The organism is Micromonospora sicca (assembly GCF_003172935.1).
In the GTDB taxonomy this organism is placed as follows: domain Bacteria; phylum Actinomycetota; class Actinomycetes; order Mycobacteriales; family Micromonosporaceae; genus Micromonospora; species Micromonospora sicca.
Window position 1 is genome coordinate 1 of record NZ_QGKS01000504.1, and the last position, 42,539, is coordinate 42,539.

45 protein-coding genes and 1 pseudogene are annotated in these 42,539 nt (G+C 73.5%); 23 read left to right on the top strand and 23 right to left on the bottom strand.

Annotated features, from left to right (window positions below; genetic code table 11):
- The 7 genes from DKT69_RS36335 to DKT69_RS36365 all read left to right on the top strand — a co-directional run.
- Nucleotides 1-958: carbohydrate ABC transporter permease (locus DKT69_RS36335; protein ID WP_368666298.1), on the top strand; the 958-nt coding region annotated here is incomplete at its 5' end.
- Nucleotides 955-1,770 (top strand): carbohydrate ABC transporter permease, encoded by an 816-nt coding sequence (locus tag DKT69_RS36340; RefSeq protein WP_109805875.1) that lies wholly within the window; start codon nucleotides 955-957, stop codon nucleotides 1,768-1,770. The genes DKT69_RS36335 and DKT69_RS36340, both read left to right, overlap by 4 nt.
- Nucleotides 1,771-1,777: 7 nt before the next feature.
- The gene (dgoD, locus tag DKT69_RS36345) at nucleotides 1,778-2,926 is read left to right on the top strand and encodes a galactonate dehydratase (protein WP_109805876.1); all 1,149 of its coding nucleotides are present in this window, start codon (nucleotides 1,778-1,780) and stop codon (nucleotides 2,924-2,926) included.
- 2 nt (nucleotides 2,927-2,928) lie between these two features.
- Nucleotides 2,929-3,552: a bifunctional 4-hydroxy-2-oxoglutarate aldolase/2-dehydro-3-deoxy-phosphogluconate aldolase gene (locus DKT69_RS36350; protein WP_236648673.1), complete on the top strand. Its 624-nt coding sequence runs from the start codon at nucleotides 2,929-2,931 to the stop codon at nucleotides 3,550-3,552.
- Nucleotides 3,549-4,502 (top strand): sugar kinase, encoded by a 954-nt coding sequence (locus tag DKT69_RS36355; RefSeq protein ID WP_109805878.1) that lies wholly within the window; start codon nucleotides 3,549-3,551, stop codon nucleotides 4,500-4,502. Before DKT69_RS36350 ends, DKT69_RS36355 begins: the two co-directional genes overlap by 4 nt.
- A gap of 24 nt (nucleotides 4,503-4,526) precedes the next feature.
- Nucleotides 4,527-5,756 (top strand): D-mannonate dehydratase ManD, encoded by a 1,230-nt coding sequence (gene manD, locus DKT69_RS36360; RefSeq protein WP_109805879.1) that lies wholly within the window; start codon nucleotides 4,527-4,529, stop codon nucleotides 5,754-5,756.
- Complete coding sequence (locus tag DKT69_RS36365) at nucleotides 5,746-6,291, top strand: gluconokinase (protein ID WP_109805880.1); 546 nt, start codon at nucleotides 5,746-5,748, stop codon at nucleotides 6,289-6,291. The genes manD and DKT69_RS36365 overlap by 11 nt, the downstream gene beginning before the upstream one ends.
- A 56-nt stretch (nucleotides 6,292-6,347) precedes the next feature.
- Here the strand turns inward: DKT69_RS36365 and DKT69_RS36370 are convergent, their stop codons facing one another.
- The 3 genes from DKT69_RS36370 to DKT69_RS39315 all read right to left on the bottom strand — a co-directional run bounded on the left by DKT69_RS36370 (nucleotide 6,348) and on the right by DKT69_RS39315 (nucleotide 7,788).
- The gene (locus tag DKT69_RS36370) at nucleotides 6,348-6,767 is read right to left on the bottom strand and encodes a YchJ family protein (RefSeq protein WP_109805906.1); all 420 of its coding nucleotides are present in this window, start codon (nucleotides 6,765-6,767) and stop codon (nucleotides 6,348-6,350) included.
- A 22-nt stretch (nucleotides 6,768-6,789) separates the two neighbouring features.
- Entirely contained in the window at nucleotides 6,790-7,410 is a 621-nt protein-coding gene (locus DKT69_RS36375) for a histone H1 (protein ID WP_146231315.1), read from the bottom strand.
- Between the two features lie 204 nt (nucleotides 7,411-7,614).
- Entirely contained in the window at nucleotides 7,615-7,788 is a 174-nt protein-coding gene (locus tag DKT69_RS39315) for a hypothetical protein (protein ID WP_201750042.1), read from the bottom strand.
- A gap of 451 nt (nucleotides 7,789-8,239) precedes the next feature.
- Here DKT69_RS39315 and DKT69_RS36380 point away from each other — a divergent pair, with 451 nt between their 5' ends.
- On the top strand, nucleotides 8,240-8,857 hold the full coding sequence (locus DKT69_RS36380; protein WP_109805881.1) for a mycothiol-dependent nitroreductase Rv2466c family protein: 618 nt from the start codon (nucleotides 8,240-8,242) through the stop codon (nucleotides 8,855-8,857).
- A 50-nt stretch (nucleotides 8,858-8,907) separates the two neighbouring features.
- On the opposite strand, the gene DKT69_RS36385 is transcribed toward DKT69_RS36380, so the two are convergent.
- The 4 genes from DKT69_RS36385 to DKT69_RS36405 all read right to left on the bottom strand — a co-directional run bounded on the left by DKT69_RS36385 (nucleotide 8,908) and on the right by DKT69_RS36405 (nucleotide 12,237).
- Nucleotides 8,908-9,675 carry an SGNH/GDSL hydrolase family protein gene (locus DKT69_RS36385; RefSeq protein WP_109805882.1) on the bottom strand — a complete coding sequence of 256 codons (768 nt, stop codon included), beginning with the start codon at nucleotides 9,673-9,675 and terminating at the stop codon, nucleotides 8,908-8,910.
- Between the two features lie 158 nt (nucleotides 9,676-9,833).
- The gene (locus DKT69_RS36395) at nucleotides 9,834-10,946 is read right to left on the bottom strand and encodes a magnesium and cobalt transport protein CorA (protein ID WP_109805883.1); all 1,113 of its coding nucleotides are present in this window, start codon (nucleotides 10,944-10,946) and stop codon (nucleotides 9,834-9,836) included.
- A gap of 61 nt (nucleotides 10,947-11,007) precedes the next feature.
- Nucleotides 11,008-11,628, bottom strand: a complete 621-nt coding sequence (locus tag DKT69_RS36400; RefSeq protein ID WP_375373568.1) for a class F sortase — start codon at nucleotides 11,626-11,628, stop codon at nucleotides 11,008-11,010.
- Nucleotides 11,629-11,748: 120 nt separating this feature from the next.
- Complete coding sequence (locus tag DKT69_RS36405) at nucleotides 11,749-12,237, bottom strand: hypothetical protein (protein ID WP_109805884.1); 489 nt, start codon at nucleotides 12,235-12,237, stop codon at nucleotides 11,749-11,751.
- A 614-nt stretch (nucleotides 12,238-12,851) separates the two neighbouring features.
- On the opposite strand from DKT69_RS36405, the gene aceB reads away from it, so the two are divergent.
- The 5 genes from aceB to DKT69_RS36430 are packed head-to-tail and all read left to right on the top strand — an operon-like array spanning nucleotide 12,852 to nucleotide 20,580.
- Nucleotides 12,852-14,435 (top strand): malate synthase A, encoded by a 1,584-nt coding sequence (aceB, locus tag DKT69_RS36410; protein WP_109805885.1) that lies wholly within the window; start codon nucleotides 12,852-12,854, stop codon nucleotides 14,433-14,435.
- 25 nt (nucleotides 14,436-14,460) lie between these two features.
- Complete coding sequence (locus DKT69_RS36415) at nucleotides 14,461-15,933, top strand: FAD-linked oxidase C-terminal domain-containing protein (protein WP_109805886.1); 1,473 nt, start codon at nucleotides 14,461-14,463, stop codon at nucleotides 15,931-15,933.
- Nucleotides 15,933-17,267 carry an FAD-binding oxidoreductase gene (locus DKT69_RS36420; RefSeq protein WP_236648688.1) on the top strand — a complete coding sequence of 445 codons (1,335 nt, stop codon included), beginning with the start codon at nucleotides 15,933-15,935 and terminating at the stop codon, nucleotides 17,265-17,267. Before DKT69_RS36415 ends, DKT69_RS36420 begins: the two co-directional genes overlap by 1 nt.
- A complete protein-coding gene (locus DKT69_RS36425) occupies nucleotides 17,267-18,670 on the top strand; it encodes a (Fe-S)-binding protein (protein ID WP_109805887.1) in 1,404 nt (467 codons plus the stop codon). Before DKT69_RS36420 ends, DKT69_RS36425 begins: the two co-directional genes overlap by 1 nt.
- 32 nt (nucleotides 18,671-18,702) lie before the next feature.
- Complete coding sequence (locus tag DKT69_RS36430) at nucleotides 18,703-20,580, top strand: L-lactate permease (RefSeq protein ID WP_109805888.1); 1,878 nt, start codon at nucleotides 18,703-18,705, stop codon at nucleotides 20,578-20,580.
- A gap of 57 nt (nucleotides 20,581-20,637) precedes the next feature.
- On the opposite strand, the pseudogene DKT69_RS36435 reads toward DKT69_RS36430, so the two are convergent.
- From DKT69_RS36435 to DKT69_RS36460, 6 genes and pseudogenes are all read right to left on the bottom strand, one after another.
- Nucleotides 20,638-20,739: pseudogene (locus DKT69_RS36435) on the bottom strand (DNA-binding response regulator); the annotation flags it as partial.
- Between the two features lie 62 nt (nucleotides 20,740-20,801).
- Nucleotides 20,802-23,189 (bottom strand): low temperature requirement protein A, encoded by a 2,388-nt coding sequence (locus DKT69_RS36440; RefSeq protein ID WP_161558020.1) that lies wholly within the window; start codon nucleotides 23,187-23,189, stop codon nucleotides 20,802-20,804.
- A 57-nt stretch (nucleotides 23,190-23,246) separates the two neighbouring features.
- Entirely contained in the window at nucleotides 23,247-24,296 is a 1,050-nt protein-coding gene (locus DKT69_RS36445; protein WP_109805890.1) for an L-dopachrome tautomerase-related protein, read from the bottom strand.
- A gap of 197 nt (nucleotides 24,297-24,493) precedes the next feature.
- Complete coding sequence (locus DKT69_RS36450) at nucleotides 24,494-24,988, bottom strand: SRPBCC domain-containing protein (RefSeq protein WP_201750044.1); 495 nt, start codon at nucleotides 24,986-24,988, stop codon at nucleotides 24,494-24,496.
- A 310-nt stretch (nucleotides 24,989-25,298) separates the two neighbouring features.
- On the bottom strand, nucleotides 25,299-25,673 hold the full coding sequence (locus DKT69_RS36455) for a hypothetical protein (protein WP_109805891.1): 375 nt from the start codon (nucleotides 25,671-25,673) through the stop codon (nucleotides 25,299-25,301).
- Between the two features lie 9 nt (nucleotides 25,674-25,682).
- On the bottom strand, nucleotides 25,683-26,588 hold the full coding sequence (locus DKT69_RS36460) for a helix-turn-helix transcriptional regulator (RefSeq protein WP_236648702.1): 906 nt from the start codon (nucleotides 26,586-26,588) through the stop codon (nucleotides 25,683-25,685).
- Nucleotides 26,589-26,724: 136 nt separating this feature from the next.
- Here DKT69_RS36460 and DKT69_RS36465 point away from each other — a divergent pair, with 136 nt between their 5' ends.
- Together DKT69_RS36465 and DKT69_RS36470 are read left to right on the top strand one after the other, a co-directional pair.
- Nucleotides 26,725-28,416: an AMP-binding protein gene (locus DKT69_RS36465; RefSeq protein WP_109805893.1), complete on the top strand. Its 1,692-nt coding sequence runs from the start codon at nucleotides 26,725-26,727 to the stop codon at nucleotides 28,414-28,416.
- On the top strand, nucleotides 28,413-30,026 hold the full coding sequence (locus tag DKT69_RS36470) for an AMP-binding protein (RefSeq protein ID WP_109805894.1): 1,614 nt from the start codon (nucleotides 28,413-28,415) through the stop codon (nucleotides 30,024-30,026). The genes DKT69_RS36465 and DKT69_RS36470 overlap by 4 nt, the downstream gene beginning before the upstream one ends.
- A 208-nt stretch (nucleotides 30,027-30,234) precedes the next feature.
- Here DKT69_RS36470 and DKT69_RS36475 read toward each other — a convergent pair whose 3' ends face one another.
- Entirely contained in the window at nucleotides 30,235-30,744 is a 510-nt protein-coding gene (locus DKT69_RS36475) for a pyridoxamine 5'-phosphate oxidase family protein (protein ID WP_109805895.1), read from the bottom strand.
- Between the two features lie 70 nt (nucleotides 30,745-30,814).
- Here DKT69_RS36475 and DKT69_RS36480 point away from each other — a divergent pair, with 70 nt between their 5' ends.
- The 3 genes from DKT69_RS36480 (at nucleotide 30,815) to DKT69_RS38740 (ending at nucleotide 33,051) form a co-directional block, all read left to right on the top strand.
- The gene (locus DKT69_RS36480; protein ID WP_109805896.1) at nucleotides 30,815-31,525 is read left to right on the top strand and encodes a suppressor of fused domain protein; all 711 of its coding nucleotides are present in this window, start codon (nucleotides 30,815-30,817) and stop codon (nucleotides 31,523-31,525) included.
- Nucleotides 31,526-31,613: 88 nt separating this feature from the next.
- The gene (locus DKT69_RS36485; RefSeq protein ID WP_236648706.1) at nucleotides 31,614-32,879 is read left to right on the top strand and encodes an MFS transporter; all 1,266 of its coding nucleotides are present in this window, start codon (nucleotides 31,614-31,616) and stop codon (nucleotides 32,877-32,879) included.
- Nucleotides 32,880-32,907: 28 nt separating this feature from the next.
- The gene (locus DKT69_RS38740; protein WP_161558021.1) at nucleotides 32,908-33,051 is read left to right on the top strand and encodes a hypothetical protein; all 144 of its coding nucleotides are present in this window, start codon (nucleotides 32,908-32,910) and stop codon (nucleotides 33,049-33,051) included.
- 6 nt (nucleotides 33,052-33,057) lie between these two features.
- Here the strand turns inward: DKT69_RS38740 and DKT69_RS36490 are convergent, their stop codons facing one another.
- Entirely contained in the window at nucleotides 33,058-34,125 is a 1,068-nt protein-coding gene (locus DKT69_RS36490) for a Gfo/Idh/MocA family protein (RefSeq protein ID WP_109805897.1), read from the bottom strand.
- An 87-nt stretch (nucleotides 34,126-34,212) separates the two neighbouring features.
- Here DKT69_RS36490 and DKT69_RS36495 point away from each other — a divergent pair, with 87 nt between their 5' ends.
- Nucleotides 34,213-35,418 (top strand): lycopene cyclase family protein, encoded by a 1,206-nt coding sequence (locus DKT69_RS36495; protein WP_109805898.1) that lies wholly within the window; start codon nucleotides 34,213-34,215, stop codon nucleotides 35,416-35,418.
- On the opposite strand, the gene DKT69_RS36500 is transcribed toward DKT69_RS36495, so the two are convergent.
- The 4 genes from DKT69_RS36500 to DKT69_RS40485 form a co-directional block, all read right to left on the bottom strand.
- The gene (locus DKT69_RS36500; RefSeq protein ID WP_109805899.1) at nucleotides 35,413-36,483 is read right to left on the bottom strand and encodes a fibronectin type III domain-containing protein; all 1,071 of its coding nucleotides are present in this window, start codon (nucleotides 36,481-36,483) and stop codon (nucleotides 35,413-35,415) included. The two genes, DKT69_RS36495 and DKT69_RS36500, sit on opposite strands and share 6 nt — an antisense overlap.
- Nucleotides 36,484-36,502: 19 nt before the next feature.
- A complete protein-coding gene (locus tag DKT69_RS36505) occupies nucleotides 36,503-36,808 on the bottom strand; it encodes a hypothetical protein (protein ID WP_109805900.1) in 306 nt (101 codons plus the stop codon).
- Between the two features lie 404 nt (nucleotides 36,809-37,212).
- Nucleotides 37,213-37,548, bottom strand: a complete 336-nt coding sequence (locus DKT69_RS40480; RefSeq protein WP_236648708.1) for a serine hydrolase — start codon at nucleotides 37,546-37,548, stop codon at nucleotides 37,213-37,215.
- Nucleotides 37,512-37,757, bottom strand: coding sequence for a hypothetical protein (locus tag DKT69_RS40485; protein WP_236648709.1), 246 nt, complete (start codon nucleotides 37,755-37,757; stop codon nucleotides 37,512-37,514). The genes DKT69_RS40480 and DKT69_RS40485 overlap by 37 nt, the downstream gene beginning before the upstream one ends.
- 47 nt (nucleotides 37,758-37,804) lie before the next feature.
- Here DKT69_RS40485 and rnhA point away from each other — a divergent pair, with 47 nt between their 5' ends.
- The 3 genes from rnhA to DKT69_RS36525 all read left to right on the top strand — a co-directional run bounded on the left by rnhA (nucleotide 37,805) and on the right by DKT69_RS36525 (nucleotide 39,804).
- Complete coding sequence (gene rnhA / locus DKT69_RS36515; RefSeq protein ID WP_109805901.1) at nucleotides 37,805-38,281, top strand: ribonuclease HI; 477 nt, start codon at nucleotides 37,805-37,807, stop codon at nucleotides 38,279-38,281.
- A gap of 84 nt (nucleotides 38,282-38,365) precedes the next feature.
- Complete coding sequence (locus DKT69_RS36520) at nucleotides 38,366-39,589, top strand: cytochrome P450 (RefSeq protein WP_236648719.1); 1,224 nt, start codon at nucleotides 38,366-38,368, stop codon at nucleotides 39,587-39,589.
- Entirely contained in the window at nucleotides 39,586-39,804 is a 219-nt protein-coding gene (locus tag DKT69_RS36525; RefSeq protein WP_375373594.1) for a ferredoxin, read from the top strand. The genes DKT69_RS36520 and DKT69_RS36525 overlap by 4 nt, the downstream gene beginning before the upstream one ends.
- A gap of 21 nt (nucleotides 39,805-39,825) precedes the next feature.
- On the opposite strand, the gene DKT69_RS36530 is transcribed toward DKT69_RS36525, so the two are convergent.
- From DKT69_RS36530 to DKT69_RS36540, 3 genes are all read right to left on the bottom strand, one after another.
- Nucleotides 39,826-40,059: a hypothetical protein gene (locus tag DKT69_RS36530; protein ID WP_109805903.1), complete on the bottom strand. Its 234-nt coding sequence runs from the start codon at nucleotides 40,057-40,059 to the stop codon at nucleotides 39,826-39,828.
- 54 nt (nucleotides 40,060-40,113) lie between these two features.
- Nucleotides 40,114-40,350, bottom strand: coding sequence for a preprotein translocase YidC (locus DKT69_RS36535; protein ID WP_109805911.1), 237 nt, complete (start codon nucleotides 40,348-40,350; stop codon nucleotides 40,114-40,116).
- Nucleotides 40,351-40,458: 108 nt separating this feature from the next.
- Entirely contained in the window at nucleotides 40,459-41,337 is an 879-nt protein-coding gene (locus DKT69_RS36540; RefSeq protein WP_109805912.1) for a pentapeptide repeat-containing protein, read from the bottom strand.
- A 175-nt stretch (nucleotides 41,338-41,512) separates the two neighbouring features.
- Between DKT69_RS36540 and DKT69_RS36545 the strand changes: the two genes are divergently transcribed.
- A complete protein-coding gene (locus DKT69_RS36545) occupies nucleotides 41,513-42,151 on the top strand; it encodes a hypothetical protein (protein ID WP_236648721.1) in 639 nt (212 codons plus the stop codon).
- A 49-nt stretch (nucleotides 42,152-42,200) separates the two neighbouring features.
- Here DKT69_RS36545 and DKT69_RS36550 read toward each other — a convergent pair.
- Nucleotides 42,201-42,539 (bottom strand): SSI family serine proteinase inhibitor (locus DKT69_RS36550; RefSeq protein ID WP_109805913.1); only part of this gene is annotated, 339 nt, incomplete at its 5' end.

The following is a 42,539-nucleotide window of genomic DNA, read 5'->3' on the forward strand; positions in this document are numbered from 1 at the left end:
CGGAGATCCCATGGCAACAGTCACCACCCCCGCCCGAGCGACCGGCGGCGCCTCGGAAACGCCCGACACGCCCGGCTGGGCGCGCTGGGCCAACGAGCACCGCAAGTGGCTCTTCGCCGCGCCGGCGATGATCTTCGTCGCCGCGCTGATCGTCTTCCCGCTCGCCTGGACCGGCTACCTCAGCCTCACCGACGCCGAGGGCTCCGTCCGCGCCGAGAGCGAGTTCGTCGGCTTCCGCAACTACCTCGACGTGCTGTCGGACACCGAGCGGTTCTGGCCCGCCGTCGGGCGGACCGCCACGTTCACCGTCGTCGCGCTGCTCTTCGAGGTCGTGCTCGGCATGGCGGTCGCGCTGCTGCTGTGGCGGCCGTTCAAGGGGCAGAAGTGGGTCCGGGTGGCCATCCTGATGCCGCTGGTCGCCACCCCGGTCGCCGTCGGCATGATGTGGCGGCTCATCTTCGACCCCAACATCGGCCTGGCCAACCAGGTGCTCGGCTGGGTCGGCATCGGACCGCAGCCGTGGCTCGCCGGCCAGCACTCCGCGCTGCCCACCACCATCTTCATCGACGTCTGGCAGTGGACGCCGATGGTGGTGCTGATCCTGCTCGCCGGGCTCACCTCGCTCTCCGACGAGCCGCAGGAGGCGGCCCGGATCGACGGTGCCAGCACCTGGCAGCGCTTCCGGCACGTCACCCTGCCGCTGCTGATGCCCACGGTGATCGTGGCGATCCTGCTGCGCGGCATCGACGCGCTGAAGACCTTCGACATCCTCTACGCCACCAAGGGTCGCGGCGGCGGTTCCTTCCACGAGGTGGAGACGCTCAACGTGTACGCCTACGGCCTCAGCTTCGACTACAACGAGTACGGCGTCTCCTCGACCGTCCTCATCATCTTCTTCCTGATCATCATCGGGTCGATGTGGGCGCTGACCGCCCGCCGCAAGGAGGCGCACCGATGAAGCCCCGTCCCGCGTACCGGGTGTTCCGGGTGGTGGCGCTCGCCGTCGTGGTGCTGTCGCTGCTCGCGCCGCTGCTCTGGATGGTCGCCGCGTCGTTCAAGACCAATGTCGACATCTACGACACCGGCAAGGCGCTGGTCTTCTCGCCCACCACGGACAACTACGTCACCGTGCTCAAGCAGGCGAACTACGTCCAGTTCATCGGCAACAGCCTGTGGGTGGCCTTCGCCGCGACGGTGGCGTCGCTGCTCCTGGGCGTGCCGGCCGCGTACTCGATGAGCCGGTTCAACATGCGCAAGTCCGCGCTGGTGGTGCTGATGGCCCGGGTCATCCCGGGCGTCTCGCTGCTGGTGCCCTGGTACTACGTCTTCTCCAACCTGAAGATGGTCGGCGGCTTCGGCGTGCTGATCCTCAGCCACATGTTCGTGTCGCTGCCGCTGGTCGTCTACATCATGATGGGCTACTTCGACGGCCTGCCGGAGGAGCTGGAGGAGGCGGCGCTGGTCGACGGGCTGACCCACATCGGCGCGTTCCGGCGGATCACGCTGCCGCTGTCGGTGCCCGGCATCGCCACCGCCGGCATCCTGTCGTTCATCTTCTCCTGGAACAACTTCATGTTCGCCCTGGTGCTCTCCGGCGCCGACACCAAGACCCTGCCCGTGGCGATCTTCGACTTCGTCGGCTACGCCAGCATCGACTGGGGCGGGCTGATGGCCGCCGCCACCGTGGTCACCCTGCCGATCATGCTGATCGCCCTGTTCGTGCAGAAGTACGTGGTCTCCGGGCTCACCGCCGGCGCGACGAAGGGCTGAACAGACCATGACGACAATCGCGCGCATCGAGACCTTCCTCGTCGCACCCCGGTGGCTCTTCGTCCGCGTCGAGACCTCCGCCGGGATCGTCGGCTGGGGCGAGGCCACCTGCGAGGGGCGTTCCGAGACCGTCCGCACCGCCGTCGAGCAGCTCAGCGAGCTGCTGATCGGCCGGGACGCGCTGCGGATCGAGGACCACTGGCAGGTCATGACGAAGGCCTCGTTCTACCGGGGCGGCCCGATCCTGGCCAGCGCCGTGTCCGGCCTCGACCAGGCCCTCTGGGACATCGCCGGCAAGCACTTCGGCGCCCCCGTGCACCAGCTGCTCGGCGGCCCGGTCCGGGACCGGATCCGGGTGTACGGCTGGGTCGGCGGCGACGAGCCGAGCGAGGTCCGCGACCACATCGCCGCCCAGGTCGAGGCGGGACTGACCGCGGTCAAGATGAACGCCTCCGGCCGGATGAGCCCGATCGCCTCGGTGGCCGAGCTCGACGGGGTGGTCGCCCGGGTGGCCGCCGCCCGCGAGGTGCTCGGCGACGACCGGGACGTCGCCGTCGACTTCCACGGCCGGTTCACCCTGGCCAACGCCCGCCGGGTGGCGCCGCTGCTGGAGCCGTACCGGCCGCTGTTCCTGGAGGAGCCGGTCGTCCCGGAGAACTCCCACCTGATCGGCGACTTCGTCCGGTCGACCACCACGCCGGTGTCCACGGGGGAGCGGCTCTACAGCCGCCAGGAGTTCCTGCCCGTCCTCCAGGCCGGCATCGCGGTCGCCCAGCCGGACCTCTCGCACGCCGGCGGCATCACCGAGGTGCGCAAGATCGCCGCACTGGCCGAGGTGTACGACGTCCAGCTCGCCCCGCACTGCCCGCTCGGGCCGATCGCCCTCGCGGCCTGCCTGCAGGTCGGCTTCGCCACGCCGAACTACCTGATCCAGGAACAGAGCATCGGCATCCACTACAACCTCGGCGCCGAGGTGCTCGACTACTGCCTCGACAAGACCCCGCTGACCTTCGTCGACGGGTACGTCGAGCGGCTCACCGCGCCCGGTCTGGGCATCGAGATCGACGAGCAGGCGGTGCGGTCGGCGGACAAGCGCGGTCACGCCTGGCGCAGCCCGATGTTCCGACACCTCGACGGCTCCTACGCGGAATGGTGATCATGACCCTCGACCTCACCGCCGAACTCGCCGCCACCCGCCTGTTGGCGGTCATCCGCGGCACCGACACCGCCGCCGCCGTCGCCACCGGCACCGCCCTGCTCGCCGAGGGCGTCCGGGTGGTGGAGGTGGCGCTGACCACGCCGGGCGCGCTCGACGCCATCGAGGCGATCCGGGCGGCGGCCCCGGCCGGCTCGCTGGTCGGCGCCGGCACGGTGCTCACCCCGGCCGCCGTCGCCGACGTGGCCGCCGCCGGGGCGCAGTTCGTGGTCACCCCGGCCGTGGTCGACTCGATCCCCGAGGCGGTCCGCCGGGGGCTGCCGGTCGCCGCCGGGGCGCTCACCCCGACGGAGGCGTACGCCGCCGTCCGGGCCGGGGCCGCCGCCGTCAAGCTCTTCCCGGCGTCGGTCGGCGGGCCGGCGTACCTGAAGGCGCTGCGCGACCCGTTCCCGGACATCCCGTTCGTCGCGGTCGGCGGGGTGGGTCTCGCCGAGCTGCCCGGCTACCTCGCCGCCGGCGCGATCGCCGTCGGCGTCGGCGGCCCGCTGGTCGGCGACGCCGCCTCCGGCGGCGACCTCGACGCGCTGCGGGAGCGGGCCCGGGCCTACGTCGCCGCCACGTCATGACCGCCGTCGACCTGCTCACCTTCGGCGAGGCGCTGGTGTCGCTGCGGTCCGCCGGGCCCCTCGCGGCCGGTGGCGCCCTGACCATGCACCTCGCCGGGGCCGAGTCCAACGTGGCGATCGGCCTGGCCCGGCTCGGCCACCGGGCCGCCTGGGCCGGCCGGGTCAGCGACGACGAGCTCGGCGGGTACGTGCTGCGCCAACTGCGCGCCGAGGGGGTGGGTGTCGACCACGTCACCCGGGACCCGGAGCGCCCGGCCGGGCTGATGTTCCTGGAACGGCGTACCGCCGACCTGACCCGGGTGCGCTACCACCGGGCCGGCTCGGCCGGCTCCGCCCTGGGCGTCGAGGACCTGCGCCCGGCCCTCGCGGCCGGCACCCGGGTGCTGCACCTGACCGGCATCACCCCGGCGCTGTCCGACAGCGCCCGCGAGGCCACCCGCTGGGCGGCCGAGACCGCGTCCCGGGCCGGGGCGCTGGTCTGCCTCGACGTCAACCACCGGGCGAGGCTGTGGCGCCGGGACGACGCCCGCGTCGTGCTCACCCCCCTCGCCGGGCACGCCTCGGTCGTGGTCGCCTCCGCCGACGAGCTGGACCTCGTCGGCGAACCGGGCGCGGCCGAGGAGACCGTGGTGGCCGGTCTGCTGGCCCGGGGCGTGGCGACCGTGCTGGTCAAGCTCGGCGGCGACGGCGCCCGCGCGTACACCGCCGACGGGGTCCGGCACGCCGCGGCGTTGCCGGTCACCGCGGTGGACACCGTCGGCGCGGGTGACGCGTTCACCGCCGGCTACCTCTCCGGGCACCTCGACGGGCTCGACCTGGCCGGACGGCTGCGCCGCGCCGTCACCCTCGGCGCCTTCGTCGTCGCCGGGCACGGCGACTGGGAGGCCCTGCCGCGCCGCGACGAACTGTCCCTCCTGGACGACCTGCAGCCCGGCAGCACCCTTCGCTGAGCATCACCCGAGAAAGGCACCTGCGTGAAGATCATCGCGGCGGACGTCATCGTCTCCAGCCCCGACCGCAACTTCGTCACCCTCAAGATAACCACCGACGAGGGGCTCACCGGCCTGGGCGACGGCACCCTCAACGGGCGGGAGCTGTCGGTCGCCTCCTACCTGGCCGACCACGTCGTGCCCCTGCTGATCGGGCGGGACCCGCACCACATCGAGGACACCTGGCAGTTCCTCTACCGCTCGGCGTACTGGCGGCGGGGACCGGTCACCATGGCCGCCATCGCGGCCGTCGACGTCGCGCTGTGGGACATCAAGGCCAAGGCCGCCGGCATGCCGCTCTACCAGCTGCTCGGCGGCGCGTCGCGGACCGGGATCATGGCGTACGGGCACGCCTCCGGGCGGGACCTGCCGGAGCTGTTCGACTCGATCCGCCGGCACCTCGACCTCGGCTACCGCTCGATCCGGGTGCAGACGTCGGTGCCCGGCATCAACGCCGTCTACGGTGTCGCCGCCCAGCCGGGCGTCGACGGCAAGCGGTACGACTACGAGCCGGCCCAGCGCACCCCGCTGCCCGCCGAGGAGGACTGGGACACCCGCGCGTACCTGCGCCACCTGCCCGAGGTCTTCGAGGCGGTCCGCAACGAGTTCGGCCCCGAGCTGCCGCTGCTGCACGACGGGCACCACCGGATGACCCCCATCCAGGCCGCCAGGCTCGGCAAGGCCCTCGAGCCGTACGACCTGTTCTGGCTGGAGGACTGCACCCCGGCGGAGAACCAGGAGGCGCTGCGCCTCGTCCGCCAGCACACCACCACGCCGCTGGCCATCGGCGAGGTCTTCAACACCGTGTGGGACTACCAGACGCTGATCCGGGAACAGCTCATCGACTACGTCCGGTCCGCCGTCACCCACACCGGGGGCATCACGGCCATGCGGAAGCTGCTCGACTTCGCCGCCCAGTACCAGATCAAGTCCGGCATCCACGGCCCGACCGACATCTCCCCGGTGGGCATGGCCGCCGCGCTCCACCTGGACCTGGCCATCCACAACTTCGGCATCCAGGAGTACATGCAGCACGGCGCGCTGACCAACGAGGTGTTCCGGCAGTCGTTCACGTTCACCGACGGCTACCTGCACCCGGGAGAGCAGCCCGGTCTCGGCGTCGAACTCGACGAGCAGGCCGCGGCGCGGTTCCCGTACGTGCCGGCGTACCTGCCGTTCAACCGGCTCAAGGACGGCACCGTCCATGACTGGTGACCGACCGCTCACCCGGCACGTCGTGGTGATGGGGGTGTCCGGGGCGGGCAAGACCACCGTGGCCCGGGGGATCAGCGAGCTGACCGGGCTCCGGTTCGCCGAAGCGGACGAGTTCCACTCCGAGGCCAACGTGGCGCGGATGCGGTCCGGCGTACCGCTGGACGACGCCGACCGCTGGCCGTGGCTGCGCGACCTCGCCGCGTGGATGGCCACCCGGCACGCCGAAGGCGTGTCCACGGTGCTGGCCTGCTCGGCGCTGAAGCGGTCCTACCGGGACGTGCTGCGGCAGGGGCCGCCGAACGTGGAGTTCGTCCACCTGGCCGGGGCGGCGGAGCTGATCCGGGACCGGATGAGCCGCCGCGCCGACCACTACATGCCGGCCAGCCTGCTCGACTCGCAGCGGGCGATCCTGGAGCCGCTGGCGCCGGAGGAGGCCGGTGTCGTGCTGGACGTGGCGCTGGTGCCGGACGAGCTGGCTGCCGCGGCCGTCGCCCGGCTCGGGCTGCCCGCCGGGATCCCGGTAAGCGGGCGATAGCACCGCCGGCCCGGGCGTTCGTCCGGGCCGGCGGTCCTCACCCGGGCCGGCGGTCCTCACCCGGGCAGGGCGCCCAGGTAGACCCAGCGGCCGTCCTCGCGGACGAAGCGGCTGCGCTCGTCCAGCATGCCCGGACGCCCCGCCTCCCGGTAGTGGGCCCGGAACTCGACCGTGCCCTCGGAGTCGAACAGGCCGCCCCGGTCGGTGCCGAGGATCTCCAGCCTGGTCCAGCGCTGCCCCGGGTCGAGCCGCAGCCGCGCCGGTCGGGTGGCGGAGTGCCAACTGCGTACCAGGTAGTCGACGTCGCCGACGGCGAAGGCGCTGAACCGGGAACGCATCAGCGCCTCGGCGGTCGCCGCCGTCGACTCGCCCCGGTGCACCGGGGCACAGCAGTCGGCGTAGGGGACCCCGGAGCCGCACGGGCAGGCTCCGGTCGTCTGGTCGGCCGCGCTTCGGCGGGCACCGCGTTTCGCCACGTGGTCATTCTCGCCGAGGGGCTCAGCGCGGCGGGCGACCAGCCCCGCCAACCGGCCCGCGGCTCGGCCGGCGGGCCGTGTTCCGCCTGCCGGACGACTCCATGGTCGTCGTCTTCTTCGCCGGCGCCCGGGTTTCCGCGGTGACCCGGGCCAGCGCCGCCGCCGTCGCCTTCCTGGCCGGCGCCTTCTTCGCCGCGACCCTCGTGGCCGGCGCCTTATTCGTGGCCTTCTTGGCGGGCGCCTTCTTCGCCATGGCCTTCTTGGCCGGCGCCTTCTTGGCCGGCGCCTTCTTGGCCGGCGCCTTCTTGGCGGGCGCCTTCTTCGCGGCGGCCTTCGTCGTGGGCGCCGTCTTCGCGGCGGCCTTCTTGGCCGGTGCCTTCTTCGCGGCGGTCGCCTTCGCGGTCGGCCGCCGGGCGGGCGCCGCCGTCGCGGCGACTGCCTTCTTCCGGGCCACCCGGGCCGTCGTCGGGGTGGGCTTCTCGCCCGGGGTCTTGGCCGCGCTCGTCCCGGTGGCCCGTTTCGTGGCGGCCGCGACCTTCTTCGCCGCCGCCGCCCGCTTCGGCGGTGCCTTGCGGGCCCCCGTGGCCTTCCGCGCGCTGGTGGGCCTGGTGGCCGTCCGGGTGCCCCTCGCCGCGTCCGCCATCGTCGCTCCTCCTCGGGGATCTGCCCCGACCCCGGTCGGCAGTGCCGCCGACGGGCAGGGCGCTGGCCAGCCTCGTCGGACCGGCCCCGGCGGGCTGCTGTCTTCCCTCGTCCCTGACCCCCAAACTTGCGCGCGGAGGAGCCCTCACCCGGCCCGCGGTACGCGCGGTGCCCCGCTATGCCACCGGGACCGGCGGCATCGCCCTTACGGCGACGGCGTCTCGGCAAGGTCGGCGGGATCGAGGTGCAGCGTCGCGAGCAGGCCCGCGTGCTTGTTGAGGTCGACCTCGTCGGGCAGCTCCCGCCTGATCCAGTCGGCCCGGACGTGCTGGCCGCGGGCCCGTAGCACGTCGATGATCCGGTGCCTGGCGATCTTCATGGTTGCTCCCTGGTGAGGCCGTTGCGGAGATCCCCGGCCGCGGCCTGATATCGGTCGGGGAAGTGGCGCCGCGCGCGCGGCGGACCACAGGTGCGGAGCGTGGAACCGGGTCCCAGGCGCGGACCTGGCGCCGGCAGCCCGGCGATGGGCGGGGACGCCTCGGTCAGGTCGGCGACGGTGGTCCGGCGGGACGCGGTACGGACATGACGTCCCCTGGGTGGATCCGGCGTGGCGGCCACCTCGAAAGTGGGATGTCGTCGATTCCGGGATGGTCCCACCCTACGCCCCGCCAGTCCGGCGGCGGCGCGCGACGGTCAGCGGGGCGGAGCAGGCCCTGATCGGCCTGCCCGTGCCGATTGGCTCAAGAATCAGCGTCCCGATCGGCTCTCACGGTGGGCCGATCCGTGGCCTACCGTCGTCTCGTAACCGCTCAGGAGGGACCGAGACGACGATGACGAACGCCGACATGTGGTTCGACCCGCGCTGCCCGTGGGCCTGGAACGCCTCCCGCTGGCTGCTGGAGGTGGAGCGCGTCCGGGAGGTACGGCTCCGCTTCCACGTGCTCAGCCTCACCGTGCTCAACGACGGCCGGGACGGCCTCGACGAGTGGTACCGCGAGTGGCTCAGGCCCGGCCTCGGCCCGGTGCGGGTGGCGATCGCCGCCGAGCAGAAGTTCGGCAACGAGGTGCTGCGCGATCTCTACACCGCGCTGGGCAACCGGATCCACCACGACCGCGCCCCGATCGGTCGCGACCTGTACGTCGCGGCGCTGGCCGAGGTGGGCCTCCCGGTCGAACTGGCCGACGCGGCCGACTCCACCGAGCACGACGAGGCGCTGCTGGCCAGCCACCGCGCCGGGCTGGAGCCGGTCGGCGAGGACCTGGGCACCCCCGCCATCCACGTCACCGACGACGCCGGTCGGCGCAACGCCTTCTTCGGGCCGGTGGTCGCGCCGATCCCACGCGGGGAGGACGCCGGGCGGCTCTGGGACGGCGTGCTGCTCGTCGCCGGCACCGACGGCTTCTTCGAGCTGAAGCGGGCGCGTACCCGCCGGCCGATCGAGCACTGAGCGCTGCCCGATCGACTCCGGCCACCGCCCGGACCGGGCGCCGCCCGGCATCACCACTCGACCGGCAGCGGCACCGGGCGCTTGGCCACCCGGTCGTCCCCCGAGGACCGGCCGCGCAGGTGCCGGGCCAGCCACGGCAGCAGGTGCCGCCGGGTCCACGCCAGCTCGGCCCGGACCACCTCGTGGCGGGGCCGGCGGACGGCCGCCGGCAGCGGGTGCGACCAGGAGTCGTCGTACCCGGGCAGGCCGGCGGTGTGCGCCAACGCGGCGGCGATCCGTTCGTGCCCGGCGCTGTTGGCGTGCAGCCGGTCGTCGCTCCACAGGCGCGGGTCCGAGGCCACCGGGTGCGCCCCCAGGTCCAGCAGGGTGGCGCCGGTCTCGGTGGTGACCGCCCGGACCGCCGCGTTGAACGCCGCCACCCGGCCGCGCAGCGGTCGGGCCAGCGGCATCACCGGCGCCGGATCGGGCAGGGTGAAGGTGAGCACGGTGGCCCCCTGGCCGACCAGGGCCCGCTGCATCGCGCCGACGTCCTCGGCGATCCGGTCGGCGTCGAACGCCGGCCGGAGCACGTCGTTCATCCCGGCCACCACGGTCGCCAGGTCCGGCGCCAGCTCCAGCGCCACCGGCAGCTGCTCCGCCCGGATCCGCGCGGTGGTCCGGCCGCGGATGGCCAGGTTGGCGTACTCGAGGCCGCCCTGCGCGCGGGCCACCGCCAGGGCGAACCGGTCCGCCCAGCCCCGGTAGCCGCCGTTGCCGTCCGGGTCGTCCAGCCCCTCGGTGGTGCTGTCGCCGATCGCCACGTACCGCTGCCACAACATGGCCGCCAGCTTAGGACCGTCCCTCGCCCGGGCTCAGCGGCCTGGTCGACGGCGAGCGTCACCTGCCCGGCGATCCACCGCTGGACCTGGTGTCGCCGCTGCTGTTCCGGTGTGCCGAGAACAGCCTTGACAAGCCCTGACGCTGAGGCGGGAGAGGTTCAGAGCCAGCCGGAGCGGCGGAACAACCGGTACAGGGTGACCGCGGCCAGGGCCATCAGCAGCAGGGCCGCCGCGTAGCCGTACCGCCAGCCCAGCTCGGGCATGTGAGCGAAGTTCATGCCGTAGATCCCGGCCACCGCGGTCTGGGTGGCGGCAATCGCCGCCCAGGCGGCGATCTTGCGCATGTCGTTGTTCTGGTCGACGGCGAGCTGCGCGAGGCGGGACTGCAGGATCGAGTTGAGCAGGTCGTCGTACCCGCCGATCCGGTCGACCGCCCGGGTCAGCCGCGCCTCCACGTCGACGAACCAGCGCTGCAATGCCGGCGGCGGCCCGCCGTCGCGCCGCTCGACCAGGTCCCGCAGGGGCGCCTGCAACGGCAGCACCGCCCGTTTGAACTCCACCACCTCGCGCTTGAGCTGGTAGATGTGCTGGATGTCGGCGCTGCCGTCGCGGGCGAAGACGCTCTCCTCGACGCGTTCCAGGTCCCGTTCCAGGTGCCCGGAGACCTCCAGGTAGAGCTCCACCATCCGGGCGCAGACCGCGTACGCCACCGCCCACGGTCCCTCGGCCAGCACACCCGCACGGCGCTGGATGTCCTCCCGGACCGGGGCGAGGGCGCCGGCCGCGCCGTGCCGGACGGTGATCACGAAGCGGTCGCCGAGGAAGACCATCACGTCCCCGGTGTCGATCACCTCGGAGGTGTCAGTCAGTTCGGTGTGCTCGACGTAACCGGCGGTGCGCAGCACCAGCAGGGTGACGTCGCCGTGCCGCTGGACGGTGGGGCGGTGCCCGTCGGCGAGGGCCTGCGCCACGCTGAGCTCGTCCAGCCCGAAGGTGCGGCCGACCGCCGCCATCACCGCCGCCCCCGGCTCGTGCAGGCCCAACCAGACGAAGGAGCGCCGGGTGCGCCGGCTGCGCGCGTACGCGTCGGCGTAGTGTGGGCGCCCCGGCTCCCGCTTTCCGTTGACGTAGACGGCGCAGTCCACCACGGCGTCGGGGTTGGACCGTCGGGCGGCCGGCGTGGCCGCCGCGTCGGCCGGGCGGCCGAGCAACCGACCGAGCAGGGCGGGAAGCCGGGGGCCCCGCCGGGTCCGTACCGCCGACCGGTCCACCGCGCACCTCCGCCCCGCCGGGAACTGACGGCCTACCGTACGGCACGTGCCGTCGGTGCGGTCAGTGCGTGGCCGTGGCGAAGACGACGATGTTGTCGGGGTAGCTGCCGGTGCGGGGGTTGAACCGGCCGCCGCAGGTGATCAGCCGCAGCCGGGCCGCGGAGTCGCCGCCGTACACCCGCTCGGTGGGGAAGCGCTCCTTCGGGTACGCCCCCACACCGTCCACGGTGAACGTCGCCTGCCGGCCGTCGGCCCGGGCGACCTGGATGAGGTCGCCGGGCTGGAGCCGGCCGAGGTCGAAGAAGACGGCCGGACCGGTCTGCGAGTCGACGTGCCCGACCAGGACGGCGTTGCCGGCCTCGCCCGGGGTTGGACCGCGGCGGTACCAGCCGGCCACCTCCGGATGGTCCAGCGGCGGCACCTCCAGGGCGCCGTCGTCGTCGGTGGCGACCGGGACGATCTCCGCCCGGACGCCGATGCGGGGGATGGCGATCCGGACCGGTTCGGACCGGGGAAGCACCGGCCCGGGCGAGCTGGACCGTTCGGAGGTCGGGGCGGCCGAGGCTCCGGGCTGCGGCGGCCGGTTCGCGGTGGTGCCGAGGCCGGCGGCGACCAGGCCGGCCCCGGTCGCGCCGGTCAGCGTGACCGCCGCGACCACCGCGGCGGTGCGAGCCCGCGACAAGCCGCGCTCGGGGTTGCGCTGGGGCGACAGGTTCCCACCTCCGTCCGACGTGGGCGTGGTGCCCGCGCCGGTCACGCCGGCGCGGGCACCCTCGCACAAGGGATGGTGTGTGGCGGCGTCTCAGGCGACGACGGAGGCGCGGCGCCGGCGGCGCAGCAGCACGTACGTCCCGCCGGCGACTGCCCCGGCGGCGAGCGCACCGCCCGCGACGAGGACGCCGGCGTCCGGTCCCTGGCCGCCGCCGCCGGCCGGCGCGCCGCCGATCGGGGTGACGGTGAACTGGGCGGAGCCGCCGCTGCTGCCGTCGCCGCAGGTCGTGGTGACCGTGTACGTCCCGAGGGTGAACCCGGCGGTGAAGAGTTCGGCGCTCAGGCCGCCGCCCGCCGCCGCGGTCGTGGACCGGACGTTCTCGTCCCGGTTCGGTCCGGTGACGCGGAAGATCGCGTCACCCACGTTCGGGTTGCAGGTCGTGGTGAGCACGACGGTCCCGCCGACCGGGGTGGTCGCTGGTGAGACGGTGGTGGTTTGCGCGAGCGCGGCGGCCGGGAGCAGGAGTGCGCCGAGGCCCACGCCGACCGCCGCCGATCCGAGAATTCTCTGTGCCTTCATCCGCGTCTTCCCTCACTTTTCGTCCGCTGTCTGCGTGGGACGTCGTTCGGGTGGCCAACTCCGTGACTAGCACCGGTGTGGCCAACACTAGGAGGGTTGGGTTGCCCGTCCGGCGTAAATGAGAAATCTTCGTTGCCGTCACGTGTTCCCCCTCCCGCCGGGGAGCGGCGGAAATGCCCACCCAGGACGGCCGTAACGCCCTGGAGCTCTGGTTCCTCCTGGGCCGTCCGTGGCGATCTGCGCCCCGCGGGCTCGTCGCGGCCGTGTGCCCGGTGCGACCGCTCCTGTCCTCGATGTCGGAAACCCGGACGCGGGTCCGGTGACACCGGTGCCGCCGATTTCGCCGGCCGGCGCCCGAGGGTCAGCCCGCGCGACCGACCGGCGGGCGACAGTGGCCGGTGCCGGCGCCGACCCGGGGGCGCCGTACGTCCAGAATGGAGGGTCAAAGGTGCCGGGCAGCCGCTCGCCGCCCGGAAGGCACCGTTCGCCGCACCGGGCCGACCGCTCCCGGTGGCTGTGCCGTCACTCAGGTCGCGGCCCCGACCAGCGAGAACTACAGTCGGCAGGAGCACACCGGATAGATCGCGACACATGTCACGGTGAGGAGCGAGCCGATGACCAGTCCGGCCGGCGTCGAGGTCACGGGACCGATGCACCCCCGGTACGACGAGATCCTCACCCCGGAGGCGTTGGCCTTCCTCGCCGATCTGCACCGCGCCTTCGACGCGCGCCGCCGGGACCTGCTCGACCGCCGGCGGCGGCGCGAGGCCGAACTGGCCGACGGCGCGCTGCTGGACTTCCTGCCCGAGACGCGGGAGATCCGCGAGGCGGACTGGCGGGTCGCCGAACCGGCGCCCGGCCTGGTCGACCGCCGCGTCGAGATCACCGGCCCCACCGACGCGAAGATGACCATCAACGCGTTGAACTCCGGCGCGAAGGTGTGGCTCGCCGACCACGAGGACGCCAACACCCCACTCTGGCAGAACGTCGTCTCCGGTCAGCTCAACCTGCGCGACGCCATCGACCGCAAGCTCGACTTCACCTCCCCCGAGGGCAAGCAGTACGCGCTGCACGACGGCGAACTGGCCACCATCGTGGTACGCCCGCGCGGCTGGCACCTCACCGAGAAGCACATCCTGGTCGACGGTGAGCGCACCTCCGGCAGCCTGGTCGACTTCGGGCTGTACTTCTTCCACTGCGCCCGCCGGCAGCTCGACCGGGGCGCCGGGCCCTACTTCTACCTGCCGAAGATGGAAAGCCACCTCGAGGCCCGACTGTGGAACGACGTGTTCCTGGCCGCCCAGGAACGGCTCGGCATCCCGCGCGGCACCATCCGGGCCACCGTGCTGATCGAGACCTTCCCGGCCGCCTTCGAGATGGACGAGATCCTCTACGAGCTGCGCGAGCACTCCGCCGGGCTGAACGCCGGCCGGTGGGACTACATGTTCAGCGTGATCAAGAAGTTCCGCACCCGGGGCAGGGACTTCCTGCTGCCGGACCGGAACGCGGTGACGATGACGGTGCCGTTCATGCGCGCGTACATCGAGCTGCTGGTGCGGACCTGCCACCGGCGCGGCGCGCACGCCATCGGCGGGATGGCCGCGTTCATTCCCAGCCGGCGCGACCCGCAGGTCAACGAGATCGCCCTGACCAAGGTCCGCGACGACAAGACCCGCGAGGCCAACGACGGGTTCGACGGCTCCTGGGTGGCCCACCCCGACCTGGTGCCGGTCTGCCGGCAGGTCTTCGACCAGGTCCTCGGCGACCGGCCGAACCAGCTCGACCGCGCCCGCGAGGAGGTGCGGGTCAGCGCCGCCGAGCTGCTCGACGTCCGGTCCACCCCCGGGCAGCACACCGAGGCCGGGCTGCGCAACGCGGTCAGCGTCGGCGTGCAGTACCTGGCCGCCTGGCTGCGGGGCACCGGCGCGGTGGCCATCTTCAACCTGATGGAGGACGCCGCCACCGCGGAGATCTCCCGCAGCCAGGTGTGGCAGTGGCTGCACAACGACGTCACCCTCGACGACACCGGCGAGCGGGTCAGCCGGGAGCTGGTCGAGCGGATCGCCGACGAGGAGATCGGCAAGCTCCCCGGCGACCCGGGCGACTACGCCGAAGCCCGCGCGCTGTTCATGGAGGTCGCCGTCGCCGACGACTTCGCCGACTTCCTCACCGTGCCCGCGTACGAGCGGATGCCCTGACCGACAACCGACGCGGAGGTGGGCGATGAGCACGACCACGACGGACCTGACCGCCCTCGCCGCCGCGCTGCGGGCCGCCGTCGGCGCCGACCGGGTGCTCAGCGACCGGCAGGAGCTGCGCACCTACGAGTGCGACGGGCTGGCCCAGTACAAGGTGGTGCCGGCCCTCGTCGCGCTGCCCGCCGACGCCGCGCAGTGCGCCGCGGTGGTCCGGGCCTGCGTCGCCGCCGGCGCGCCGTTCGTGGCCCGCGGCTCCGGCACCGGGCTCTCCGGAGGTGCGCTGCCGCACGCCGACGGGGTCCTGATCGTCACCTCGCAGATGCGGGACATCCTGGAGGTCGCGCCCTCCGACGAGCGGGCCGTGGTGCAGCCGGGCGTGATCAACCTCGCGGTGAGCCGGGCCGCGAACCCGCACGGCTGGTACTACGCGCCCGACCCGTCCAGCCAGCAGATCTGCTCGATCGGCGGCAACGTGGCGGAGAACTCGGGCGGCGCGCACTGCCTCAAGTACGGCTTCACCACCAACCACGTCACCGGCGTCGAGCTGGTCACCCCCGACGGCGACCGGGTACGCCTCGGCGGCCGCGCCCCCGACGCCCCCGGCTACGACCTGCTCGGCGCGTTCGTCGGCTCGGAGGGCACCCTCGGCATCGCCACCGAGGTGACCGTCCGGCTGACCCGGCTGCCCGAGTCGGTGCGGACGCTGCTCGCCGCCTTCGACAGCACCGACCAGGCCGGCGCGGCGACGTCGGCCATCATCGCGGCCGGGGTGGTGCCGGCGGCGGTGGAGATGATGGACGCACTCGCCATCTCCGCCGCCGAGGCGGCCGTGCACTGTGGCTACCCGCCCGGCGCCGGGGCGGTGCTCATCGTCGAGCTGGACGGGCCGGAGCCGGAGGTGGCCGCCCAGTTCGACCAGGTCGAGCGGCTCTGCCGGGACAACCGGGCGTTCGAGATCCGGATCGCCGCCGACGACGTCGAGCGGGCGCTGTTCTGGAAGGGCCGCAAGTCCGCGTTCGCCGCCGTCGGCCGGATCAGCCCCGACTACATCGTCCAGGACGGGGTGATCCCGCGGACCGCCCTGCCCGAGGTGCTGCGCCGCATCGGTGAGCTCTCCGCCGAACGCGGCATCCGGGTCGCCAACGTCTTCCACGCCGGCGACGGCAACCTCCACCCCCTGGTGCTCTTCGACGCCGCGGTCGAGGGGCAGACCGAACGCGCCGAGGAGGTCTCCGGGGCGATCCTCGACCTCTGCGTCCGGCACGGCGGCTCGATCACCGGCGAGCACGGCGTCGGCATGGACAAGGCGAAGTACATGCCGCGGATGTTCACCGCCGACGACCTGGACACCATGCAACTGCTGCGCTGCGCGTTCGACCCGGCCGGGCTGGCCAACCCGGGCAAGGTGTTCCCGACGCCGCGGCTCTGCGGCGAGGTCCCCGGCCGGCGCAAAGGGGTCCACCCCGCGCAGGAGGCCGGCCTGGCGGAGGTGTTCTGATGCCCGCCGACGCGATCCTCGACCGCCTCCGTGCGGCCGCCGACGGAACGACCACGACCGATGGTCGGCACACCGACGGCCTGCCGTCGCAGGCCGCGGCCGGCCGGACCGACAACCCGGACGGCCCCGAGCCGGTCCGGCCCGCCGGTGAGCAGGACGCGATCGCAGGGGTGCCGGCCCGCTACGTCGCCATGCCCCGGGACACCGCCCAGGCCGCTGCCTTGCTGCGCGCGGCCGCCGCCCTCGACCTGGCCGTGACGTTCCGCGGCGGCGGGACGAAACAGGATTGGGCAAGCCCGCCGCGCCGCCTCGACCTGATCGTCGACACCACCGCGCTGGCGGGGGTGGTCGAGCACGCCGCCGGTGACCTGATCACCGTGGTCCGGGCCGGCACCGGCCTCGACGCGCTCGCCGCCGCGCTGGCCGCGGCGGGCCAGCAACTCGCCCTGGACGCGCCGCTGCCCGGCGGCACCGTCGGCGGGGCGGTCGCCACCAACGCCAGCGGCCCCCGCCGGATGCTCTACGGCACCGCGCGCGACCTGCTCATCGGGGTCACCCTGGTCCGCGCCGACGGGGTGGTCGCGCACGCCGGCGGCAAGGTGGTCAAGAACGTCGCCGGCTACGACCTGGGCAAGCTGGTCACCGGCGCGTACGGCACATTGGGGCTGGTAACCGAGTGCGCGTTCCGGCTGCACCCGCTGCCGGCCGCCGCCGCGTACGTCACCCGGCGGGTCGACGACGCGGCCGAGGCGGGCCGGCTGGCCGGCACGGTACGCGCCGCGCAGCTCGTGCCCGCCGCGCTGGAGGTGGACGCGCCGGCCGGCGGGGGAGCGGCGGTGACGGTGCTGCTGGAGGGCACCCCGGCCGGGGTGGCCGCCCGGGTCGAGGCCGCCGCGCGGCTGCTCGGCACCGACGCCACCGCCGCCGACCAGGCCCCCGAGGGCTGGGGCCGGTACCCGTGGCGGGACGGCGACACCGGGCTGAAGCTGACCGCGGCGCTCTCCGGCGTACCGCGGCTGCTGGCCGACGCCCGCGCGGCGGCCGACCGGCACGGCGTGCCGCTCGCGCTGCGCGGCTCGGCCGGCGTCGGTGTCCTGCACGCCGGAGTGCCCGGCACGGCCGAACCGGAACGGGTCGCCGGCCTGGTCGACGCGCTGCGGGCGGCGACCGCCGCCGTCGCCGGGCACGCCGTGGTGCTCACCGCGCCCCCGACCGTGCGGGACCGGGTCGACCTGTGGGGGCCGGTCGACGGGCTGGCGCTGATGCGCCGGGTCAAGCAGCGGTTCGACCCCGACGCCCGACTCGCGCCCGGCCGATTCGTCGGAGGGATCTGATGACCATTCCCCAGCAGCCCGGCGAGCGTCCGGTCACCTCGCCCGGCGGCACCTTCCCGGCCACCGGGCCGCGCGACGTGCTCGGCCTGGCCGCCCAGCCGCCCGACGGGGGCGCCTTCGACGCGCACCACCCGCCCGCCGCCGAACTGATCTCCGACTGCGTGCACTGCGGTTTCTGCCTGCCCACCTGCCCCACCTACGTGCTGTGGGGCGAGGAGATGGACTCGCCCCGCGGGCGGATCTACCTGATGAAGGAGGGCCTGGAGGGCGAGCCGCTGTCCGACTCAATGGTCACCCACTTCGACCGCTGCCTCGGCTGCATGTCCTGCGTGACCGCCTGCCCCTCCGGGGTGCGCTACGACCGGCTCATCGAGGACACCCGGCAGCAGGTCGAACGCCGGCACCGCCGGGGGCCGCGGGAGCGGGCGCTGCGCGCGGCGATCTTCGCCCTCTTCCCGTACCCGCGGCGACTGCGGCTGCTGCGCGGGCCGCTGCGCGCGTACCAGGCCAGCGGGCTGCGCCGCCTGGTCGCGCGGACCGGGCTGCTGCCCCGGCTGGCGCCCACCCTGGCGGCGCTGGAGTCGCTCGCGCCCCGCCTCGGCAGCCCCGCCCGCCTCCCGGCGCGGATGCCGGCGGTCGGGCCGCGCCGGGCCGTGGTCGGCATGCTCACCGGCTGCGTGCAGTCCGCGTTCTTCCCGGAGGTCAACGCGGCCACCGCCCGGGTGCTCGCCGCCGAGGGCTGCGACGTGGTGATCCTGCCCGACCGGCAGGGCTGCTGCGGCGCGCTGAGCGTGCACAACGGACGCGAGGAGGAGGCGCGCCGCTTCGCCCGCCGGACCCTGGACGCGTTCGCCGCCGCCGGCGTCGACTTCTTCGTGGTCAACGCGGCCGGCTGCGGCTCGACCCTGAAGGAGTACGGCGACCTGCTGCGCGACGACGCCCGCTACGCCGCGCTCGCCGCCGACTTCGCCGGCAAGGTGCGCGACCTGTCCGAGCTCCTCGACGAACTGGGCCCGGTCGCCACCCGGCACCCGCTGCCGGTGACCGTCGCGTACCACGACGCCTGCCACCTCGCCCACGCCCAGGGCGTCCGCGCCCAGCCCCGCCGGCTGCTGCGCGACATCCCCGGGCTGGAGCTGCGGGAGATCGCCGACCCGGAGATCTGCTGCGGCTCCGCCGGGATCTGGAACGTGCTCCACCCCGGGCCGGCCGCCGAACTCGGCGACCGCAAGGCCCGGACCGTACTGGCCACCGGGGCGCGGCTGCTCGTCACCGCCAACCCCGGCTGCCTCATGCAGGTCGCCGCCTCGGTGACCCGCGCCGGCGGCGACATCGCCCTGGCTCACACCGCCCAGGTCCTCGACGCCTCCCTCCGCGCCCGCCCGGTGGAGGAGCTGCTGTAGGACCCACCCCTTTTCACGTGTCGAGGTGACTCATGTTCGAACAGTTCACAGTCGTCACCGATCCCGTCGGTGACTCCGTCGCGCTCTCGGCCATCTTCGCGGTCCTGCCCCTGCTCACCCTGTTCGTCCTGCTCGGCGTGCTGAAGGTCAGGGCCTGGCTGGCCGGCGTGATCTCCCTCGCGGTCGCGCTGGTGGTGGCGATCGCCGTCTACGCTATGCCGGTCGGGCAGGCCGTGCTGTCGGCCACCGAGGGCGCGGCCTTCGGCTTCTTCCCGATCCTGTGGATCGTCATCAACGCGATCTGGGTCTACAACCTCACCGTCGAGAGCGGACACTTCGACGTGCTGCGCCGCTCGTTCGAACGGGTCAGCCCGGACATGCGGATCCAGGCGATCATCATCGCGTTCTGCTTCGGCGCGCTGCTGGAGGCCCTCGCCGGCTTCGGCACCCCGGTCGCGATCACCGTGGTGATGCTGATGGCGCTCGGCTTCCGCCCGATCCACGCCGCGTCGGTGTCGCTGTTGGCCAACACCGCGCCGGTGGCCTTCGGCGCGCTCGCCACCCCGATCGTCACCCTGGCCAGCGTCACCTCCGGGGTCAACGACGACTCCCGGCTCACCGTGGACACCCTCGGCGCGATGGTCGGCCGGCAGACCCCGATCCTCGCGGTGGTCGTACCGCTGATGCTGGTGGCCCTGGTCGACGGGCGGCGCGGCATCCGGCAGACCTGGCCGGCCGCGCTGGTCGCGGGTGTGACCTTCGGGCTGGCGCAGTTCGTCGCCGCGAACTACATCTCCGTGCCGCTGACCGACATCGTCGCCGCGCTGGTCTCGGCCGCCGCCGTGGTCCTGCTGGTCCGCGTCTGGCGCCCGGTCACCCCGGCCGACCTGGGTCGCGAGCCGGCGGCCGTGCCCGCCGCCAGGGGGCCCGTCGAGGCCGAGCTGGCCGGTCCCGGCACGGTCCGCGCCGCCGCGGTCAGCCGCTCCGGTACGACCACCGCCGCGCCCGCCCTGGATGGACCGGGTGGCGAAACCCCGCCGGGTGACCCCCGCATCGACGAGACCGCTCCCGCCGGCCGGCACCGCACCGGCGGCGACGACCTGGAGCCACGGCCCGCCGACCAGGCTCGCGCCGCCACGGCGGACGGCCGCCGGATCGCCGACACCCCGGCCGAGGTGGCCCGCGCCTACGCCCCCTACCTGATCATCATCGCGATCTTCTCCGTCGCCAACCTCGGGCCGGTCAAGGCGGCCCTGGCGAAGGAGCCGTGGACCGTGAAGTTCGACTGGCCCGGACTGGACATCCTGGGCGGCAACGGCAAGCCGCTGTCGTCGGCCACGTTCACCCTCAACTGGCTGCCCGCCGCCGGCACGCTGATGATCCTCGCCGGCATCCTCACCGCCCTGGTGCTGCGGGTCTCCGCCGGCCGGGCGCTGAGGGCGTACCGCCGCACCTACGTCGAACTGCGGTACGCGATCGTGACGGTGATGGCGGTGCTCGCCCTGGCGTACGTGATGAACCAGTCGGGGCAGACCAACACCCTCGGCGCGTTCCTCGCCGCGGCCGGCGGGGCGTTCGTCTTCCTCTCGGCGATCCTCGGCTGGATCGGGGTCGCGGTGACCGGCTCGGACACCTCGGCCAACGCGCTGTTCGGCGCGTTGCAGGTGCAGACCGCGGCGCGCGCCGGGCTGGACCCGGTGCTGCTGGCGGCGGCCAACTCCTCCGGCGGCGTGCTCGGCAAGATGATCAGCCCGCAGAACCTGGCGATCGCCGCCGCCGCGGTCGGGATGGCCGGCCGGGAGGGGGAGATCTTCCGCAAGGTGTTCGGCTGGAGCCTGCTCCTGCTGCTGCTCATGTGCGTGCTGGTCGCGTTGCAGGGCTCGCCGGTGCTCGACTGGATGGTGCCCTGACCTCGCTGGACAGGTCCGGCCGTCCCCTCGTGGGGACGGCCGGCGGACATCTCACGGTCACCGGGCCGGCGGCTCGGCCCGGACCAGACCCACCTCGTAGGCGAAGACCACCGCCTGGACCCGGTCGCGCAGGCCGAGCTTGGTGAGGACCGCCGCCACCCGGTGACGCCGGGCCGGCACTGCGCGGGTCCGCGGTCCTTGACAACCTGACCGACGGGTGCCTACCGGCTGCCGTGTCGTGCCTCGGTGGCAGGAAAGGGTGTGGTGGTGGCGAGTCCGATGCCGACCGCGGTGAGCAGGACCAGCGCCCCGAGACCGGGTAGGCGGGCCGTCGCCGGCGCGGTGAGCGCCACGAGCAGCACCCCGAGCATGCGCCGCCGGGACGTCCTGCCGTGGGCACGTTGCCAGATCAGCTGGTCGCCGAGGAGGTAGACGATCACCCCGCCGTACAGGGCGGTGTGTCCCCAGGGGTCCGGCGCCGCCGTCGGCCGGTACGCCAACTGAGCCAGGGCCGACTTCAGGCCGAAGGCGATCAGGATCAGTCCGGCGACGGGCAGCAGATGCAGGTAGGTGTAGGCGTCCCGGGCCAGGGCCGCCCGTAGGCTGTTCGGGACCTGCCGGAGGCGGCGGTCGAGGAGCTCGTCGGTGCCGACGTAGGTCCACCAGAGCGTGGCGAGCAGGGTGACGCTGAGCGTGATCGCGAGCAGGACGGCCGGGGAGATCGGCGCGCTCACGAGGGCGACCCCGGTGGAGCTGACCGCCTCACCGAACGCGATGAGGACCACAAGGTTGTACCGCTCCACCCAGTGGTCGAGCGAGCGGATCTGCCAGTTGCGTGGGCCGATCAGATAGCCGCCACCGAGGTCGATCGCCAGGGCAGCTCCCCACAGCACGGCGCTGATCGGCGTGACGGGGCTGCCCCGCGGTGGGAAGGTCAGCGTCGCGCACAGCAGCAGCGCCAGAGCTGCCCCGGCGGGTACGGCGGCCCGGGACAACTGGGCTCGTACCGTCGGATCCGCGCGGGCGGCGAGCCAGAACGAGGCGAAGTGCAGGATGCGGACAGCCGCGTAGCAGGTCACCACGATCAGCGGCCCGGGCAGCCCACCGGGTACGCGACTGAACGCCTGCGGGATGGCGATGCCGAGCACGAGGGTCAGCGCCGCCGCGACGAGCATGGTCACCCGCACGGAAATCGCGTCCCGGGACGTCGCGCTACCCAACCAGGCGTAGTAGCACCAGGACCACCACAGCAGGACCACGACGCCCAGTCCCTGGGCTGCCCCGGCCGCGGATGGCTGACGGCTCATCAGCACGGTGACCTGGATGAACGCATACACGATCAGCAGATCGAGGAAGAGCTCGTGCGGCCACACGCCCGACACCCGGGTCGCCGTGCCGGCGACGCTCCGGTGCAGCCTGCGGTGCCGCTGGCGAAAGATCGTGCGGTCGGCGACCACCATGGCGCAGACGGCGGCGGCGAGTATCGCCAACGACGCCACCGCCGGAACGCGCAGGGCCAGCGGCACCGAGGCGGTGAGCAGTGCGATACCGAGTATCAGGCTGCGCCCCGTCAGGTTGGTGCCGCGCCGTTCGAACGCCAGCAGTCCGAGCAGGTAGAGCGCAACTCCGCCGTAGAGGGCGAGGGCGCTGCCGGGGTCCCACTGATGGACGGTGCGCTCCTCCGTTGCGCTCAGCGCATGTTTGAGCCCGAGCGCGAGCAGGATGAGACCGCCGATCATCGGTAGATGCAGCATGGTGTAGGCGTCGCGACCCAACAATGACCTGGCGCCACCGGACAGGCGCTGCAGTGCCTGCTCGGCGGCGGGCTTGGCGAGGTCGAAGTAGGTCCACCACAACACGGCGACGACGACGATGCCCAGCACCGAGCCGATGATCACCGACCAGGTGATGGGTGGGTCACCGACCAGCCCGCGGCTGGTGCCGATCGAGATGATCGTCCCGCCGAGGGCGATGAGCACGATCAGGCTGTACCGCTCGGCCCAGTGGCCCGCGGACGTGAGCTGCCAGGTGCCTGCGCCCAGCGCCCACAAGCCGACGTAGTCGACGCCGACGGCCACGGCGAACAGCACCAGCTGGACGTGCACCACCGGCGTCCACGCAGGCAGGAGGAGGGGGAGGGACGCGGCGAACAGCAGCAGCGGCGCACTGACGAACAGCGGGAGCCAAGCGCGCCGAACGGGTGGACGCCTGCCGTCGACGTTCCACAGGGCGAACGTCGCGATCAACAGTGGCCCGAGGCGAGCCAGCAGAAACGCGACGACGAAAACCAGCGGGCCGGGTAGACCGTGCGGCCGGTCAGCAAACGCCTCGGGAAGGGTGACACCGACCACGAAGATGGACGCCGCCGCCACGAGGACAACCAGCGGCATGATGCCTCGATCGAGCCGGACCAGATTCCCGAGCGATGCGTACGACGCCCAGCACCGCCACAGCAGCAGCACCACCAGGCCCCCCTGAAGCAACCCGACGGGATGGAAATTCGCCGACATCAGCGCGGTGACGTTGAAGAAGGCGTAGACGAAGACCAGGTCCACGAAGAGTTCCAGCCGCGTCACACCGCCGGGGGCGAGCACGATCAGCCTGGACAATCCGGCGCGGGAACGCTCTCGGTGCGCTGGTATCACGGCACGACCGTCCGGCGTCGGTCAGGTGTGATCATTGGCCGGCGGGCTGGCATCGATCTTCAGCTTGTAGATCCAGACGGGGTAGTCGACCGCCTCGGCCCCACCGGCCAGTCCCGGGGTCCGGTTGAGCTGGGCGGCCGGGATCCACAGGTTTCCGGAACTGTCGATCCACATCGCGTCGCCCCAGATCAGGCGCGGGTCGGCGAGGAGGGTGTCGACCTGCCGGTCGGGCATGATGGTCAGGATCTGGCGGTGTTCCACGTCGCTGAGGTAGATGGTGCCGGCGGCGTCGATGGCGGTGCCGCCGGTGGTTGGGGTGTCCAGCCATGTCTCGACTCGTTCGGCCAGGGTGTCGTCGGGCACCGAGGGATCGTCGAGCCAGCGGGTTTCGATCCGGGCGAGCGGTCCGGATGCCGGCTGGAAGTAGAGATACCGCCCGTCGGGGGAGACCTCGAGCTGATCGGCGTGTACGCGTAGTTCGCTGCCGTCCTGACGGCGCAGGACTTGCCCGTCCGCGTGCATGGTGCGGCGGTCGATCGTGCTCGGGTGACCGTCGAGCACCCGGCGGGCCTGCCCGGTGGTCAGGTCGAGAACGATGAGCCCGGGTGCCCCGGCGTCGGTGAGGTAGGCAGTCTGATCGTTGAAACGTACGTCGTCGAGGTAGCTCGTCTGCCGCCGCGTCGCGCCGAGGTCGTAGCTGCGTGCGATCGTGTCGGTGGCGAGATCGATCGCGATCAGCCGTGCGCCGCCAGCGACGGCGGGCAGGCCGATGCCGGGAGCGCCGGCATCAACGATCCAGAGCCGCCCGTTGGGGCCTGTCCGAAGCGCGTTGACGCACACGAACGCCCCGGCCGGGTCGTGGTCGTCGCGCGCCTGGTTCCACCCCGCGTCCGGATAGGGGATGAGCCTGCCGTCGGGCATGGCTTCCGCGACCTGGAGGCCGGGACCGTCCGCGGACGGGAAGCTCACGAATACCCGCCCGTCCTCACTGGTTGTGACACCGGTCCAGACCCGGTCGGCGGACAGCACCGGCATGAGGCGGGAATCCTCTTGCTGGGGTAACACCACCACGCGTACTCCTCACGTCCGCGGGGCCGTCGCCCCATTCCCTCCTCGAGCACCACTCCGGTCTTCGCTCGAGTCGTCGGCGCGTGTGGGTGGTGCGGGCTACCCACCGTCCGACGCGACAAACCCGGCCGTCAGGCGGGAAGCTGCGAACAACGGCAGCGCGCCGAGTGCCGCGAACGACGCCGTCGAACCGACCAGCATCAGCAACCCCTTGACCCCCCGCCGCCGGCAGTCGTCAGCCGGCCGGGGGCCGCGGGGACCGGTTCCGGCAGCGGCTCGCCGGTCTCCAGCAGGGTCTTGAGGCTGGCGAGCAGCTCGGGCCAGCCGCCGCCGCCGTCGAGCTGACCGCTGATCGCCCGGTGCATCTCGCCCTCGGGGGAGAAGTCGTCGTGGGTCACGGTCAGCCGGACCGTGTCGCCGTGCGGCTCGAGGTCGAAGGTGACCTTGGAGCGGCGTTCGCCGAGCCGGGCGGCCAGCTCCTCGTCGGACCAGCCGAAATGCGCGGCGTGCTCGGGCGGGACGCCGTGCCAGCTGTAGGAGAGCCGGTGGTAGGGCTCGGCCGCCAGCACCCGCTGGCCGAGGTCCCTCGCCTCCGCGTCCGGCGCGTCCTGCCAGAGCAGGGGCGATCCGGGGCGCCAGTCGGAGACCAGCGTGACGCCGCTCCAGTAATGCCGGGTGAACTCCGGCTCGGTCAGCGCCCTCCAGAGCCGTTCCGGGGGTGGTCCTGATGTAGGCCGTGTAGGCGACCGTCGGGTTCTGCATGGGCTCGGACTTCAATGCTGTCTGCAGGTCGGCGAGGGCGCGCGCCCGCTCCCGGTCGTACCGGCCGAACCAGCGGTCGGCGACGGCGTTGATCGGGGCGGCGTTGAGGTGGTGCAGCTTCTCGCGGCCCCGCCGCGCGGCTCCAGCCCTTCGGGCGCTGAGAGCTAGCCTCCTAGGACGCCCTAGAGGTGGTGACGCCCCGCCACGGGAACGGAGACCTGTCGTCGGCCAGGAGGGACTTGGTCAGCGCTCGGGCACGGGCGCGTCGGTGTGGCCGTCGATCACCTGCCGGCCGGCCAGCGGTTGGTCGAGCCGGACGTGGATCCGCCATTCGACCGGCTCGTCCCCGCCCGACCAGCCCAGCCGGGGCGCTCGCACCGAGACGCGCACGACGACCGACGTGGCGTCCTCGGCGGTCGCCACCCGGGACACCACGTACGCCGGATCCCTGCGCAGGTGGGCCACGATCACCCGGGGATCGTCGGTGCGGTCGTACGCCTCGACGGAGATCTCCTCCTCGCCTGGGCGGAGCACGTCCCGGGCCACATGCGCCAAGCCGATCAGCAGGACCGCGCCCAGCAGGGCCGCGCCGGCACCCCGTCGCCGCCACCAGCTCATCGCATCCGCCTAGGGGAGGAGGGCGGCGCGGCGGGCGGCGACCACGACCTCCAGGCGGGTGTGCGCGCCGAGCTTGCGCATCGCCGCGCGGAGATAGCTCTTCACCGTCTCCGGTCGCAGCCCGAGCTGCTCAGCCACGTCGGCGTTGGTACAGCCCAACGCCACGCAGGCCAGCACGTCGGTCTCGCGGGGCGAGAGTGGACTCGCCGGGGCGGGCGTGGCGCCCTCGGGTCGGGTCACCGCGCCGGCGAGCCGGTCGGCCACCGCGTCGAGCCGGTCCCGCAACTCCGGGTCGTCGATCCGGCGCAGCAGTCCGCGCAGCTCGGCGTGGGCCTGCCGGACCTCCTCCCAGTCCGGTCCGGCGGCACCCGGATCCAGGACCGCGTCGGGGGCGCTGCCCGCGGGTCGGGGGGCGGCCGTCCGCAGGGTGGTGAGCGCGGTCCGGGCCGCGTCCCGGTCCGTCAGCCGGCGCTCCAACTCGCGGCCGGCGTTCACGGCGGCGGCCACCAGGCGGTCGCCGAGGGCGAGCCGTTGCCGGACAGCGCCGTAGAGCACCGCGCGGACCTCCCGGCGCACCACGATCGGCACGGCGACGACCGAGCGCAGCCCTTCGGCGGCGACCGGTCCGTCGTACTCGTGGCTGATCGAGCGGGCCTCCGGGTAGTCGTCGACGCGCAGCGGCAGGCCGAGCGCGAGGGCCTTGCCGCCGAGGCCGGCGCCCGCGTTGATGGCCAGGCCCCGCAGCGCGGCGGTGCTGGTGCCGGCCAGCTCGGTGATGGTCATCCGGGGCGGCCCGCCGGGCTGGACCATGCCGCCGAAGGCCACCGGCAGGCCGGTGCCGCGCAGCAGGGTCAGCAGGGCGCGGCGGATCTGGTCGCCGTCGTCGCGCGGATACAGCGGCTCCAGCGTCCTCACCTCCCCGGGGTAGGGCGTCTTGGGGCCACCCCCGTCCGGGGGTGGTGAGACCTGCGTCACCCGATCGAGGATCAGGGTACTGCGCGCGACACCGTCCCCCCACCGCCGCGCGCCCGGTGACAGGAAGGACACCCCCATGGCCACCGCCGGCACCGACGCCTTCCGCGAAGCGCGCGACTTCCTGCTCGCGCACCGCGAGGACCACGACACCGCGTACGAGAAGTTCCGCTGGCCCCGGTTGGACGAGTTCAACTGGGCGTTGGACTGGTTCGACGTGCTCGCCGAGGGCAACGACACCACGGCACTCTGGATCGTCGAGGCCGACGGGGGAGAGGGGCGCTGGTCGTACGCGGAGCTGTCCGCCCGCTCCAACCGGGTGGCGAACTGGCTGCGGGCGCAGGGCGTACGGGCGGGCGACCGGCTGATCCTGATGCTCGGCAACCAGTTGGAGCTGTGGGAGACGATCCTCGCGGCGATCAAGCTGCGCGCCGTGATCATCCCGGCGACGCCGCTGCTCGGCCCGGCGGACCTGGCCGACCGCCTCGAACGGGGCGCCGCCCGGCACGTGGTGGTCGGCGCGGAGCACACCGGCAAGTTCGCCGAGGTGCCCGGCGACTACACCCGGGTCGCGGTCGGCGCCCCCGTCGACGGCTGGCGCGCCTACGCCGACGCGTACGACGAGTCCGAGACGTTCACGCCCGACGGGGTGACCCGGGCCGACGACCCGCTGCTGCTGTACTTCACCTCCGGCACCACCGCCCGGCCGAAGCTGGTCGAGCACACCCACGCGTCGTACCCGGTGGGGCACCTGTCCACCATGTACTGGATCGGGCTGCGTCCCGGCGACGTGCACCTGAACATCTCCTCGCCGGGCTGGGCGAAGCACGCCTGGAGCAGCGTCTTCGCGCCGTGGAACGCCGGCGCGACGGTCTTCGTCTACAACTACTCCCGCTTCGACCCGGCGGGGCTGATGGCGGCGATGGCCCGGTGCGGGGTGACCAGTTTCTGCGCCCCGCCGACGGTGTGGCGGATGCTGATCCAGGCCGACCTGACCCAGCTGCGCACCCCGCCGCGGACCGTGGTGGGCGCGGGGGAGCCGTTGAACCCGGAGGTGATCGAGCAGGTCGAGGCGGCCTGGGGGGTGACCGTCCGGGACGGGTACGGGCAGACCGAGACCACCGCGCAGATCGGCAACCCGCCCGGTACGCCGGTGAAGCCCGGCTCGATGGGGCGTCCGCTGCCCGGGTACGTGGTGACCCTGGTCGACCCGGTCACCGGCGAGCCCGGCGACGACGGCGAGGTCTGCCTGGACCTGGCGCACCGGCCGACCGCGCTGATGGTCGGCTACCACGGCGACGACGAGCTGACCGGCACCGCGATGCGCGACGGGTGCTACCACACCGGCGACATCGCCTCCCGGGACGCGGAGGGCTACCTCACCTACGTGGGGCGCACCGACGACGTGTTCAAGGCGTCGGACTACCGGATCTCGCCGTTCGAGCTGGAGAGCGTGCTGCTGGAGCACGACGCGGTGGCCGAGGCGGCGGTGGTGCCGTCACCGGACCCGGTCCGGCTGGCCGTGCCGAAGGCGTACGTGGTCCTCGCGCCCGGGTGGGAGGCGGGGGAGGAGACGGCGGCGGCGATCTTCGCGCACTCGCGGGCGCGGCTGGCGCCGTACCTGCGGGTACGGCGGCTGGAGTTCGCCGAGCTGCCGAAGACCATCTCCGGCAAGATCCGCCGGACCGAGCTGCGCGCCGCCGAGCTGGACAAGCACGCCGACGCGCAGGCGCGTCCGGCCGGCGAGTACCGCGAGGAGGACTTCCGGTGAGCCAGCCCTCGTACGCCAGCGGGACCTCCGACGCCCCGCTGCTCGGCGACACCATCGGCGCGAACCTGGCCCGCGCGGTCGAGGCGTACCCGGACCGGGAGGCGCTGGTGGACTGCCCGAGCGGCCGGCGGTGGACGTACGCCGAATTCGGCCGCGCGGTGGACGAGCTGGCCCGCGGCCTGCTCGCGGCGGGGGTCGGCAAGGGTGACCGGGTCGGCATCTGGGCGCCGAACTGTCCGGAGTGGGTGCTGGTCCAGTACGCGACCGCGGCGATCGGCGCGATCATGGTGAACATCAACCCGGCCTACCGGCGGCACGAGCTGGAGTACGTGCTGAACCAGTCCGGGGTGAGCGTGCTGGTCTCCTGGCCGAGCTATCGGAGCAGCGACTACCGGGGCATGGTCGAGCAGGTCCGGCACGCCTGTCCAGGTCTGCGGCGGGTCGTCTACATCGCGGAGTCGAGCTGGGACGACCTGGTCGGCGGCGCGGTCGCGGTGCCGGCGGAGCGGCTGGTCGAGCGGGCGGGGCAGCTGTCCTGCGACGACCCGATCAACATCCAGTACACCTCGGGCACCACCGGGTTCCCGAAGGGCGCGACGCTGTCGCACCACAACATCCTCAACAACGGCTACTTCGTCGGCGAGCTGGTCCGCTACACCGAGCAGGACCGGGTCTGCCTGCCGGTGCCGTTCTACCACTGCTTCGGCATGGTGATGGGCAACCTGGGCGCGACCAGTCACGGCGCCTGCATCGTCATCCCGGCGCCGACGTTCGACCCGGCCGCGACGCTGCGCGCGGTCGCGGCCGAGCGGGCCACCTCGCTGTACGGGGTGCCGACGATGTTCATCGCCGAGCTGGCCCTGCCCGACTTCGCGGGCTACGACCTGTCCAGCCTGCGGACCGGGATCATGGCCGGTTCGCCCTGCCCGGTGGAGGTGATGAAGCGGGTCATCGCCGAGATGAACATGGCCGAGGTGTCGATCTGCTACGGGATGACCGAGACCTCCCCGGTCTCCACGCAGACCCGGCACGACGACGACCTGGACCGGCGGACCGCCACCGTCGGCCGGGTGCTGCCGCACGTGGAGGTGAAGGTGGTCGACCCGGCCACCGGGGTGACCGTGCCCCGCGGCGAGCCGGGGGAGCTGTGCACCCGTGGGTACTCGGTGATGCTCGGCTACTGGCAGGAGCCGGAGAAGACCGCCGAGGCGATCGACCCGGCGCGCTGGATGCACACCGGTGACCTGGCGGTGATGCGCGAGGACGGCTACCTGACCATCGTCGGCCGGATCAAGGACATGATCATCCGAGGTGGGGAGAACGTCTACCCGCGCGAGATCGAGGATTTCCTCTACCGGCATCCGAAGATCTCCGACGTGCAGGTGGTCGGCGTCCCCGACGAGCGTTACGGCGAGGAGATCCTGGCCTGTGTGATCCTGCGCGACGGGCACGACACCCTGACCGTCGAGGAGGTGGCCGAGTTCTGCCGGGACCGGCTGGCCCACTACAAGATCCCCCGGTACGTCCGGGTGCTGGACGCCTTCCCCATGACGGTCAGTGGCAAGGTCCGCAAGGTGGAGCTGCGCCGCGCCGGCCTCGACGACGGCTGAGCATCTCGCGGCCGTTGGCCCTCGGTCTCGGGGCACCAGGGTTCTGCCTCCACCGCTTTGCTCTGCTGCAGCCCACGCAACAGAGGCAGGTTCCGACTGTTGCCTCCGCTGCAGCAGAGCAAAGCGGGTCACGGAGACGTTCAGGCCCGCCTGTCCGACGACTTCGATCTCGTACCCGAGCTGGTCGACGACGGGATGGAGGAGTGACTCAGGCCCGCCAGAACTGGCGGGGCGCGTACCCCTCACGGCGCAGCCAGTGCTCGGTGTAGACGATCCGCCGCGCGGCGACCACCACCAACGGGCCGGTCGGCGGCTCGTCCAGCGGCCGGGACCGCTCCACGTGGTCGGACTGCCAGCGGAACGCCGGCCAGTGGTGGTCGAAGTCCGGATCGCCCGCCGAGAGCACCCGGGCCCGTCCGAAGACCTGTGCGCCCCGGCTGCTGGCCTGCCCGACCAGCGGTGCGAAGACGCCGATGGAGACCCGCGGGTCGGCGGCGATGTTCCGCATCTTCGGGGAGCTGCCGACCGCGGTGAACATGAGCGTGAAATCGAGGTGGTGGTAGCGCACCGGAGTGGCCAGCGGCCCGTCCGGGCCGGTGGTGGCCAGCACGCACATGTTCTGCGAGGAGAGCAGGTTGAGAATGCGCTCTTCCAGCCGGTCCCGGTCGAGTCGGGCGGTGGGGGAGGGGCCGGCGAGCCAGGGATTGGTGACGGGCATGAGTGATCATGACATGCGCCTGTCCCGGCCCGGGCCTACGTGACCGGCTGCCAGGGCTAGGCTGCGCGGGATGGGATCTTCGGACGAGGCCGGGCCGCGCGGGTCGGGCGTGCTGCGGCACGCCGCCCGGGACCGTGGGTGGGAGCCGGCCGCCGCCGGTGATCCGGACACGGCCGAGGCGATCGAGCGGCACATCGCGCACCACTTCGGGCCCATCGCGTTCGTCTGGCACGAACTGGCCTCCGAGCTCGTCCACGTCGACGTGCACGTGGTCGCGCCCACTCCGGCCCGCCCGTTCCACACGCTGGTCACCTCCGGCATGAGCGACCTGCCGATGGCCGTCCCGCCAGCGGCCGGCGTCAGCCCGTACGCCGAGCTGATGCTCTGCCTGCCGGCCGACTGGCCGCTGACCGCCGAGGCATTCCGGGATGAAAGCGCGTACTGGCCGGTCCGGTTGCTGAAGACGGTCGCCCGGCTGCCGCACGAGTACGGCACCTGGATCGGCGCGTGGCACTCGGTCCCCAATGGCGACCCGGCGCAGCCGTACGCGCCGGACACCCCGTTCGCAGGCGTCGTGGTCACCCCGATGCTCCGGTGCGCGCCGGACGCGCGGACCGTCACCACCGGTGGCGGCCGGGAGATCTCGCTGCTCGCCCTGGTGCCGCTGCACCCCGCCGAGGTGCGGCTGAAGCTCACCGAGGGCACGGACGCGCTGCTTCAGGCGTTCGACCGGGTGGCGGTGAGCGAGCTGTTCGACCCGGCGCGACCGAGCAGCGTGTGAGCCCGGTCGGGCGTACGCGGGTGCTGGCCCGACTGGCCGAACACCTGCGGGACTGGCGGGTACCGCATCCCTTGCGGGTCGCCGCGCCGTGACGGGGACGACGGGGGAACGGCTCGACGGGCGCTTCGCCCGGCTCTGGGCGGCCAGCACCATGTCGGCGCTGGGCAGCGGAATGGCCACGGTGGCGGCGCCGCTGTTCGTCGCCTCGAAGACCGACGACCCGCTGACCGTGTCGGCGGCCTCGGCGGTGGCGTGGCTGCCGTGGCTGCTGTTCGCGTTGCCTGGCGGCGTCCTCGTCGACCGGGTCGACCGGCGCCGGCTGATGGTCGTCATCGACTGGGTACGCGTCGCCGCCCTGGCGGTGCTGACCGCCGCGATCATCACCGGCCGGGCCGGGGTGGCCCTGCTCTACGCGGTGCTCTTCGTGGTCAACGCCGGCGAGGTGGTGTTCCGCAGCGCCGCCCAGGCGATGCTCCCGGCCGTGGTGTCCCGGTCGTTGCTGGAACGCGCCAACGGCTGGCTGGGCGGCGGCACCACCCTGACGCAGGGCATGATCGCCGGTCCGCTCGGCGGGTTCCTGTTCGTGCTGGCGGCGAGCATCCCGTTCGGCGTCAACGCCGCCACGTACGCGCTCAGCGCGGTGCTCATCGGCCTGGTCGGCGGGTCGTACCGGGGCGCGCCTCCGACGGGTGGCCGCCGCTCGGTCCGGGCGGAGGTGGTGGAGGGTTTCCGCTGGCTGCTGTCGCAGCGGCTGCTGCGCACCATGACCTTCCTGATCGGGCTGCTCAACGTCACCCTCACCGCCGCCATCGCGGTGCTGGTGCTGATCGCCACGCAGCGGCTGGGCCTCGGCTCGGTCGGCTACGGCGTGCTCTTCACCTGCATGGCGGTCGGTGGGCTGCTCGGTTCGGTGGTCGGCGACCGGCTGGTCGCCCGGATCACCGCCACCTGGACCATCCGGATCGGCCTGCTGATCGAGGCCGGCCTGCACCTGGCCCTGGCGGCGTCCCGCAGCGCGGTGGTGATCGCGGTCGCGCTGTTCGCGTTCGGGGTGCACGGCGCGCTGTGGAACATGGTGTCGAACTCGCTGCGCCAGCGGTTGACCCCGGCCGCGCTGCAGGGTCGGGTGGGCAGCACCACCCTGTTCATCGCCGCCGGCGGCAACTGCCTGGGCGCGCTGCTCGGCGGGGTGGTCGCCACCCGGTTCGGCCTGACCGCGCCGTACTGGGTGGGGTTCGTGGTCGCCGTCGCGGTGACCGCGGTGACCTGGCGGGTCTTCGACCGGTCGACGGTCGCCGCCGCGTACGCCGACCCGGCGCCCGCGCCGGACGACCGCCCGGCGACCGTCGCCTAGGGTGGAGCCGACCGAAGGAGGATCGCCCGTGCTGTCGCTCGCCGTGCCGCCGCTGTGCTCGCTCTACCTGGACCGGCTGGAGCTCACCGTCGGCAGGCGGCAGGTGGCCTCGCGGATAGCGGCCTTCCGCGAGGAGGTCGAGCGGCGGGTGCCCCGGGCGTTCCCGCATTGACCTCGGTCAGGCGAGCGGTGGGACGGGCAGCACCGCACCCTCGGCGGCGGAGCGGTGCGCCAGTTCGATCAGCGTGACGGTGGCGACCGCGTCGCGCGGGTCGACCGGCATCGGCGCGCCGTCGCGCAGCGCCGCCGCGACCTGGGCGTAGAAGTCCTGGTAGCGGCCGGGCTCGGTGGGCACCGGGTGCAGCTCACCGTCGACGCCGAGCCGGCCGTACTGCTCGGGCGGGACCTCGCCCCAGCCCGGCGCGTCCGGTCGGCCCCCGTCGCGCAGCGCCGCCTCCTGCACGTCCAGCCCGTACGTGGTGTAGCCGGCGCGGTCGCCGAGGACCCGCATCCGCGCGCCGAGCTGCGGGGTGACCGCGCTCATCCACAGGTGCGAGCGGACGCCGCCGGCGTGGGTCAACGCCACGAACGCGTCGTCGTCGACCTCGGCGCCGGGCCGCCGCCGGTCCACCTCCGCGTACACGTGCTGCACCGGGCCGAAGAGCTGCACGGCCTGGTCGACCAGGTGGGCGCCGAGGTCGAACAGGGCGCCGCCGGCCTCCCCGGGCGCGGCGCTCTCCCGCCAGCCCGGCTTGATGGCCGGCCGCCAGCGTTCGAACCGCGACTCGAAGCGGGTCACCCGCCCCAGCTCGCCCTTTTCGACGAGGCTGCGGACGGTCAGGAAGTCCCCGTCCCAGCGGCGGTTCTGGAACACGGTCAGCGGCACCCCGCGGCGGGCCGCCTCGTCGACCAGCGCGCGGCTCTCCTCGACGCTCGGCGCGAGCGGCTTGTCCACCACGACCGGCAGCCCGGCCGCCAGCGCCGCGCGGGCCATCGGGGCGTGCTGCCGGTTCGGTGTCGCCACCACGACCAGGTCGAGCTGGTCCGCGGCGCGCCACAACTGGTCGGCGTCGTCGACGAGCCGGGCGTCGGGATGCTCCTGGCGGGCCTGCTCCCGGCGCTCCGGGTTGGCCGTGACGATGGCGTCCAGCCGCAGCCCGGGGGTCGCGGCGATCAGCGGGGCGTGGAAGACCCGCCCGGCGATCCCGTACCCCAGCAACCCCACCCGCAGTGGCGCCTGCGCCATGCCGTCCCCCGTTCCTCGATGACCCCCCGAATCTACGCGCAGCCCCATGCTCCGGGCGGCGGGTCCCCCGGCGGACGGCGGCCGGACGTGTGGCAGCGTGGCGGGGTGGACGCAACCCCGGTCGACGTCGACCTCGCGCTGGTGGGCGGCGGCGGCGCGGCCTCGCTGGTGCTGGCCGCCCTGGATCGGCGCGGGCTGTCCGGGCTGCGGGTGGCCGTGGTCGACCCGGTGCACAAGCGGGGTCAGGACCGCACGTGGGCGTTCTGGGACACCCCCGGCAACGACCTCGACCCGCTGCTCAGCGCGAGCTGGTCGCGGGTCGACGTGGTCACGTCGGCCGGCCGCCGCGTCCTGGAGTTGGCCCCGCTGCGGTACGCCATGCTCCGCTCCGCCCCGGTCTACGACCGGGCTGCCGAGGCCGAACGCCGCCTCGGCGCGATCCGGATCGGCGCGGCGGCCGGCGCCCTCGACGACGACGGTCACCGGGTCACGGTCCGCGACCCCGACGGCCGGGCGCTGGTCCGGGCCGCCTGGGTGCTCGACTCGCGCCCCCGCCCGCCTCGGCGGCCCGGGCGGACGAACTGGTTGCAGCACTTCCGTGGCTGGTGGCTGGCGGCCGACGCGCCGACGTTCGACCCCGACCGGGCGGTGCTGATGGACTTCCGCACCCCGCAGCCCGCCCGGGGGGTCTCGTTCGGCTACGTGCTGCCGGTCAGCGACCGGTACGCCCTGGTCGAGTACACCGAGTTCTCACCCGCCCCGCTCGCCGACTCCGGGTACGACGCCGCGCTGCGCGGCTACCTCGACCGGCTCGGCCTCGACCCGGCGGCGCTGCGGGTCCGGGAGGTGGAGAACGGGGTGATTCCGATGACCGACGGCCCGTTCGTCGCCCGCCCGTCGGCCCGGGTGGTCCGCCTCGGCACTGCCGGGGGCGCCACCCGCCCCTCCACCGGGTTCACCTTCTCCGCCATGCGCCGCCAGGCCGAGCAGGTGGCCGCGGCGCTCGCGGCGGGTCGGCCGCCGGTGCCGCGGGCCGCGTACCCCCGGCGGCACCTGTGGATGGACGCGGTGGCGCTGCGCGCCCTGGACCGGGGGCACGTCGGCGGGGTGGAGTTCTTCGACCGGCTCTTCGACCGCAACCCGGCCGAGCGGGTGCTGCGCTTCCTCGACGGGGTCACCTCCCCGGCGGAGGATCTGGCGGTGATGCGGTCCAGCCCGCTGCTGCCGATGACCGGCGCGGTGCTCGGCGACGCCGTCGGCCGGCTCCGCGCCCGGATCCGCCGCCCCTCATGAGGTCATGTCCAGCAGCAACAGCGGGGCGGTGCTGGACTCGCGGCTGCCGTAGCTGCTCGCTGAGGCGCCGGTTGAGGTCAGACCGACGGTGAACGTGCCGTTCCCACTGACCAGGGGCGTGACGTCGAGGGTGACCCAGGTGCCGGTTGTGGTCCGACCGGTGGCGGCGATCGAGGTGTTGTCGATCGGGGGGGCGTTGTTCCAGCTCGTCAACGTCTCCGACCACGTCGAGTCCGCGACCGGGCGGACGACGAATCCGGTGGACGAACCGGCCGCGACCCAGATCTTCAGGCGCGCTCGCAGCACCACGCCGGTCTGCCCGGACACCGTGAACTTCAGATTGGCGTTCGTGACCGGATCTCCGTCGACCCGCAGGACCGTGGTGCTCCCATATCTGCTCGTGGGACTGGACTCCTTGACGTAGGTGTCCGCCACCGCCAGGACCGGCGTGGCGGCTGGCGTGGTGACCATGGCCGGCGCGCTCAGGCCTGAGGAGTTTCCGGCCGCGTCGGAGGCGGAGACCAGGTACGTGTAGGAAGTCTCCGAGAGGGCCGTGGTGTCGGTGAAGGTCACGCCCGTCGCGGTTCCGAGGGCCGTGCCGTTTCGGTACACCGTGTAAGCGGCCACGCCGACGTCGTCCGTCGCGGGCGCCCACGACAGCTCGACCCGGTTGGGTCCGGTGACCGAAGCCCGCAGGTTGGTGGGCACCGTCGGTGGGCTGGAGTCGGCGGCGGTGACCGTCACCTGGTTACTCGGGCCGGAGAAGTTCCCCGCAAAGTCGGCAGCCGTAACCAGGTACGTGTGTGACGTGCCGGTGGTGCCGACCGTGTAGTCGGTGAACGTCTGGTCCGGCCAGATCCCCGCCAGGAGGCTTCCGTCGCGGAACACCCGGTACTGCGCGACCCCGACGTTGTCGGTCGACGCGTCCCAGGCGAGGCTGACCGCGCCGGGCTCCACGAGGGTGACCCTCAGGTCGGCCGGGGCCGACGGTGCCACCGTGTCGCGCACCGCGGTGACCACGTTGGATTCGGCGCCGGCGTTTGCCGCCGCGTCGAACGCTCGCACGCTCCAGAGGACCAGCGGCTTACCGCGTACGCCGCCGACCGTTTCCTTGATCTGCGCGGCGGTGAGCCGTCGACGGCCGGGCGTCCGGCGACCGGACGGTCCGGCGGAGCAGGCGGCCCATCCGCTCGGGTACCGGTAGCGCGGTCAGCGCCCGGGCGGCGAGCACCACGACGGGCGCCGCTGCGGGCAGCAGGTACTGGAAACCCTTGACGGGCCACAGTTGGAAGAACACCACCGGGGCGGCGATCCACGACACCAGCAGCGTCTCCCGCCAGGAGCGCCGCCTGCGCAGCCACCACAGGCCGCCGATGGCCGCGGCCAACACCAGAAGGCACGTCGGGCAGACGCCATTTCATTCAACGGCGTACGGCATTATCATGGGAGCGATCGGATCAGCGGGCCGACGTGTTGCCCGCTGTGTTCACTGATTGCCACGGTCGGGGAATTGTTTCAGCCGAGCCCCGGGTGGCCGTTCGGTTGAAGACCGGCCTCCGGAAAGCGTTGTCGTCGTCCACCGGGTAACCCGAACATGTGCACCGAATGATGCGGTGCGCCGGCCGGTCCGCCGCGGGCTCCGATGTCCGAGCGGACCATTGAGGACCGGGCTGCTCGGCATCGTCCAGTATCCAATCTTCACGGCGCAGCCACCACACCGGACAAAGCCCGGCACTCCTCGGCATCGGGCCATCCACGTCCGCGTCCACTCAGGGCGATCCGGCAACCACCGCGTCACGGATGAGGGCCCGCAAGCCCTCCACCGGGTCCCGTCGCCTGCGCCGGGTCGGCGGCCACCGTCAGGCCCAGCTCCGGGTACGTGAAGGCGAGGCTGCCGCCGCTGCCGGCGGTGCCGAACGACCGGTCGTCCTCGACCGCGTACCCCAGTCCGAAGGTCAGCTCCTGCCCGAACACCCACTCGGTGCCGCAAGCCGCCACCGCCGACACGTGGCGCAGCCGCTCCGGCGAGATCAGCCGTGCGCCGTCGACCGGGCCGAGCAGCGCCGCGTACATCCGGGCCACCGCCCGGGCGGTCATCGTGCCGACCGCCGGCACGTCGGCGCGCAGCACGTCGGGGTCGGCGCCGATCGTCGCGCCCGCCGGATCACGGCGCGGCCGGGCCGGGCGCCGGGCCGGACGGCGGGCGGGGCCACCGCGTCGAAGTTCGGGAGGTTCGCGCCGGCGTACTCCACCAGCGCGGCCGGGCCGGCGTCCTCCAGCCGGGCCAGCCGGTCGAGGTCCGCCGCCGGCGCCGCGAGGAACAGCTCCCCGGTCACCACGCGGGTCGGGTGGTCCCGCCGGCTGGCGTACCCGGTAGGTTGCCGGCATGGTGGAGGCGGTGGCCGGCAGGGTCGTGGAGATCTGGACCGACGGGGCGTGCAGCGGCAATCCCGGCCCCGGTGGCTGGGGGGCGCTGCTGCGCTGGGGCGACCACGAGCGGGAGCTGTGCGGCGGCGAGGCGACGCCGACCACCAACAACCGGATGGAGCTGACCGCGGCGATCCGGGCGCTGGAGAGCCTGACCCGACCGGTCACCGTCCGGCTGCACACCGACAGCACGTACGTGCGCAACGGCATCACCGGCTGGCTGGCCTCGTGGAAGCGCAACGGTTGGCTGACCGCCGCGAAGCAGCCGGTGAAGAACGCCGACCTGTGGCAGCGGCTGGAGGCTGCCTGCGCCCGGCACGACGTGACCTGGCTCTGGGTGAAGGGGCACAACGGTCACCCGGAGAACGAGCGGGCCGACGCGCTGGCCAACCGGGGCATGACCGAGGCCCGGGCGGAGGCGGCCGCCATCCGGTGAGGCGGCGGGTTGTGTCGAAGCCCGTCAATGGGTAACGTAGCGGATCGATGTCGTTACCGACAGTCGCCGCCCGGAGGTGTCCGCGTGACCCCTGCCGCCCTGACCGACCTGCCGCTCTGGCCACCGCTCAACCTGACCCGCGACCCGCTCGTCCCGCTGGACGCGGGGGAGCGGCGCCGCTTCGTCGGGCCGGTCACCCGGGTCCGGCTGCCCACCGACGCGACCGCCTGGCTGGTGACCCGGCACGCCGACGTCCGGCAACTGCTGCGCCATCCGGGCTTCAGCGCCGACCTCACCCGGCCCGGTTTCCCGCTGCTGCGCCGGCTGGCCCCCGGGGCGCTCGGCGACCGGCGCGGCGGCTTCATCCGGATGGACGGGGCGGAGCACGCCCGGCTGCGCCGGATGCTCACCGCCGAGTTCATGATCAAGAACGTCCGGCGGATCGAGCCGCTGATCCGGCAGACCGTCGACCGGACCCTCGACGACCTGCGCGACGCCGGCCCGCCGGCCGACCTGGTGACGACGTTCGCGCTGCCGCTGCCGTCGATGGTGATCTGCCACCTGCTCGGCGTCCCGTACGCCGACCACGACTTCTTCCAGGAGCGCAGCCGCACCCTGATCGACCGGGACGCACCGCCCGAGCGGGTCCGGCGGCACGTGCAGGAGCTGCGCGACTACCTGCAACGGCTGGTCGAGGCGAAGGTCGCCGCCGGTGACCGCACCGACGACCTGCTCAGCCGGTTGGCCCGGGACCGGGTCGACACCGGCGAGCTGGCCGTCGACGAACTCGTCGGCATGGCGGTGCTGCTGCTCATCGCCGGCCACGAGACGACCGCCAACATGATCGGGCTGAGCACCCTGCTGCTGCTGCGCCACCCCGCCCGGTACGCGGCCCTGCGCGACGATCCGGGGAACGCCGACGCGCTGGTGGAGGAGCTGCTCCGCTACCTGACTATCGTGCGGACCGGCCTGCCCCGGCTGGCCACCGAGGACGTGGAGATCGGCGGGCAGCTCATCCGGGCCGGCGAGGGGGTGATCGCGGTGCTGTCGACCGCGAACCGCGACCCGGCGGTCTTCGACCGGCCCGAGGAGTTCGACCCGTACCGGGCGGCGCAGCAGCAGCTCGCGTTCGGCTTCGGGGTGCACCAGTGCATCGGCCAGCCCCTGGCCCGAGCGGAGCTGCGGATCGCGCTGGTCGAACTGGCCCGCCGCTTTCCCCGGCTGCGCGTCACCGCGACGGCGGGGCGACTGCCCACCCGGCACAGCTCGATCGTCTACGGCCTCGGCGAGCTGCCGGTGACCTGGTGACCGGGGGCGGCGCACCGATGCGGCTGCGGGTACGGGTGGACCGCGACCGCTGCTGCGGCTCCGGCAACTGCGTGCTGACCGCGCCGGAGGTCTTCGACCAGGACGACGCCGACGGGTTGGTCCTGCTCCGGTTCACCGCGCCGCCGCCGGAGGTGGGCGAGCGGGTCCGGCGGGCGGCCGACCTCTGCCCGGCCGGCGCGATCAGCCTCGACTGACGGCCCCGGCCGGCCGCCGGGTCACTCCTCGGGATTGGGAAGCTCGCCGGTGCCCGAGACGGCGTCGACGTCATAGCCGGCCCGGCTGGTCTCCCGAGCGGGTCGCGCCTCCTCGGCCGGGAGGTCGGCGAAGTCGTCGCCGGTGTCGTCGGTGGTGCGCAGGGAGTCGCCCGGTGGTCGCAGCGACGCCTCGTACGCGGTCGCGCCGTCGGGTTCGTCGGTCGCCGCGCGGCCGAAGGAATTCTCACTCGTCATTGTCGCCCTCCTGCCCGCGTCCGGCGACGGCAAACGTCGTCCGCTTGGGCCCGGTCAGCGGGTCGCGTCGGGGTGCCCGGGCATGCTGGAGCCGCCCGAGCTGCTGCCCGAGGCGCCGCCGGCCACCCCGGAGCCGTCGTCCTCGGTGACCAGGTCCGGCTTCGGTGCGCCGTCCTCCGGCGCCGGGACGTCGGTGTCCGCCCCCACCTGGACCAACCGGGCCTGACCGGCCTCGTCCTCGGCGTGCGCCGGATCGACCGGTTGCTTGCCCTGCCGTGCCCGATATCCCACGGTCGCCTCCCTGGTGCCGCCGGCCGCCGACGTGGTCATGACGGCGGCAGTTCCGGCTACCCGACGGCACCGCCGCGAAACGTCACCGCCCGTGGCTGCGGTATCGGGTCAGCGCCGGCGGCGCGTGTCCGGGCGTCCGGTCCGGGGGCGGGTCGGCGTCACCGTGAGCGACCAGTGCGCGGGGCGGCGCAGCGCCGCCGGCAGCGCGGTGCGGTGATCGCCGCGGGCCGCGTCGAGCTGCGACTGGTGCAGGAAGAGGCAGCGGCTCAGGTCGGCCCCGCGCAGGTCGGCCCCGCGCAGGTCCGCGCCGGTCAGGTCGGCCGCGCCGAGGTCCACGCCGCGCAGGTCGGCGCCGATCAGGCAGGCGCCGCGCAGGCTCGCCCCGGCCAGGTCCGCCCGGCGCAGGTCCACCCCGATCAGCACCGCCCCGCGCCGGTCCGCGCCCGCGTGGCCGGCGCGGGCCCGCTCGCCGGCCCGGGAGAGCAGCGCGTTGACCCGACCCCGGTGGGCGTCGACGTCGAGGGCGCGCAGTTCCTCCGGGGTGCCGTCGGTGAGCCGCTCCGTCTCCGCCAGCGCCCGGGTGAGGTCGTCGCGCAGCGGACCGGGCGGGGTCAGGGCCAGCGCCTCGGTCAGATACCAGAGCAGTTCGTGCAGCGGTCGCATCACCGCGAACGTGTCGAACATCCGGCGCGCGGTCGCCGGGTCGGTCCGCCAGTCCCGCCCGCCGAAGGTGACCTGGGCGACCTGCTGGCCGGCGCCGAAGCAGTCGAACACCGTGCAGCCGGGGAAGCCGCGCTGGCGCAGGTCGGGGTGGATGCCGCAGCGGGAGTCCGGCCCCAGGTTCGGGCAGGGCTGCCCGGCGGGCTTGTCGAGCGCGAAGTCGGCGGAGGCGGCGAAGGCCGGCGCGACGCAACAGATGCCGAAGCAGCGCGCGCAGTCGGCGCGCAGCTCCCGCCCGGCGGTCGCCGACGACTGCTGTTGCGCGATGTCCGACACGCTGAACCGATCTCCCGCTGCTCCGAGTTGCTGAGGGTGCGCGCGGCGAGGGGGCCGCGACCGGACCCATTCTCCGCCCACCGGCCGGTCGCGGTCCCGGCGGCCCGGGCACCAGGACCGGTCGTGGCCTCCGTTCGCCCACGCCGTCGCCCCGGATCTTCGTATCGTGACCGTAACCGGCACGAAGGGCGGCGGAATGAACGAGCAGGCACGGGAGCAGGCGCTGCTCACCGCCCTGACCACCGAGCACTTCGTGCTGCAGACCTCTCGCGGCGCCACGATCGCCGAGTCGGTCGGCCGGGCCACGGTGTTCCTGACCATGCTCTCCGCCGCGCTGATCGGACTGGGTTTCGTCTCGTCCAGCGGGCAGTTGCTCAAGCCGTACCTCGGCGCGGTGGTGCCGACCCTGGTGATCACCGGTCTGTTCACCTTCGGCCGGCTGGTGCAGAACATGGTGGAGAACTCGCTGGATCTCCAGCGCATCCAGCGCATCCGCGCCTACTACCAGCGGCAGTTCGCCGGCGGGCACGACTTCTTCGCCGACGCGGTCCTCGGTGGGGACCCGCAGCGCGCCGTCTGGGCGGCGGTCGGCACCCGGCCGGGCCGCTGGCATCTGCTGCTCACCACGGCAGCGATGGTCGGTGCCGTCAACGCGCTCCTGATCGGGTTGGGCGCCACCCTGTTGACCCGGGTGACGGGTGGTTCACCGACGGTGGCCGTCGCGGTCGGGGTGGCCGTGGCGCTGGTGGCCTTCGCCGCGCAGGTCGCGTACATCCAGCGGGCCTCCATCTCGCTGATCAGGTGAGCACCGGACAGTAGGCGGCGCCCGCGCGGGCGCGGGCGCCGCGTACCGGTCAGAAGTCGAAGAGCGCACCGGTGCCGCGCCGCAGCGCGCACCGGTTGTCGAAGGTCTGGGCGTACGCCACCGGGCGGTCCTGCCAGAAGCCGACGGCGCGCACGGTGAGCGGGGCGTGTTCCCGGGTGCACGGCCCCGGGTCCACGTCCAGCGCGGCGAGGTCGCCGTCGACCCGCGCCACGAGGCGGCAGGCGGTCGTCGGGTCCGGGTGCAGGCCGCCGGCCGGGCCGCAGACCAGCACGGTGGCCCGGGACCTGGCGGTCCCCGAGTCGACGGTCAGCAGCAGCACCGAGGGCGTCTCGGGGCCGGGGCGGGGAGCCGCGCCGGCCCCGAGACG

What these genes read in the sequence shown, in the direction of transcription:
- DKT69_RS36365 (WP_109805880.1), top strand. Translation starts at nt 5,746, where the DNA reads ATGACTGGTGACCGACCGCTCACCCGGCACGTCGTGGTGATGGGGGTG.
- DKT69_RS36405 (WP_109805884.1), bottom strand. Translation starts at nt 12,237, where the DNA reads ATGAAGGCACAGAGAATTCTCGGATCGGCGGCGGTCGGCGTGGGCCTC.
- DKT69_RS36480 (WP_109805896.1), top strand. Translation starts at nt 30,815, where the DNA reads ATGGGATCTTCGGACGAGGCCGGGCCGCGCGGGTCGGGCGTGCTGCGG.
- DKT69_RS36355 (WP_109805878.1), top strand. Translation starts at nt 3,549, where the DNA reads ATGACCGCCGTCGACCTGCTCACCTTCGGCGAGGCGCTGGTGTCGCTG.
- DKT69_RS36420 (WP_236648688.1), top strand. Translation starts at nt 15,933, where the DNA reads ATGCCCGCCGACGCGATCCTCGACCGCCTCCGTGCGGCCGCCGACGGA.
- DKT69_RS36380 (WP_109805881.1), top strand. Translation starts at nt 8,240, where the DNA reads ATGACGAACGCCGACATGTGGTTCGACCCGCGCTGCCCGTGGGCCTGG.
- dgoD (WP_109805876.1), top strand. Translation starts at nt 1,778, where the DNA reads ATGACGACAATCGCGCGCATCGAGACCTTCCTCGTCGCACCCCGGTGG.
- DKT69_RS36350 (WP_236648673.1), top strand. Translation starts at nt 2,929, where the DNA reads ATGACCCTCGACCTCACCGCCGAACTCGCCGCCACCCGCCTGTTGGCG.
- DKT69_RS36375 (WP_146231315.1), bottom strand. Translation starts at nt 7,410, where the DNA reads ATGGCGGACGCGGCGAGGGGCACCCGGACGGCCACCAGGCCCACCAGC.
- DKT69_RS36475 (WP_109805895.1), bottom strand. Translation starts at nt 30,744, where the DNA reads ATGCCCGTCACCAATCCCTGGCTCGCCGGCCCCTCCCCCACCGCCCGA.
- aceB (WP_109805885.1), top strand. Translation starts at nt 12,852, where the DNA reads ATGACCAGTCCGGCCGGCGTCGAGGTCACGGGACCGATGCACCCCCGG.
- rnhA (WP_109805901.1), top strand. Translation starts at nt 37,805, where the DNA reads ATGGTGGAGGCGGTGGCCGGCAGGGTCGTGGAGATCTGGACCGACGGG.
- DKT69_RS36455 (WP_109805891.1), bottom strand. Translation starts at nt 25,673, where the DNA reads ATGAGCTGGTGGCGGCGACGGGGTGCCGGCGCGGCCCTGCTGGGCGCG.
- DKT69_RS36385 (WP_109805882.1), bottom strand. Translation starts at nt 9,675, where the DNA reads ATGTTGTGGCAGCGGTACGTGGCGATCGGCGACAGCACCACCGAGGGG.
- DKT69_RS36430 (WP_109805888.1), top strand. Translation starts at nt 18,703, where the DNA reads ATGTTCGAACAGTTCACAGTCGTCACCGATCCCGTCGGTGACTCCGTC.
- DKT69_RS36490 (WP_109805897.1), bottom strand. Translation starts at nt 34,125, where the DNA reads ATGGCGCAGGCGCCACTGCGGGTGGGGTTGCTGGGGTACGGGATCGCC.
- DKT69_RS36415 (WP_109805886.1), top strand. Translation starts at nt 14,461, where the DNA reads ATGAGCACGACCACGACGGACCTGACCGCCCTCGCCGCCGCGCTGCGG.
- DKT69_RS36340 (WP_109805875.1), top strand. Translation starts at nt 955, where the DNA reads ATGAAGCCCCGTCCCGCGTACCGGGTGTTCCGGGTGGTGGCGCTCGCC.
- DKT69_RS36530 (WP_109805903.1), bottom strand. Translation starts at nt 40,059, where the DNA reads ATGACGAGTGAGAATTCCTTCGGCCGCGCGGCGACCGACGAACCCGAC.
- DKT69_RS39315 (WP_201750042.1), bottom strand. Translation starts at nt 7,788, where the DNA reads ATGAAGATCGCCAGGCACCGGATCATCGACGTGCTACGGGCCCGCGGC.
- DKT69_RS36465 (WP_109805893.1), top strand. Translation starts at nt 26,725, where the DNA reads ATGGCCACCGCCGGCACCGACGCCTTCCGCGAAGCGCGCGACTTCCTG.
- DKT69_RS36425 (WP_109805887.1), top strand. Translation starts at nt 17,267, where the DNA reads ATGACCATTCCCCAGCAGCCCGGCGAGCGTCCGGTCACCTCGCCCGGC.